Raw genomic sequence first — 50821 nt, forward strand, 5'->3', positions numbered from 1 at the left:
CAGCAACAGTGACAGATCCAACAACAGGAATTAGTCATACAATTCCAGGAACAGACTTAGTGAACCAAGACTTTGAACCAGTAATACCAGCTGATAAGATTCCAGTAAAAGATCCTGCTAACTTAACACAAGAAGAACAAGATAAGGTTAAAGAATCAGTTGAAAAATCTAATCCAGGTAAAAAAGTAACAGTAGATAAAACTGGAAAAGTTACAATAACTGATCCAAATACTAATATAAGTCATGAGATACCAGGAGAAAAATTAATAACTCTTGATCCTCCGGTATTTGAACTTCCAGAATATACAGAACCAATTGGAACAACTGGAGTAGATGAGAATGGAAATCTTATTGAACCACCAGTAGTTGATATTCCAGAATACACAAAACCAATTGGAACAACAGGAGTAGACGAAAGCGGAAATCTACTTGAACCACCAGTAGTTGATATTCCAGAATATACAGAACCAATCGGTACAACTGGAGTAGATGAGAATGGTAATCTAATTGCTCCTCCAGTTATAGATAACCCAGAATTTAACGGTGGAGTAAACGGTGAACCAGAAGTTCAACCAGAATTACCAGAAATTAATGGTGAAGTAGAGGGAGAAGAACAAGGTCGAGGTAACAAGCCACAACCAACTAATAAAGTTGAAAAATCAACAAAACGTTTAGCAAATACAGGTAAAGCTGAAACTAATACAGGACTAGCAGGTCTAGGATTAGCTGTATTAGGAAGTTTACTAGCAGTTGCTAAAAGACGTAGAGAAGATGAAGAATAATCATCAAAAATAAATCTTTAATATTATCTATTTAGATAGTCGAGAAGAGCAAAAAATCCAAGAGTGAATCAAAAGGTTCATTTCTTGGATTTTTTGGTTTTGGTTAGGATTGTGGAAATAATACCCTAAAAATGCTATAGTTTTTGTAGGGAAAGTAAGTAAAAAGGAAGTAAGTATGAGAGATTTTTTCGTATACTGTATATAAGTCATGGTTTAAGGAGCGCTTATTATTTTGAAAAATATAGTGACATTTTTTAATTGAAAAATGGAGATTATGTTACTTTTATAGTCAATAAAGATAGAAGTTCAAAACAACAAAGTTGTTATTAATGAGAATACTGGTAAATAAAGGTGGTGAAAAAGTAAACGATGATAGATGAAATAAAGAAGTTAATTCAAAATGGAGAGAAGATAGATGGTTAGTTTAAAGAATCTAAAAATGCTTTAACTAAGGATGTCTTTGATACAGTATGTTCTTTCAACAATAGGAATGGTGGACATATTTTACTTGGTGTAAATGATAAAAGTGAGATTGTTGGTGTTAGTGAAGATAAAGTTGATAAAGTGATTAAGGAATTTACTACAGCAATAAATAATCCGCAAAAGATGAATCCGCTGCTTTATTTGGTTCCTGAAGTTTTTAACATAGATGAAAAAAAAGTAATTTATATCAGAATACTGAAAGGATATCGAGTATTCAGGCATAATGGAAGAATTTGGGATAGGGCATACGAGGATGACATCAATATAAAAGACCATTCTGAACTTGTTTTCAAATTATACGCAAGGAAGCTAATTTATTAATAAAGTATATCCGAATCTTAATATTGATTTTCTTGATGATTCTGTAATTGATAAGGTTAGGAAAATGGCTGTAGTAAGGAATAGGAATCATGTTTGGAAAAATATGAATAATGAGGAACTTCTCAGAAGTGCAAATTTGATTTTAACCGATCTAGAAATTAAATGTGAGGGAATCACATTAGCAGCTATTTTGTTATTTGGAAAAGACAATTCTATTATGTCTGTCCTTCCGCAACACAAAACAGATGCAATATTCAGAGTTGAAAATAAGGATAGATATGACGATAGAGATGTTGTTATAACAAACCTTATTGATAGCTATGATAGACTTATAGAGTTTGGACAAAACACTTGAATGATTTATTTGTATTGGACGGAATTGTAAATGTTAGTGTGAGAGATAGAATACTTCGAGAGATAGTTTCTAATACATTAGCTCATAGAGATTATTCAAGTGGGTATCCTGCAAAGATGATTATTGACGATGAGAAAATTATTATTGAAAATAGCAACTTTATTCATGGTATGGGAGTATTAGATTTGCAGAAATTTGAGCCGTTTTCTAAGAATCCATCTATATCAAAGGTGTTTAGAGAAATAGGTCTTGCTGATGAATTAGGTTCAGGAATGAGAAATACTTATAAATATACACAGCTTTATTCAGGGCAAAGTCCAGTGTTTGAGGAAGGAGATGTATTCCAAACAATTATTCCTCTTAAAAAGATAGTATCGCAGAAAGTCGGAGGTAATAATATTATTCGAAGCATTTCTCAGAATGACGCTCAGAATTATACTCATGGTGTTTCTCAAGATGTTATTCAGGATGATGCTCATGGTGTCATCTCTCAGAAAATTGTTCAGGGAGTCGTTCGTGATAAGGTAGTTCTCGTAGAGTTTATCAAAGAAAAAGTAAGAAGTAATGATAAGATTACAAGAAAAATCATTGCCGAAGAAGCTGGAGTTAGTGTAAAGACTATTGAAAGGACTATAAAAGAAATAGATAACCTTAAGTATGTAGGTAGAGGACGTAATGGTCGTTGGGAACTTAATGAGTAAAAGTAAGTTGAAATATAAAGAATTTAATGAGTTTTTCAAAAGTTCTGAATTTTAAAAAAAAAAGTTTATATGAGAACTCATAGATGCAGTGATTTATTGGTATCAAAATTCGATTTGTAAAATCTTTTTAGATATTTCATTAAGGTTATTATAGGTTATAAGAGAGTGAAGATTTGAAATTATTAAATAGGTTATTAAGGTTAATATGGGAAAAAGGAATAGTAAAACACGAAGAATTAAATAGGTATCCCTTATAATTCATGTACAACAAATTTCCCCGAAAAAATGACAGCCGTAAACACTGTTGAGTCAACTTTTATAACGTTTTTATGTTTTCTCTAAGTGATAAACTTGGGTTTATAGACCAAAATACGCAAGTAATTTGTGGATAAACATGATAAAATTAAAAGATCTATTTTAAATATACCTCGTTATTGGACGTTTACATTTAATGTTTATTTTATTTGACATATTTATTTTATCATAATTAAACTAGAATAAGAATATTTCATTTGTATCCGCTTACTGTTTTTACTTTATTATTATCAGTATATTTAGTATAATTAGTATAATAAAATAAATAAAGGGTGATAGAATGGATATAATTGGGATTATTAAATTTAGAATAGAGAGAGTAGCAAGTAATGAAAAGCAAAAGGATATTTTATCACTATTGTATATTGTATGGTTTATAATTTTAGTAATAATATTTTTGAACATACTTTTTTCTATATTTATATATATGGAAAGATTCTTCTTTTCGTCTATTGAGTCAAACGAAAATTATTCTATATTAAAACCAAATTTTCAAGGAAGTATAACAAATATATATTTATTTTTTTTGAACATTTAATTAATTTTATTAAATTAATTATTCTGGTAACTATATCTTTTTTTTATGTAAAATATTTTGAAAAAATGAAATTTAAAATAGAATTCATTTACATGATAAGTAATTCGGAAATAATTATGTTGTTATTTTTACATATAAAATTTATTATATATATTGTGTTATTAATAATTTTATTAGTATTGATAATTCCAATAACTGAAAGTACTTTTTTAATCAAAGAAGAAACAAGAAACACCGAATTAAAAATGTATGTAGATAGTGATACTAAAGAAATGCCACTATTGAAAATAGTATTTTTAGAATTAAAAAAATATAAAGAAGGTTTGAACAACGATTATAAGAAAATTAGATGGCTAGAATTTTTCGGAAATAAACAGTACACAAGCAAACCGGATGATATTCTTATTCAAGCTGATAATTTATTAAATCTTAGAAATTGGAGTAAGGAGGAGAAACTTATGTATGATGAAATAACAAGACAACAAGACCATTACTGGGCTTCATTAGCTTATGCTCAAGAAGAAGGACGAGCAGAAGGACGAGTTGAAGAAAAGATAAATACAATTATTTCTCTACTAAAAAGAGGTTATATCAACAGAGAGTTAGCTGCAGAAGAACTGAAAGTAAGTATTGAAGAATTGGATAATTATTTATAATAAAATTCTATTTTTAGTAATCTCTTTCTTTATTCAAGCTGAGTATATTTTTAGCAAATTAACCAAGGAAAAGAAGCAGTATATTAAGTGAGGAGATGCAGTAGTACGAGCTGAAGTAAATTTTTAATGAAACAAAACCCACGAAAAAAGAAGTTTTCTCGTGGGTTCTTATCTTATGCAATTATTTCGTCTTCATCTGCCCTAGAGAATATTGCTCTAAGTGTTTCAGGAGAAGAGGTAGCAACAAATTTAATTGAGGTTTTTATATTCAAAAGAAATGCTTCGTCTTTATGAATTCTATTTGCAGTTAATGCACCTTGAATACTAGTGAATAACCATTCACTAACAGGATTACAAACATCTTCCGGTAGATTTCTATCAAATAGTCCATCAGCAAGAAGTAAACGCCAATTTTCTAATATATCACTACATTTTTCAGCGATTATTGGAGAAAGTTCTGCAGTCTCCATCGCTAATAATGTAAGAGAAAAACCACTACGTTTACATGCTTTACCTTTTGATATAAAAAGTTCGAATACAGTTGTTAAATACTCCTCTAAAGTCCCTAACTTAGGAGAAATTGTTTTAAACTCTTTTTTTACATTGCTGTTGATTTTATCCAAAGCTTCTAGATAAATCTCATCTTTTCCTTTTGGAAAATAGTAATATACGCTTCCTTTAGGGGCTTTAGCTTTTTTTATGATATCCTGAACACTTGTCAGAGAATAGCCCTTAGTTCAAACGTTTTGGACAGTTGTTAAAATAATGTTTTCTTTTACTTTATTATTTAACGTCATGTCATTCACTCCCTTGCTTTATCTTTATAATTTTATTATACAATTTTATGATACTAAAATCAATATTGTATAACAAAAATTTTTTATTTTACTTGAATATACAAATGTTATATTATAAGCAATGATAACGTATAGAAATAAAATATTGATATAATTATAATTTTGGGAAAATGTAATAATATAAAAATTATAGTATAATAATTTATGGTAAATCAAAAGTTCTATGTAGTGCGCGATAATTATGATTATTTTAAAGGTTCTTCTTTGCAATATTTGTATTTAATGGACTTTTATAGTAAAATATAACATGATATTCAATAAGGAGACTGGTATGTTAAAAAAGAAAATGTTTCAACTTTGTGTTGAATTAACTAATGGAAATATGAGCTCAAAAGCTCTAAAAAAATTAACGAAGTCTAATTTAAGTAGATTAATGATTCAACCTTTCGCTAAGGTATTTGATATTAATACTGACGAGATGTTAGATGAAATTGATGATTTTAAAAATTTAAATGAATTTTTTATTAGAAAGTTACGCCCAGATGCTCGTCCAATTAATCAGGATGAAGACTCACTAGTAAGTCCTACTGATGGTGTTATTTCAGAAATAGGTGTTATAGGCGAAGACAGTACATTTGTTGTGAAAAATCAAGTTTATAATGTTCAAACTTTGGTAGGAGATAGTGAATTAGCAGACAAATATAAAGATGGTACATATATGATAATATATCTAAGTCCAAAGAATTATCACCGTATTCACTTCCCTATGAATAGTCAGGTAAAGGATGCATATAGTCTTGGTAAATATTCTTATCCAGTTAATAATCTTGGTTTAGAATTAGGAGATAATATATTAAGCTATAACTACAGACAAGTATATAGACTTAATGGGAAAATAAATTATACATTAATTCCTGTAGGAGCCCAAAATGTTAATTCTATAATTCCGACGTATGAGAGTATTTATGTGAAAAAAGGGGAAGAGTTAGGGTACTTTGAGTTTGGTTCAACAGTAGTATTACTGTTTGAAAAAGATAACGTAATCTTAGAGGAAAACTTAGAGAATAAAGAAATCAAGATGGGAGAGAAAATAGCTACTATTTTATAGGCTATTGGTAAAAGAAAATGGTACTAAAAAGATATTTTTCACCAGATGATTTTATAGAAAAGTATGAGTTTATTGATGTTGAGTATATGAATATGCACAACAAAAAAGTTATTATTTCAGATTTAGATAATACTTTAATATCATGGGATAGTAAGAAAGATACTAAAGAATTAAATAAATGGCTAAAGAAGATGAAAAAAGCTGGTTTTGATATTATCGTCGTGTCTAATAATACAGAAGAGCGTGTTGAGGAGTTTTGTCGTAAGTTAAATCTTCAATATGTAGCTGGAGCTAAAAAACCTTTAACAATTGGTTTCAAAAGAGCATTGCAAAAGTTAAATAGGAAACCAGAAGAAGCGATTATCTTAGGAGATCAAGTATTAACTGATGTACTAGGAGCTAAAAGTTTTGGAGCTATGAGTGTTTTAGTTAAACCAATTTCTAAGACGGATGCATTTAAAACTAGAATTAATAGATTTTTTGAAGCATTGATAATTCAAAATTTAACAAGAAGAAAGAAATTTCCTAAAATGAAAAAAGTAGGATATAGATTAAAACATAAGAAAGAAAATGGAGGCAATATTGAGTAATAAAGTTTATTGTATTGGTTGTGGAGTTGAGATTCAGAGCGAAGACCAGAACAAACAGGGTTATTTGCCGAAGAGTGTGGTAGAAAAAAGTATTGATGGCAATCTTGTTTGTAAAAGATGTTTCAGGTTAAAAAACTATAATGAAGTATCTGATGTGCAACTAGGAGCTGAAGATTTTTATCAACTTATCAAAACATTATCAAAAAAAGATGCATTAATAGTAAAAGTAGTAGATATTTTTGACTTTTCTGGAAGTTGGATTGAAGATGTGGTTGATATTGTAGGAAATAATAAAGATATCGTACTTGTAGCTAATAAGTTAGATTTATTACCTAAATCTGTTAAACCTAATAAAGTTAAACAGTGGCTATTTAAGATGCTAAAAGCCAAAGGTATTAAGGTAAAAGATATTCTTTTAATTAGTGCGATAAAAAATCAAGGTGTCGAAGAAGCTGCAAGTCGTATAGATGAACTTCGCAGAGGTAAGGATGTTTATATTGTTGGTGCGACTAATGTAGGGAAATCTACATTTATTAATAAACTTATCGAACTTACAACTGGGGATAAGAATGTAATTACAACTTCTCACTTCCCGGGGACAACATTAGGAATGATAGAGATACCTTTAGACCGTGCTACTAGTATTTACGATACACCAGGTATTATTCTGGATTATGATATAGCTCATTATCTTGATGCGCAAAGTTTAAAATTAGTAATGCCTAAAAAAGAGATTAAGGCGCGCGTATTCCAGTTAAATGCTGAACAAAGTTTGTTCTTCGGTGGTATGGCTCGAATGGATTTTGTAGAAGGCGAGCGACAAAGTTTCACATTATATGCATCTAATTTAGTAGAAATCCATCGTACAAAGCTAAGTAACGCAGATCAACTGTTTGAAAAGCACTTAGGAACATTATTAAAACCGCCGTTTGAGGATAATATTTCTATTTTCAACAATCAAGTTAAGAAAAGTTTCACTATCGACAGTAGAAAGATGGATATTGTGATTTCTGGATTAGGATGGATTACGGTTAATAGCGATAGTGGATGCAAGATTGATATTCATGTACCAGAAGAAATCGAAGTATTTGTACGTGAATCGATAATATAGTAAAAGAAAAGAGGATAAGATGTTAAAAGGAAAACAAAAAAGACAATTAAGAGCATTAGCTCATCATTTATCACCAATTTTCCAAGTAGGGAAATCAGGTGTAAATAGTGATATGATTCAAGGAATTAGAGATGCGTTAGAAAAACGTGAATTATTAAAAGTAAGTATTTTACAAAACTGTGAAGAAGATAAAGATGAGGTTGCTCAAATTCTATCTGAACGTACTTCATCTGAATTAGTTCAAGTAATTGGACACACTATTGTATTATACAAACAAAGCTCTAAGGAAAAGTATAGAAAAATAGAGTTGGTGAAATAAGATGTCAATTGCGCTTTATGGTGGTAGTTTTGATCCGATTCATATTGGTCATCTGATCACTGCCGAAACAGCACTAGATACTTATGATTTAGAGAAAGTTATTTTTATTCCTTCGTATATTACACCGTTAAAAGGTAGAGAACTTGAAGCTAGTGATAAAAATAGATTTGAGATGACGAAACTAAGTACTAAAGGAAACTTAAAGTTTGAAGTAAGTGACTATGAAATATCAAATGAGGGTGTAAGTTATAGTTATAATACTGTTAAGTATTTTAGTGAATTGTATAAAAATGAAAAAATCTATTTTATTATTGGAACAGATAGAGCCAAAGATTTAAAAAAATGGTATAATATAGGAGAACTAGCAAAACTTGTAACTTTTATTTTTGTTGCTCGTGATGAAGAGGGTTTATATAAAGTAGCAGAAGGGGATGTTTTTTATAAATCTATTAATTACGAGATAATGAAATCACCGATAATTGAGATAAGTTCTAGTTTAATTAGGAAAAATTTAAAAAACAAGAAAAGTATTAATTATATGATTACTGATGAATGTAAGTCATATATAGAGGAGTTGAGTTTATATGGAATATCAAGAAATTCAAAATAGAGTGAAAGAAATATTACCAGAAAAAAGATATGAACACACATTAAGAGTTGTGGAAGTAGCGAAACATCTTGCGAAAATTCATGGAGCAAACGTAGAAAAAGCAGCATTAGCGGCATTAGTGCATGATGTTTGTAAGCCAATGGATGAAGTATTAATGAAAAAATATGTAATTTTACATAATTTAGATGGGAAACTATTAGACTACCCAGTAGAAGTGCTTCATGGACCTGTAGCAAGTGCATTTATCGAAGAAGAATTTGGTGTAGCAGATGAGGAAGTTAAACTTGCTGTAGCTAACCACACATTCGGTAGAAAGCACATGACATTATTAGAAAAAATAATCTTCATAGCTGATTATACTGATCCACAAAGAAAACACCCACATTTAGAAGAGGTTACAGAAGTATCTCAATATGATTTGGATGAAGCGGTAAGACTTGCTGCTAAGTATACGTTAGTTTATTTAATTGATAATGATGAAAGAATTTATCCATCATTACTAAATTGTTATAACTATTATAATATTAAAAACTATCGTGTTGGATTTAAAGAAAAAAATAAAGATAAAATTTTAGCTGATGAAAAAACAATCACGATTAGAAATAAGAGTGAAGCTCACTTCAAAAAAGGTGATTTATTAGAAGCTACGACTTATGAAGATCCTGATACAGTGTTCGCTACACTAGAAGTTGATTTAGTTAAACCTGTAACAAGAGATACTTTAACAGAACGTTATGCTAAGTATTATGATGTTACTCTAGATGAATTAATCAATAAACTAGCAAAAAGATACCCAGAAGATGATGTACTATATGTGGTAATGTTCCATATTATAAAAAAATAAAATAAAGAAAGAGGATGAAAATGGAAGTAGAAAACTTATTAAAAGTTGTTGTAGATGCATGTGATGATAAACATGGTTATGATATCGTTGCATATGACTTAACTCAAGCGGGAGTATTATATGATTATTCTGTAATTTGTCACGCACCTACAAATAGACAAGTAGAAGCAATTGCACAAGAAGTAAGAGAACAAGTATTAGAAAATGGTGGAGAAATTCACAGTACAGAAGGTCTAAGAGAAGCCAAATGGATTCTTATGGATTTAGGTGATGTTGTAGTAAACATCATGACTCGTGACGATAGAGAATACTATGAATTAGATGCACTATTTGAGAAATATCCTATAAAAGGTGTATAATATGTACGAAAATTTAAGTATTGTTTATGATAAACTTATGGATGTCGACTACGATGCTTATAAAAATATTATTGGTCAAGAATTAGAAGATAGAGAAAATCTTCTAGTTCTTGATTTAGGTTGTGGTAGTGGTGCAATGCTACCAACTCTAAAAAAATATGGAGAAGTATTTGCAGTAGACAATAGTGAACAAATGTTGGCGATAGCTAGTGAAAAAGTTCCTTGTTGTAATTATTTTGCGATGGATTTATTAGAAATTTCATCGTTAAATATGGAATTTGATTTTGTATTAAGTGCATTTGATGTATTTAATTATTTATCGGATTTTGAAGAGTTTAAACTAGGATTAAAAGAAGTGTACTCATCTTTAAGAGAAGGTGGAAAATTTATATTTGATATCCACACTCCCAAAAAAGTTACGGATATGTTAGAAAAACAAGTTTTCGGTTATGAAGATGAGGAAATTAGTTATCTGTGGTTTACATATGAAACAGAAAATCCTCTAGAAGTGGAGAGTGAACTGTCGTTCTTTATAAAAGAAAACAATAGTTTATATAGAAAACTAGAACAGTTTCATTCGCAAAGAACTTATGAAATTGAAAGCATCCTTGCTGAAACTCAAAATATTGGATTTAAAGTTAAAGATTATTTCTGTGATTTTGATAAAAACAATAAAAAATATGCTGAATCAGATAGAATAATTTTTATTTTGGAGAAATAATATAGCAGTTGATTTTAAAAAAACTCTTAAGCATTTATATTCCCCTAAGACTAAACCATGTATTGTTAATATAGAGAATGCTAATTATATTGCAGTTAGGGGGAGCGGGGACCCGAATGATGAGAATAGATTTCACCATGTGATTTATATATCTGATGTGATAAAAATATTACCTGAGAAGTTTAAAACAGTTATTAGACATCCAATTAGGAAAAAATCTTAAACTTGATTCTAGTCTTGCTAGAATCAAGTTTTTTATGAATTGACATTATATGATTAAAATAGTATTATAGTTACAGATGTAACTGAAAAAAAGGATGATAATAAATGGAAATTAATATTTCGGAAGCGGAATGGGAAGTAATGCGAGTAGTTTGGAGTAATAAAGAAACTACAAGTAAGTTTGTAATTGATACTCTAGGTGAAGAAAAGTCTTGGACACCATCAACTATTAAAACTTTACTATCAAGGTTAGTTGAAAAAGGATTTTTAGAAACTAGAAAACAAGGGAATAAATTTTTATATTCAGCAAAATGCGTTGAAGATGAGTGTCTAGATATATTAACACAAAATTTTTTAGAGAGAATTTGTGAAAGAAGAACTCATATTATAGTAAAAAATATAATAGAAACTGATAATTTAAGTAAAAGTAATATAGATGAAATTATAGAGTTGTTGAAAGAAAAAAGAAAGACAGCAGATGAGATTATTACGTGCAAGTGTCTAAAAGGACAATGTAGCTGTGCTGCAAAACACGGATAAGAGAGGGATATTAAATGGAAAATGGTAAACAAAAGATATTAATAACGGGTGCTTCAAGTGGACTAGGTCGTGAATTGGCTCATCAATATGCACAAAAGGGTAATGTGGAATTAATATTGGTGGCTCGTAGAAAAGAAGCACTGGAAAAAACTGCTAAAAAATGTGAAGGTTTTGAGAATGTAAAAACTAGAGTCTATAGTGTAGACATTGGCTCTCAAGATCAAGTTGAGCAACTTCTTTCAGCAGTTGATGATGTAGATATCCTTGTAAACGGTGCTGGTTATGGTATTATGAAAGATTTTAGTGAGTTTTGTGATGCTGATGTAGTAAACATGTTTGATACAAATGTTATAGGAACTATTCAACTAACTACTGAAATCGCAAAACGAATGAGAGAAAAAAAATCTGGAACTATTGTAACTATAGCTTCACTAGCCGGTAAAATAGCAACACCAAAGAGTTCTGTTTATTCAGCAACTAAATTTGCTCTAATTGGATATTTTAATTCTTTACGTTTAGAACTAAAAAAAGATAATGTTCATGTTATGACTGTAAATCCTGGCCCAGTAGCTACAAATTTCTTTAATATTGCAGATGAAGATAAGAGTTATCAGAAAGCGATGGGTGGTAAAACATTAACACCGAAACTTGTTGTAAGTAAGATAATAAAAGGAATAGAGAATAAAAAACGTGAAGTAAATTTACCGTTTAAACTAGTTTTAGCTGTTAAAATTAGTCAATTATTCCCAAGATTAAGTGACAGAATGCTTTTAAGAATGTTTAAATAAATAGATTGAAGGGGCTGACCCAAAAGTCCTAGATTTAAAAAAAGTTTGCAAGAAAACTCATAGACGTAGTGGTTTATCGATATCTAAAATTGCTTTATAAAAGGTTTTTAGATATCTAATAGACTGTGAGGGGGTGAATCAACAAAATCTTGTTTCCCAGGAATCATGATTTTTGAGTCACTCCCTTTTCTTTTATTAAGGTTTTATTATATATACCTTCATTGTTAAGATTAAATTATAAAAAAACATTGACAAGAGTTTCTTATCTTGATATACTTAAATCACAATAAAAAATTACACTTTGAAAAGAAGAGTAGTAGTTGATGTTTGCTTAGAGAGTCTCGGTGGGTGAAATGAGATCAAAGATGATACTATGAAGATGGTCTTTTCGTGTTAGTAGTTGAATAGTTAAACTGCTACGGGATAGCCCGATACAGCAAGGAGTATCAAAAAGATATTTTGGTACTTTTTGAGATAGTATTTGTGAAAATACTATAAATCAAGGTGGTAACACGTCTATAGATACGTCCTTGTGGAAGTTAATAGCTTCTACAAGGGCTTTTTTCTTTGTGTAGGAAAAGTGAGGTAAATTTTATGAAAAATAATAATAAAAAAATAACAAAAGTTGTTAGTTCTAGTTTAGCTTTAACATTATTACTAGCAGGTTGTGCTACTAATCAAAATAAGAAAACAGGGGATATTACAAAACCATCGGTTGAATTTAAAACTTTGGTTCAAAATGATGGAAATACGGTATCAGACAGTCATTTAAAAGTAGGAATCTTATCAGCAGATCCACTTACAGGAATGTTTAATCCAATTTTCTTCTTACAAGCAACGGATTATTATGTTATGAGAGATACAATGCTATATACTTTTGCATTGGATAAAGACTACAGATTAAAACAAGATGATAATGAAGCTCCTGCGAAATTCCATTTAGATAAAGAGAAAAAAGAAGCAACAATTACTCTAAGAAAAGATCTGAAATGGAACAATGGGGAAGATGTTACTGCTGATGACATAATTGCTACATATAATTTAATGGGGAATCCTAAATATGTAGAAAATATCAGATATTCTTCTGACTATGAAGTAATTGAAGGAATGAAAGAATATCACGAAGGTAAAACTCCATCAATTAAAGGTATAGAGAAAAAAGATGATAAAACAGTCGTAATTAAATATACAGATGTTAGACCATCATTGCTATGGGGTAATGGTTTTATCACTACATTCTTGAATAAAGTACAGGTTGAAGAAGCATCTAAAGATTTTGCTAAATTTTCTGGTGCTAATCTAAATGCAAAACCACTATCATATGGACCTTATTACTTAGACAAACAGGTTAATGGAGAAAGTGTTCTAGCTAAACAAAATCCTCATTTCTTTAATAAAGATAAAGTAAAAGTAAAAGAAATAGAATTTAAAGCTGTGTCACCATCACAAGCGGCATCAGTTATTAAAAATGGAGATGTAGACTATATTCGTTCTCTAAGTCCAAATATCTGGGAAGGGATAAAAGATTCTAAAAATGGTGATGTTTTAGGTCAGACTGATCTTTATGTGTCATACGTAGGATTTAAATTAGGTAAATTTGATAAAGAAGAAGGAAAAGTTCTAACTGATACAAGTGGAAAATTAGGTGATGCTAAATTAAGACAAGCTTTTGGATACGCAGTAGATTGGGATCAAATTAATGATAAACTATTTAAAGGATTAAGATATACACCAACTGGTTCAGGTTTCTTCCCACCTAGAATAGAATTAGCAGTTAACCCTAATGGTAAGAAATTCAAAAAAGATGTAGAAAAAGCTAAAAAATTATTAGATGAAGCAGGATATAAAGATACTGATGGAGATGGATTACGTGAAAACAAAAATGGTGAGAAATTAGTATTTAATTATGCGGCAAGAAATACTGGTAGTGATTTAGATCAAGCGTTAGCAGATAATTTTATTAAATCATGGAAAGAAGTAGGTCTTGATGTTAAATTGGTAGATGGTAAATTATTATCACCAAAAGATTGGTCAACAAGAGTACAAGCAGACGATTCTTCTATTGATATTTTCCAAGGAGCATGGGGATTCTTTAATAATCCAAACCCTAACTATATAGCAGGAGGAACTTCTAAATTAAATTTACCTAGATATATAGATGAAACTCTAGCAAAAGATTTAGAAGCGATTGATTCAAAAGATTCATTTGATGATAATAAAATAAAAGAAGCGTTTAATAAATTTGATAATGACTTTGCTGAGGTTGCGCCATGGTTACCTTTAAGCTGGAGCACAGATATAGTATGGGTCAATAAACGAGTGAAAAATATAGATCTTAAAAAATACAATACTTTTGAACAACAATTCTACGAACTTGAATTAACTTCAGATAAAGGTATTAAAAGCTAAATATAAATAGGGAGTGACTCAAAAATCGTGATTTCGGAGAAATCGATTTTGTCGAGTCACCCCCGCACAGTTTATTAGATATCTAAAAAGCTTTTATAAAGCGAATTTAGATATCAATAAACCACTGCGTCTGTGAGTTCTCATATACACTTTGTTAAAATTTAGGACCTTTATGCCAGTCCCTGAGAAGATAAAACTTATGAATAAAGTTTAAATGTTGAAAGCTAGGTATAGTAATTCACGGCTGGCTGGAATCATGATATAATAACTTTATAATCTAATAAAAAATATGTTGAGCGACTTAATAAAATTAATTCCTAAGGAATTGCAATTTTTGAGTCGCTCTCTTTAAAGGATTATTTTCCCTAAATATTATACAAATTTTTGAAAAAATAAAATAAAGGTCTTTATTAAAATAAATTATGAAATAATAATATTTTATAAGAATTATTGTACTGATAATAAATATTATTGAATGGAAAAATTTTCTTAAATATGGTAAAATAAAGTATTGAGAAATCAACGATTAAATTTCTAATGAAAGAGATTAAAGGAGATTATATGATTAATAAATTAGGATGGAAAATTGGTGGAGAACAAGGTGAAGGGCTAGAAAGTACAGCCGAAATCTTCTCTACAGTAATAAATACACTAGGTTATCACATGTATTCTACAAGAGACTTCGCAAGTAGAATTAAAGGTGGACACAGTAATAGTAAAATTTGTATTTCAGAAGAAAGAATTAATGTTATTGACTATAAGACAGATATTCTTATAGCCTTTGACCAAGCTACATTAGATAGTTATATTCCAGAATTGGATGAAAATAGTATTATTATTGCGGACGCTAAAATTAAACCAGAAATTTCAGAAGAAATTAAAGGATTAGTTGCGGTATTCCCAATTACTGATTTAGCAAAAGAGATTGCAAATCCAATTATTAAAAACATTATTACACTTGGGATTTGCTCAGCATTATTAGATATTGATTCAAAAATATTCTACGATATGATTGAAGCAAAATTCTCTAGTAAAGGTGAAGAAATCGTAAATACTAATATTCAAGCCTTCGATAAAGGTCGTGAAATCATGAATGAATTCATGGCTGAAAATAATATTAATGATAAGTATTATCTAAAAAAATTAAATCCAACTCACAAAAATATGTGGTTAGTTGGTAACCATGCAGCGGGTCTTGGTGCACTAGCAGCAGGATGTAGAATGTATGCAGGATATCCAATTACACCGGCTACGGAAATTATGGAATATTTATTCGATAAACTTCCACTAGTAAATGGTGCATATATCCAAACAGAGGATGAGATTGCAGCGTTAGGTGTGGCTATTGGAGCGAACTTCGCAGGAGTTCGTGCAATGACAGCTACTTCAGGACCTGGTATTTCATTAATGACTGAGTTCTTAGGTATGGCAGCGATGGCAGAGCAACCAGTTGTTATAGTCGATGTTCAAAGGGGTGGACCTTCTTCAGGGCTTCCGACAAAAACTGAACAATCAGATATTTTCCACGCAGTTTATGGTGGAACAGGGGATGCTTCTCGTATTGTATTAGCTCCAACATCTGTAGAAGATTGTTTCTACACTATGATTGATGCGTTCAATATGGCAGAAAAGTATCAAACACCTGTTATTGTCTTAATGGATTTACAATTAGGTATGAACAAATCTACAGTACCTAACTTTGATTTTAGTAAGGTTCAAATTGATCGTGGTAATCTATTAAAACAAGAAGAAATCACAGAAGAAGATATTATTTACTTCAAACGTTATGCGACTGATGTATTAGTTTCAAATAGAACTATCCCAGGTCAAAAAGGTGGAATCCACAACGCGAACAGTTATGAACACTCTGTTGTAGGATTACCTTCTGAGGTTAAACGTAACACAGTACGTCAAAAAGAAAAACGTTCTAATAAGATTGAATCTGCATTAGTAGAAAAACCATTTATCTTAAATGAATATAACGATGAAAAAGACATTCTATTAGTAGGTGTAAATTCAACATATGGAGTTCTAAATAAAGCTGCTAAGCAATTACAAGAACAAGGTATGAAGATTGATACTATGCACATTCGTCAAATTTATCCAGTTGCTCAACCTATTCGTGATACATTTGATAAATATAGAAAGATTTATATTGTCGAGCACAACCACAACAAACAGTTACGTACAGTAATAGCAAGTAAATATCACAATTCAGAAAAAATTGGTAGTTTACTGAAATATAATGGAGACATTTATTATACTCACGAACTTGTTGAACAATTACTAGAGGAGGAGAAATAGTTTGAAAGTAACATTAAAAGATTATAAAAACGATGTTAAGCCCGATTGGTGTGCCGGTTGTGGAGACTTCTCGGTACTTGCGGGTATAAATAGAGCTGTTGTAAATCTAGGGATTAAACCTGAAAATGTTGTAATCTCAGCAGGGATTGGATGTTCTGGGAAAATTAGTGGATATACAAAAGCATATGGAGTTCAAGGATTACACGGACGTTCACTACCAATTGCTCAAGGGATAAAACTAGCTAACCAAGATTTAACAGTTTTCGCTATGGGTGGAGATGGTGATGGTTATGCTATCGGAATTGGACATGCTGTTCACGCTATGAAACGTAACGTAAATATGACATACGTAGTAATGGATAACCAACTTTATGCCTTAACAAAAGGTCAAATGTCTCCTAAATCTGATGAAGGTTTAGTAACGACAACAACTCTAGAAGGTGTAATGGAAAAACCATTATCAGCTATGAAAATTGCCTTATCTTGTGAAGTTACATTCTTAGCGCAAGCATTCACAGGTGATATGAAAGAAATGATGCAAATCTTCGAAGAAGCTGTTAATCATGATGGATTCTCACTAGTTAACGTGTTCAGCCCATGTAAAACATATAACTACAAAAATACGCCAGCTTGGTATAAAGAACACTTAACAAAACTTTCTGATATCGAAGGTTATGATAATACTAATAAATTAGAAGCGTATAGAGTCTTAGAAGAATACAACGACCTTGTAACAGGGGTAATCTACAAAAATGAGAAAAAACCTCATTACGAAGATACTTTACGTAATTATAAACGAGATGAACCTATTGCTCATCAGAACCTAGAACTTAGTGAGGAATTATTTAACTCGTTATGTGATGAATTCAGATAAGAGGTAAAATATGAAATTAAAAAGAATATTATTGCCATTAGCTGCAGCTTATGTAGGATATAGAGTTTATCAAAAAACAGAAGAGCAAGAATTAAATAATGACCACATAGATAGGTGTAGAAACAAATTAATTGCATTAGGTTACGATGTTATAGATAGCTATACGCTAAACTTAAAAGAAAACTCATATTTAATGTTCTATTTTGATAATAACAATATCGAATATGAAGTGCGTTATGATAAAGAAAGTGAAACAATAGAGTACATAAAAGAGGTATAAGAAAATGAGTAAATCAATAGAAAGATTCAGAGAATTAACAATGTTAGACGGAACATCAGGATTTGAAAGTGAAATTTCAAAATATTTAGAAGAAAATTTATCTAAATATGCTGATGAGATTAAGTTCGATAATCTTGGTGGAATCTATGCTATTAAAAAGTCTAAAAAAGAAAATGCTAAAACAGTTATGATTTCAGCTCACATGGATGAAGTTGGATTTATTGTAACTAAAGTATTACCAAATGGTATGCTTAAATTTGAAACACTTGGTGGTTTTAGGGAAGATGTTCTTTTAGCTCAAACTTACACAGTAACTTCATACGAAGGAAAAAAATTCACTGGAGTAATAGGGTCAATTCCTAAACACTTCACTGCTGGAGTAGCGCAAAATGTAAAAATTAGCGATATGACTATAGATGTAGGTGCTTCTTCAAGAGAAGAAGCTTTAGAAATGGGAATTCGCGAAGGTGCATTTGTTACACCAAAAACAACATTCGAACAACTTACTGAAAATAGATTTATGAGTAAAGCTGTTGACAACCGTTACGGATGTGTAATTATTACAGAAATCTTAGAAGAATTTGCTGATAAAGAATTAGACTTCAACCTAGTAGTTTGTGCTACTGTTCAAGAAGAAGTAGGTCTTCGTGGAGCAACAGTGGCAGCTAATATGATTAAACCTGATGTATGTTTCGTAGTAGACTGTAGTCCAGCAAACGATATGGATGGAAAAGAAACAAGTAACGGACGCCTAGGAGAAGGATTCTTAGTAAGATTAGTTGATAGAACTATGGTACTTCGTGCTAATATGAGAGAAAAAATCGTAGCACTTGCTGAAGAAAATGGAATTAAATACCAATACTTCACTTCACCAGGAGGAACAGATGCTGGTAATATTCACCAAGCATTAAATGGTATTCCAACAACTGTAATCGGTATTTGTGCACGTTATATTCACACTCACAATGCAGTATTCGATATCCGTGATTACTACGCAGCTAAATCAATTTTAGGGAAATTATTAGAAACTATCGATGATAAATTCATTGAAGATGTAAGAAAATAAAACGAAAAATGAGGATAGAAAAAATTTCTATCCTCATTTTTTTTATCTTTTTCTTTTGCTTCTTCGATATTGTTGAGGTTCTTCCTCATAATAGCTATTATCGTATACAGGATCTAAAGGATGAGAACCATCAATATATTGATCTTCATCATATTCTTCTTCGTAGTTTTCGTAATATTCATCTTCCAAATATTCTTCATGAATCGTAGCGTTTATTTTAACGATTATTCCGAAGAGAATACTGTTGGCTATTAATGAACTTCCACCATAACTTATAAATGGCATACTTATACCAATTACAGGAATAATACTAAGTGTTGAAAAAATATTGATGAAGAATGAGAAGCAAAAACTACAAATAGCTAATAAAATAAAGTAATAGCTGTAGTTACCTTGTTCGCATTTTTTCATTATATTGAATAATCTTAGTATGAATATAAAGAAAATAGTTAAGAATATTGCAGCACCTATAAATCCAAAGTTTTTAGCAACTATAGAAAAGATAAAATCATTAAATTGTTCATCTATATAGTTTTTATTTTTAGCGAATGTACCAGTAAGTCCACCTAATTTAATCTCACTAAGAACTTGAGTGATTTGGTAAGAGTAATCAAGCTTATAGGCTTCAGGATTTAACCATGAAAGAATACGATTAAGCTGATAAGATTTTAATCCAACTAGACTTAGAAGTTTTGGGAAATATAAGGCTGCAAGAATAATAATTGCTAGCCCAGCTATTACCACAGAGTAGATTCTGAATAATGTCTTCCCTTTATTACAGACTAAAAATACTAAACCTAAGAATAAAAAGATGAAAAATAAGCCATTACCTAAGTCATTTTCTTTAGCGACCAATACGAAAGGTATTGAAATTATTAATGCTATTTTTAAAAGTTTTACAGTATCTGTATTATCTTTAAAACTCTTTTCTTTTATCAGCATACTAATCATCGCTACTGTGGCTATTTTACCAAATTCTGAAGGTTGTAAAGTGAAAAATCCGAAGTTATACCAACTGCGAGCACCATTTACAATAGGTGCAAGACTAGGCGGAACTAAGAATATACCGACCAAAAGAACTAGTGCAAGTAAATAGAAGAATATAGAAAATCGTTCTATATAATCTATTGGTATTTTTTGAAGTAAATATATTATTCCAAGACCAATCGTATAGAAAACAAATTGCTTAAGGAATAATGTAGGTGTTTTATTGTTATTATATTCAGCTAGTAATATAAATAATAAACTAGAAAAACTAAATATAAAATAAAAAATCAATATCGATAAATTTGTTTTATTTTTTATGAAATTTAACATAAGTCAACTCCTTTGATGTAATTATACAATGGAACAACTTATTCTTAAAAATAAATAGTTTATATGTATATTTACTGTTTATCAAAAATATTGCATTCTAAATTTATTTATGTTAGAATAAAAGTAAGAAAGAGAGCCGTTTCAAAGACGGTGACTCTGATTAAAATGTTATTAAAAAATAACCATCTTAACCCGTTCAAAGTTTAAAAGATGGTTATTTTTTATTGTCTTTTTTAATGCTGAGATACATACTCCAACTATTGTAACAATCAATAGATTTATTCTAATAATTGTCTGTATGATTTCGTAAGCTGACAATTTGCTACTCCTTTCTTCAAGATTTCGATACTTATGAGCATAAGCATCAGCCCCTTTCACATTGAAGTAGCCACCATCTTTATTAGAAGATATTACACTCCTTAACTTCTCTCTCCAAATTGATTATATCAAATAAAAATTTAATAATCAATTGACAGAATAGTTATTCTAAAAAAACAGTGCGGAGAATATAAATTATTCTGACATCTATTTTTAGTTTTTGTATGTCTCATAATATAACAGATTGATTGAGATTATTAATTGAAAAAGTGATATAATTAATTATAGATAAAAAAACACGATATATGGAGTATTTCTAATGATAAACAAAGAGGAACTATACAAATTAGATGAACTTTCTCCAGATGGTACATTTACAACCGGAGAAGATATACCAACACATTTAAATATAGGAAAATTAAGAGAATACGTGAAAGAGAACAATATATCTCTAGATGATTTAACAGAAGAAGAAAAATATAAAATAATGAGCACTTTTTGATTTTAGTAGAGGAGGAATAACTATGTTGCTTTTGAAATTGATTAAAATTACTAATAATGTTGTTGTATATAATTATTTCCCAGAGAACGCTGAAGATTATGGAACTATAGAGTTGGACTTGAAATCAAGAGAGGCTAGATTAATTAAACGAGCAGATAAATATAAACAAACAATGTATTTAATGCATGCATATCAAGGATTATTGAGAATGTTAGATGAAAATGATTTTTCAGATACAAGAGTAGTTGCTTGGTACTAGAAAACGTAAAAGAGAAACACTTGGTAAATTTACCAAGTGTTTTTTATTTTATTATCTAGGAAGTTCAAATCCAGGTGAAGAGATTAAACTTTTAATTTTTTCTTGTGCTTCATAAATTATATCAGGAGTTTCATCTTTGAAAACTTTTTTCAATTCACCGTTTATTACCTCATAACTAATATAAGGATCACACATCTTTATTAAATATGAATATTGTTCATATTCGTTCATATTTTCTAAGTTAAACATATTCTTCATCCTCTTTCAAAATAATCTTTCATTCATATTATAATCAATTTATACTATGTTTATAACATAAATTAGTTTTCTTTAGTATTAATCTTTTTGTAATTTGAAAAATGTTATTTTAAATAATGTATATTTTATGAGAAAATGTTATAATTAATTGGATTATATAGAGTATTATAAGGAGAAATATTTATGGTTGATGATAAATTACTATATGAGTTTGATGAATATGCAACAGATAGTAGATATACAGCATCTGAAAATCTTTATCCAGATCTTGACATGGGAAAATTAAGTGAATATATAAAAAATAACAATTTAAGATGGAAAGACTTGACAGAAGAAAAAATAATAGAAATATTAAATATAAGAGGTAAAAATAATAATGTGTAATAAGAAATTATCTTAAAATGATTTTAAAAGGTTCAGTTATTTAAGTCATATACCTAACTGTCATAAAATTGATGAGGAATTTGAAAAGTATTACCAATTTGCTAAAAGGTTAGGACTTCCAAACCCTGATAGAAATTCAAAAATCAGACCATTATATAAAAAATAAAAGTATTTGGTATAGTCTTTAAGTACTTTTATTATAACGAACTGCGATTAACTTATAGAACTATTGATACTAGATTTGTTATTGAGTTTCCATTGATTTTTTTGAAAAATGTATAATATGTTTATGGGTATAAATATATTAAAAATAACAATGTTGTAATATTAACACTTTAGGAAATTAAGGAATACTATTTTAAAAAACTCGTGTTTTATGCTAAAATTATATATGTTATAAATACATGGAAGAAATTAAGAGAAAGGAACTTTTGAGATGAAATATACTCCAATGATAGAACAATATCTGAAGATAAAAAAAGATTATCAAGATGCATTTGTATTTTACCGTCTTGGTGATTTTTATGAGATGTTCTTTGAAGATGCGACTAGAGCGTCAAAAATATTAGAAATAACCTTAACTGCTCGTGATGGAGGAGCTGAAAAAATTCCTATGTGTGGAGTTCCATTTCATTCATCAGCAGCTTACATTGATACTTTAGTAAATAATGGATATAAAGTAGCTATATGCGAACAAGTTTCTGAACCTGGTCAAGGGAAAATCGTAGAGCGTAAGGTAGTTCAGGTAATCACACCAGGGACTTACATGAACTACAAAAACTACGATGAGAATAACTACTTAGGTAGTGCATATGTGAATGATAATAATATATACTTCGCATTTTGTGATATTATGACTGGTGATAGCCGTTGTACTGTACTAAAAACTATGGCTGACCTACAAGACGAAGTACTAAAAAATAATATTAAAGAAGTAATTAGCATAAAAGATCAAGAGTTAGATATTAGTGCTTATATTACTGAAGTTGAATTAAATACTGATATTAATAAGGAAAAAACAAGTAATCTTACTGACAATAATCTACGTGTAGCATGTGATGTTCTTTTAGATTATATTGAAAGAACTCAAAATAAAGATATTTCAAGCCTTAAAGATTTTGAAGTATATTTTAAAGATAAGTTTGTTTATATGACGAACTACTCATTAAAAAACTTAGAAGTTACTCAGAACATGGCTAATGGTGGTAAGAAAGGTTCTCTTCTTAGTATTGTAGATAAAACTTCAACAGCTGCGGGATCAAGAAAACTTAAAAAATGGTTAGAAAATCCATTGTTAGATCTTAAAGAAATTAAAAAACGTCAGGAAATCGTAGAAGATTTTACTAAACATTATTTTGAAAAAGCTGATGTTAAAACTAGTTTGAAAGAAGTATATGACCTTGAAAGAATTTCTACAAAAGTATCTTATAATATCGTAAGTCCTAAGGAATTATTAAATCTAAAGAAAACATTGGCTCAAATACCAGAAATCAAGAAATTACTATTAGGATTTGAATCTAATAAATTAAAAGATATCGCAGAGAATATCGATGAATTAACAGATTTATACGACTATCTTGAAGCAACAATCCATGAAGAAGCTGGTCAGACTGTTAAAGAAGGTAATGTAATTAAATTAGGCTTTAATGAAGAGTTAGATAGTTATAAAAATGCTAGTAAAAACGGAAATAGAATTTTACTAGAAATCGAAGAACGTGAAAAAGAGAGAACTGGGGTTAAAAATCTAAAAGTTGGATACAATAAGATTTTTGGTTACTTTATCGAAGTATCTAAAGTAGGGCTTAAGACTATAAATCCAACAGAACTAGGTTATCATAGGAAACAAACACTATCTAATTGTGAGAGATTTGTATCTGAAGAACTAAAAAAAGTTGAAGAACACATCGTGAATTCTAAGACGAAAATCGAAGAATTAGAATTACAATTGTTCCAAGAAGTTAAGACGAAGATTTATAATTATATCGTAAGATTACAAAGAGTTGCGAATACTCTAAGTGATATTGATGTGTTCGTTTCATTATCTGATGTAGCGGAAGAATATGGTTATGTTAAACCTGAATTTAATGATAATAATATTATTGATATTGTTGATGGTCGTCACCCGATTGTCGAAAGAAATGTGAGTGCTAATAGTTATATTAGTAATGATTGTAAAGTAGACAAAGATAATAATATCTTGCTTATTACGGGGCCGAATATGTCTGGTAAATCCACTTATATGAGACAGCTTGCTCTTATTGTGATTCTTGCACAAATTGGATCATTTGTTCCAGCGACTTCTGCAAATCTACCGATTTTCGATAAAATATTTACGAGAATAGGTGCGAGTGATGATCTTGCTGGAGGGAAATCGACGTTTATGGTTGAAATGATTGAGGCGAAGAATGCTTTAGTCGAATCTACTGCAAATTCATTATTAATTTTTGATGAAATTGGTCGTGGAACATCGACGTATGACGGTATTGCCTTAGCTCAATCAATATTAGAATATATTAATAATACTATCAAATGTAAAACATTATTCTCAACTCACTATCATGAGCTTACAAAGTTAGAAAATATTACCCAGGGAATAAAGAATATCCATGTTTCTGCAAAAGAAGATCATGGAAAACTAATTTTCTTATATAAAATTAATGAAGGACCTATCGAGAAGAGTTATGGTATTCATGTTGCTCAACTTGCCCATCTACCAGAAGATGTTATCGTAGGCGCTAATAAAATTTTAAGAGAATTAGAAAGTGGGAATAAAGGTAGTGAGGACCTTGTTGATAATGCTAGATATAATAAGGTATTATTAAATGAAAATTCATCACAAGAATCTGAAGAAAAATTAAGAGAAAAAATACGTCAAGAACTTGAACAAGAATACAGCAGTCGAGTAGTTAAAGAAGAAGTTGTAAAAATAGACGAGGAAGCTTTAAGAGCACAACTTCGTTCTGAACTAGAAAAAGAACTTAAAGAAGAGTTAGAGAAAACTATTAGAAAACAATTAAAAGCTGAAGAGAAATCAGGAAAAAATTATGCAAAATTACAATTGGATTTCGATGGTGATAATGAGAAATTTGATGAAATCAAAAAGCAATTAGAGAGTGTAAACTTCTTAGAAACAACACCAATGCAAGCATTTAATCTTCTTTATGAATTACAGAGAAAAATAAGTGAGGATGTGAAATAAATTAAATGGGAAAAATAAATATATTATCTGCAGAATTATCAAATAAAATAGCGGCAGGAGAAGTTGTTGAAAGACCTTCTTCTGTTGTTAAAGAGCTTGTGGAGAACTCTATCGATGCAGGGAGTACAAATATTAAAGTTATAATCAAGGAATTTGGTATTCAACAAATTAGAATTATTGATAATGGTAGTGGTATTACTAATGATGATTTGGCACGTGCATTTTTACGCCATGCGACTAGTAAAATAAGTGCTGACTATGATTTATTTCACATAGAAACGCTAGGTTTTAGAGGTGAGGCGCTAGCGAGTATTTCATCTGTGAGTAAAGTAACGATAAAAAGTTGTGCGGGAGAAGCGCAAGGGAAGATGCTAGTTCTTGAAGGTGGGAAAGTAGTTTCTGAGGAATATTACGCACCTATTAAAGGAACTGATTTAAGTGTGGGAAATTTATTCTACAATACACCAGCAAGGTTAAAATATCTACGTAATCCACATACAGAACAAGCTAATATTACTAATATTATTCATAAGTTTGCCCTGTCTTATCCTAATGTAGCTTTCGAACTGCATGTAGATGGTAAGATTACCTTTAAAACATATGGTGATGGTGATGTTCATAAGATTTTATCTAAAATCTATAATATGGGTGTCGCTAGAAATATGATAGAATTTAGTGGTAGCAACGATGATTACAAAGTATTTGGTTATATCTCTGTACCAGAAGAGACAAGAGCTAGTAAGAACTATATAAATATTTTTATTAATGGTCGTTATATTAAAAATTATGGAATTCAAAATGCTATAATCGATGCTTACGGAACGCTATTAATGATTAATAGGTATCCATTATGTGTAATTAATATCGAAATGGACCCAATTTTATTAGATGTTAATGTGCACCCAACTAAGCAAGAAGTTAGATTATCGAAAGAAGCGGAGTTAATACGTCTAATAAAAGAAGTTATCGCAGAAAGACTAAGTAATTATACATATATTCCACAAGGAATGAATAATGTTCTTACGAAAAAAGAAAAAGCGAAAATCGAAAAAATTAATTTCTTAGATGAACTAGATAGTAAATTTGGAGATGTAGAAGATAAGATTAATTTTTCAGAAGAGCAGAGAGAAGTTGTGGACAATGTTCAAGGTGAGAATAGTTTCTCTGAAGAGTCAAAGGAACTAGGTATAAAAACAGAAGATGAAAATAGTTTCTCAGGTAAACCTAAAAAACTTCTTGGCAGTGATGAAAGAGAAAGTAGGTTTACAAATATCTCCAAAGAATATCTAGGAACTACTAAAGATGACAGTAGTTTTTCTGGTAATCAAGAAGAAGTTGCAAGTCATATTATTCATGAAGATGAATTTCTTTTTGGAGGGGATTTGTTAACAAATACTGTTGAAGAAAAAACACCAGTACAAACTAAAGAAAATACGTTTAATCAAAGAAGTAAAACTCAGAAAATTAAGAGTGATTTACCAGATTTAAGCTATAGTTCACATCCTCGTGATAATAGAAATAAATATGGTGATAAACCAACTAAAAAAGAGATAGAGAACTTCATGAATTTCTCTAAAAAAGAAGACAACGCGCGTTATGATGAGCATATTGAAGAAGTAGTCTCTAATGTAGTAAAAGATGATAGTCATTTTAATGAAATTAAAGATGCGAAAATTATTCAAAATGATGATACAAAAGTTCGTACGCTACCTGATTTAAAAGTATTGGCACAAATCTTTAAAACATATATCTTATCAGAGGCTGACAATAAATTATTCCTTATAGATCAGCATGCCGCAGCGGAAAGATATAATTATGAGAAACTGCAACGTGAATTTATAGAAAGAAAGAATTATAAAAAACAGATGTTAATACCGCTTATGTTTGATTTTTCTGTAGAAGAAGCGGCTGAAGTTCGTAATAATTTAGAAAAATTCGAGGAACTTGGTATTGTTTTTGAGGAGTTTGGAGACAATTCTTATGTTGTTCGTGAATTTCCTGGTTGGATAGAAGAAGACGAAGAGCAAATGATAAAAATTATTGTCGAGAAGGTTCTAAGAAATAACAATATAACTTTTAACGAATTAAGAAATGATGCAATTGCCATGGCAAGTTGTAAAATGTCTATAAAAGCAAATCAAGTACTTACAGATGTAGAGATGAATAAGGTTATTAGTGACCTTTATGAATGTAAGAATCCATTTACGTGCCCACATGGACGTCCGATAATTACAAAAATGGAGAAAAAAGATTTAGAAAAAATGTTTAAGCGTATAGTGTAGGAGGTAAGATGAAAAAAATACCTTTAATAGCGATAGTAGGCCCAACTGCAGTTGGTAAAACAGCACTTAGTATAGAACTTGCAAAAGAGTTCAACTGTGAAATAATCTCTATAGATAGTGTTCAAATTTATAAAAAGTTTGATATAGGTTCTGCGAAGGTGAAAAAAGAAGAGATGGATGGGATAGTTCATCATTTAATAGATGAATTAGAACCTACTGATACTTGTTCTGTCTATGATTTTCAAAAACTAGCGCGTAAGAAAATTGAAGAAATACATGCTCGAGGAAAGATGCCATTATTAATTGGTGGAACAGGTTTTTATATGAATGCTGTCCTAAATAAATATGAGTTTACTGATTTAGAGGAGAAAACTTATGATATAGATGTAGATATGGCAAGAGAATATCTAAAAGAAAACTATCCAGATACATACAATACAATTGACCTAGAAAATCACCGTCGTGTAATTAATGCATATAATTATGTAATGAATGAAAAGAAAAGTGTAACAACAAACAACAATGGTGATACTGTTCTAGATTGTTATAATCCATTTTTAATAGTTCTTAATACAGACAGGGAAGTTCTATACAATCGTATTAATAAGCGCGTTGAGCTAATGTTTGAAGAAGGTTTAGAACAAGAGGTTAGAGAAATTATAGAAGAATATGGTTTAGAACTGCAAGCTCTAGGAGCGATAGGATATAAGGAGATGATTCCGTATCTTAAGGGTAATGTTTCTAAAGAAGATACTATTGCAGCTATTTCTCAGAATTCACGCCGTTATGCAAAACGTCAGTTAACATGGTTCAGAAATAAAATGAATGGAACTTGGTATGATACTGCTAATGAGGAACTTTTGGCGAATATCATTAGTGATATCAAAGGAAAATTTAGGGAGTGATTAAAAAATCGTGATTTCTTAAGAAACAAGATTTTGTCGAGTCACCCATGCACAGTTTATTAGCTTTTATAAAGCGAATTTAGATATCAATAAACCACTGCGTCTATGAGTTTTTTGTAAACTTTTTTAAAATCTAGGATTTTTAAGTCACTCCCTTTTTATGATTTATAACAAATAAATTTATTATATAATAGATTAAACTCTAGTTGTAAGAAGATATATTATGAAATTTTAAAATATTTCAAGAGTACTTCTGATTTAACTAGAGTTTTTCTTCATTATATGCTAAACTATTAATACTAAAGATTCTCAGGAGGTAGGAGGAGAAGATGAATTCATTTAAATATCTTAAGCCGAAGTTATTTAGTGTAATGAAAAGTTATACAAAGGAACAATGCTTAAAAGATGTAATTGCTGGTTTGATAGTAGCTGTTATAGCATTGCCTTTGTCGATTGCTTTGGGGATTGCATCTGGGGTGAATCCAGAACAAGGTCTTTATACTGCGATTATAGCAGGTTTTTTTATTTCATTTTTAGGTGGGAGTAGGGTTCAGATAGGTGGACCTACAGCCGCTTTTGTCGTTATTATTTATGGAATCATAGCAGAACACGGAATTGCAGGATTAACTGTTGCAACACTGATGGCAGGAGTTATGTTAATCCTGATGGGATTATTTCACTTTGGTGACTTGATTAAATTCATTCCTAAAACAATTACTATTGGTTTTACTCTAGGGATTGCTATGGGAATAGTAGTTGGTCAGGTGAAAGATTTCCTAGGATTAAGTATGGGAGCAGTTCCTGCTGAGTTTGTTGGAAAGATAGTTGCGTATAGTCATAATATAAAAAGTATAAGTTTTATAACTTTAGCAATAGGTATTCTTGCGATATTAATCCAAGTATTTTGGCCAAAAGTCTCTAAGAAAATACCGGGTTCTTTAATCGCAATACTAGTTACAACATTTTTAGTAGCTATTTTCAAATTACCGGTAAAAACTATTGGTGATCTATATACGATTAAAGCAGGGCTTCCTAGTTTTACAATGCCTACAATTTCGTTCTCTCTAGTTAGGGAGATGATGTTACCCGCATTTACGATAGCAATATTAGCTGCAATAGAATCCTTGCTATCAGCTGTAGTGTCTGATGGTATGACAGGTAGTAAGCACAAATCTAATGCAGAATTAGTAGCCCAAGGTGTTGGGAACTTTATGTCAGCACTTTTCGGAGGAATACCTGCAACAGGTGCCATTGCGAGAACGGCAGCTAATGTGAAAAATGGAGGTAGAACACCAGTAGCTGGAATGGTACATGCATTTACTCTATTATTAATACTGTTATTTTTAATGCCATATGCATCGTATATACCTATGAGTTGCTTGGCTGCGATATTAATAATTGTAGGTTATAATATGAGTGGCTGGCGTATTTGTGTGCGTATGTTAAAGACTGCACCGAAAAGTGATATTGCGGTATTAATTATTACATTCTTATTAACGTTATTCTTCGATTTAGTTATTGCGATAGAGTTCGGTATGGTATTAGCCGCGTTCCTATTCTTAAAACGTATGTCAGATATTGCAGAAGTAAGACAATGGACATACAAAGGTTCATCTGATGAAGATAAACTGTCAGAGGAAGTTGATTTAAAATATGTTCCTAAAAATACAATTGTCTATGAAATATTTGGAGCATTATTCTTCGGAGCTGCAAATGTATTTACTAACTTTGAACATGGTGAAGGAAAAAATGTTTTGATTATACGAATGCGTAATGTTCCTGTTATGGATATTTCAGGATTAGAGGTATTAGAAGAAATATTGGAAACTTGTAAAAAACGTGGGCTAACACTAATATTATCTCACGTAAATGAACAACCGTATCATGTTATGGAAAAAGCAGGATTTATAGAGAAAATTGGTGTTGAAAACATATGTGAAAATATTGATTCATCGTTAGAAAGAGCGGAGAAGTTAGGGAAAATACAAAAAGCATAGAGTTCAAAGAATTGTATTTTGTGGAATTAGTGTATGTATATTTATTTCTGAGTGTATATTAATGAAAATAAGTTGGAAACAATTGGAGGATTCAAAAGTCCTAAATTTAAAAAAAGTGTATATTATAACTCATAGAAGTAGTGGTTTGTTGACATCTAAATTCGCTTTATAAAAGCTTTTTTAGATATCTAATAAACCTTGTGGGGGTGACTTAATGTTAGAATCAGGATTTTTGAGTCACTCTCTTTCTTCATTTCTGGAAGCTTCTTGATTAGTATATGAAATGGGTTAATCTATAAATCACTTTCTTAATTCCAAATTATATATGTGAGTAGTTTTTTGTACATTTAATGTGACATAATAATTTTAAATGGAGGTGAATATTATGGGCATATCAGAAATTTTATTTGAAGTATTGTGGGTAATTTTTTGTAGTTTATGTTTAATATTATTTGTGATATCGAGAAAAATGATAAAAAGAGAGAAATTACTTTTAAAAAAGTTATCAGATGAGGAAATAGATAGTATTAGAATGAGGAATAGTAATTCAAAAATAGTATTGATAATAAGTTTAGGAGTAGCAATAGTATGCTGTATATATCTTGTTATCTCTTTAGTGAACAAAGGGTTGTTGATAAGTTTTTTTGGAGAGACACTAAATGAAGTGATATATTCAGTTATTATTGTGCTTGTATTGTTACCAAATATTTTGGATTCAATTTACACTATTCGTCGTTATAATAAGGTGAAGAAGACTGTAGAGAAAAAATAATGATAAAAAGTTTTTTGAAATACGCACTACATAAAAATCGTAAAATGTAAAGTTAGTTATATTTTCTCTATAATTTAATAATATTTTAAAAGAAAACTATCGTTATATAGTAAATTATATTTATTAAATTGTGAAAATCTAAAAAATTATAAATAATGAGGCTGACCCAAAAGTCCTAAACTTTTTAAAAAAATTATACGAGAACTCATAGGTGCAGTGGTTTGTTGACATCTAAATTAGCTTTATAAAAGCTTTTTAGCTATCTAATAAATTTTGTGGAAGTGACTTGATGAAATCGATTTCTATGGAATTGCGATTTTTGAGTCACTCCCTATTTTTATAAATTTAGAATTATGATTTAATACTTTGATTTATTATTTAAAGAGTAGAGTTTGCAGTTAAAATTAAAAAACTTATTATTTTATCAGTTTTTAAAGAGTGATAAATACGTTTACATTTTAATATATATCTCGAGTAAAAGATATTGTTTTTTTATAAAAAGTATTAATTTTTTATTATTTTTTCGTTTTAAATATACATAATTTAAAGTATATTTTAAGTTCAGAAAGTATAATAAAGAATTGGAATATAATAGTTTGCATAAGTTATTATAAATACCTATAATCTCGGATTGGTTTTATTTAAGAAATGTAAGGAAGGAGAAACAAAAGTGATAGGAAAAAATAATAAATATTTAAGGGACACAAGAAGTGGAGTAAAAGTTGAAAGTTACTCTATTAAAAAGTTTAAAGTAGGGGCGGCTTCGGTTGTAATTGGTGCTAGTATCTTCTTTGGAGCTGCTGGGGTAGCTAATGCAGGAGAAGTTGTAGAGAAAAATACTGAAGTAGCAGTTTCGCCTGGTAAAGAGGAAGCGAAACCTGCTAAAAAAGAGGAGTTAGCCACTGGAAATACTCCCGCTGTAAACAATAATGCTAATATTGGAAAAACAGTAGAAAAACAAGTAGTATTAGACAAAACAAAATTACAAACTAATATTGAAAGAGTAGAAGAACTTTTAGAAAAAATTAATAAAGATAAAGCGCCTGCGTCTACTTTAGCGGCTATTAAAATAGATTTAGAAAATGCTAAAAATGCATTAAATAATAATGAGTTGACACAAGCTGAAGTTGATGCGGTAGCTAAGAAACTTAGCGATAAGCTGTTTGTATTATCTTCAATGCCGAAGGCTAATACTCCTGAAAAAGTAGTAAAAGAAGGAAAAAATACGATTGCTAATACTGGATCTCGTGATTCGCGTAATGGCGATAATATAGAAGTGGGTTCTAATCTAAGATCTGCACCAATTGATACAGCAACCAGCCGTGGAAATCTTGGAATTGTTGTAGCGAACTCTGGATTTATTACAGGATATGCAACACCATCTTCAACAATTGAGATTAAGAGAAATGGTACAACTGTGCTTACTTCTAAACTTGACGATACAGGAACATTTAAATTAAATGCTAAAGGTATCGAAGTTGGAGATAATGTTGAGTTAGTAGTTAATGGAAAGAGTGTTTATACCACTAAAGTAAGTCCGGCAGATACAGTAGCTTTTAATGATAGTTTAGCAGGAATTGCTCAAGTTGACGGATATACAGCGGCAGAAGCTGATGTTGAGGTAACTGTTGGTGGAAAAACTTTTAAAACTAAATCACAAACAAATGGATACTTCACGATTAATGTTGATACGAACTTGATGGTAAAAGATGCAGTTGTTACGACTGTTATCAAAAAGAATGGTCAAGTAGTTGGTCGTGGAACAAGTACGGTTCGTGCAACAAAAGTAACAGATTTCGGTGTTGGTTGGATTAAAAATCCTATGATTAACTATTCAGAACGTGATGTATTCTCACCAGATACGAAGCAATATGCTTTCGTAAGTAAGGGAACGGCTGATAAAGCCTATGATAATATCCGTGTTTACCGTGAAGAACGTATCGAAAACGATGGGAATAAATATTACTACTGGATCTTAGATTCAGGTCCAAGACCAAATGGACTGGCTGGTGTTTCTAAAAAAATTTCACTTGCGATTCCTCGTACAGTTGGAGATCCTTATGAATTTACTTATACAAAATACCAAGATGGAAAACAGACTTTCCACAAGAAGTATGATAGCGCATCAGCATGGGAGTATGAAAACTCAGCTTACCGCGCTTATGTTAAAGATGGTGAACGTCGTTCAGGAGCAACATACGGAGAAAATGTTGATGCTTGGATGGATTATATAAATCCGTCTAATACTTGGAGATGGAATATTTATCGTAACTCTAGTGATGGTACTGATCGTAATCCAGATGCCGCTCCACGTGTTAATGATATGTTAGGGATTTATAAAAATCGACTTGAGTATAATCTTGTTCGAGGTGTCATAGAAGACAAAATGAACGTAGTTGCTGGGCAACGTTCAATTATCACTTTTAAAACTAAAATTCTTGAAGGTGATGATTTAAACAATAGTATTATGTCGGATTGGGGAGATAAAAATACCAATAATCCGATGCTTGCTGAAATGAAAAAACGCCTAGCCAATGACCCATTCCTTGCTTATGGAGGGTATACAGATGGTGGATATAGACGTTATAGAACTGGCGAAAATGCCATTATTGGTGTATTACCATTAAAACCAGAAGAAGCAGACAAATACGACTTAAAACCAAGATCTAAGCCACAAACGACTAAAGTAGGCGTTATTCCAGATGCTTTTAATAGTATTGCAAATCCGGATGAGTTGCCAAAGGGTACAACTTATCGTTGGTTTAAAGACCCGGATGTATCAAAAGCGACAGCGCCAGGTGCACCTGTGTATGGTAAAGTGGAAGTGATTATTCCAGAACGTGGAACATTTATTGTAGATGCACCTATTCATGTTACAGAGGATAAAGCAAAAACACCAGAACCTCCATTAGCAACAGCAAAAGAAGATGGATCTGTAACAGCCAAACCACAAGATTCAACGAAAGTAGATAAAATCAAAGTTAGCTATACAGGAGAAGATGGTTCGAAAAAGACGGCTGAAGGAATTAAAGGCGGAAATGGAACGTGGACTGTTACGGGTAATCCAGAAGTTCAAATCGATGCAAATACAGGAGAAATCACAATCCCAGCTGATAAAGTAAAAGATAATACAGAAGTAACAGCAGTAACAACAAATGGAAACAGTGATGAATCAACTCCTGCAAAAGCAACTGCAAAAGCACCGAAACCTGAAACACCAATTGTAACGGCACCAAATACTGGTGATGTAACAGCAAAACCAAAAGATCCAGCCAAAGTAGATAAAATTACGGTTACTTATAAAGACGAAGATGGATCAAAAGTAACAGTAGTAGGTAATAAAGGAAATGATGGAACATGGACTCTTGAGAACAATCCAGGTGTAACTATTGATGGTCACACAGGTGAAATCACAATTCCAGCTGACAAGGTAAAAGACAATACAGAAGTAACAGCTATAACAAAAAATGGAAATAGTGTTGATTCAGATCCAGCAACAGAAACAGCAAGAGCACCAAAACCTGAAAAACCAACAGTAACAGCAAAAGAAGATGGATCTGTAATAGCAAAACCACAAGACCCAACAAAAGCAGACAAAATTACAGTTACTTACACGGGAGAAGATGGTTCATCGAAAAAAGTAGTGGGAATGAAAGATCCATTTAACCAATGGACTTCAAGTGATCCAGAAATCAAAATCAATGCAGACACAGGTGAAATCACAATCCCTGCTGAAAAAGTAAAAAATGAAACAGAAGTAACAGCTATAACAAAAAATGGAACTAGTGATGATTCAGAACCTGCAACAGACAAAGCAAAAACACCAGATAATGAAGCACCAGTTTTAACACTATCTGTTAACAACATAAAGGTAGTAGAAGGGGAAACTGTAACATTTACAGTGACGGCAAGAGATGACAAAAATGTTACTTTTGATATGAATGATTTTCTAAGTAAATATTTTAATAGATATACTTTAGGGGCAGTGACGGCTAGTTATGTAAAAGATACACCTATATTAAAAGAAGTTAAGTTTACAATTAAAACTGTAGCAGAAGATGTTGGTAAACAAAATACAATTATATTTAACGCAAAAGATGATTCAGGTAACAAAGCTAATCCGGTGATTTTCTCATTTGAGGTAACACCACGTGATAAGACAGCACCAACTATTTCAGCGGATGGAGCAACAGTTACAAGTCGTGAGAAAATTACGCCAATTCCAGTAACAGTTAAAGATAACGATGGCGGAGGTTGGAATGCGTGAAAATACTCCAATTGAAGTAACAGGATTGCCAGAGGGATTGAAATTTGAAAATAATCAAATCGTAGGAACTCCTACAGGAACGCCTGGAACTGCAAAAGTAACGATTAAAGCTTATGATAAGAATGATAATAAGGCTGAAAAAATTATTGAAATTGTAGTCAAAGGGCAAAATGACAAGTATAACCCAGTAGGAAAAGACCAAACGGTACCTAAAAACTCAACGCCTAATGCAGAAGATAGTATTGCGAATAAAACAGAACTTCCGAAAGGGACAAAATATCGTTGGTTAACTCCACCAAACACAAGCCAAGGTGGGCAAACTGTTTCTGCGGTTGTTGTGGTAGAATATCCAGACCAAACAACAGATAATGTTAGTGTGAATATTACTGTACCTACGAATTTAACAGCAGAAGTTACGAAACCAAATGAAGTTTTGGAGAAACGTGCAGTTGACTCTAAAAAAGTTGTCACACCAAATAAAGATGGCTCAACGATAACAACAGAAAAATCAGAAAATGGTTTAACAGTTAATGGAGAAGGTAAATTAACAGGAACGCCAAAAGTAGAAATTTGGGGCAAAGACGAAGAAAAACGTGATGTCACAATTCCGGTTAAAGTTACGAATGGAAATGAAGAAATCAAAGTAAGCGTACCGGTTACAATTCTACGTGATACAGACGGAGATGGTACTCCTGATGTGACAGATACAGATGATGATAATGATGGAATTACGGATGAGGAAGAAAAGAAAAATGGAACAGATCCGAAAACTCCTGACAAACCAGGAAATAAAACATCATACGGTCTAACAGGAGTAGTAAAACCATCTACCGTCACTGAAAATACAGATGTTAATATACCAGAAGTAGTAAAACCAAATAAAGAAAACTCAACGATAGAAACACCAACTGCTATAAATGGATTAACAGTTGCTAATAATGGAAGTTTAACAGGAAAACCAAAAGTAGACTCTTGGGGTGAAGGTGAAGAAGAACGTAATATCACTATTCCAGTTAAGGTTAAGAATGGTTCGGAAGAAGTTAACGTAAGTGTACCGGTTAAAATCCAACGTGATACAGATGGAGATGGTGATCCAGATGTTACAGATAAAGATGATGATAACGATGGAATTTCAGATGAAGATGAAAAGAGAAATGGAACAGATCCAAAAGTTAAAAATGATCTGACAGGAATCGTTACAGCTCCAGCTAAAGTGAAAGAAAAAACTCCAGTACCGACAACTTTACCAAAAGTTGTAACACCGAATAAAAAAGATGCAACAATTGAACCATCAGAATCAGTAAATGAATTGAAAGTTAATGGAGAAGGTAAATTAGAAGGAACACCGACCGTAAAAGATTGGGTTGGCGGAGAAGAGGAACGCAATATCACAATTCCTGTTAAGATTACGAGAGAAAAAGATGGTAAAAAAGAAGAAGCTACGGTATATGTTCCAGTGACAATCCAACGTGATACAGACGGAGATGGAACTCCGGATGTTGACGATTTAGATGATGATAACGATGGAATTTCAGATGAAGATGAAAAGAATAATGGAACAGATCCAAAAGTAGCAAATGATCTAACAGCAGCAGTTACAAAACCGAATGTAGTTATGGAGAAAAAAGAAGTCACTCCAAAAGAAGTTGTCACACCAAATAAAAAAGGCGCAACAATTACAACTACTACAACAGACAATTCAGGAAAAGTGAATGGTCTTTCGGTTAATGGAGAAGGTAAATTAACAGGAACTCCAACAGTAGAAAATTGGGGCAATGATGAAGAAAAAACTATCAATATTCCGGTTACAGTAACAAAAGTCGTTGAAAAAGTAACGGCAAATGGTAAAGAAAATGTTACGGAAACTGTTAAAGTTGATGTTCCAGTAATAATCCAACGTGATACAGATGGAGATGGAACACCAGATGTTTTAGATACAGATGATGACAATGATGGAATTCCAGATGATGTAGAGAAAAGTAATGGAACAGATCCAAAAGTTCCTAATAATTTAACAGCAACAGTTGCGAAACCTGAAAAAGTTAAAGAGAAAAAACCAGTTACTCGAACAAAAGTTGTCACACCGAATATGCCAAATTCAACAATTACGACAGAAAATCCAATGAATGGCTTAAAAGTCAATGAACAAGGTGAGTTAGAAGGAACACCGTCAGTAGATAATTGGAAAAAAGATGAAGAAGAACGTAATATCTTAATTCCGGTTAAAGTAAAAAATGGTGATAAAGAAATCATAGTAAAAGTTCCAGTAACAATCCAACGTGATACAGATAATGATGGAATCCCAGATTCAGAAGACACAGATGATGATAACGATGGAATCCCAGACACTGTAGAGGATAAAAATGGAACAGATCCAAAAGCTGCAAATGGATTAGAAGTAGCAGTTACAGATCCAGACAAAGTGAAGGAGAAAACTCCAGTAACTCCAACAAAAGTTGTAACTCCGAATAAAGAAGGTTCAACGATTGTAACAAACACACCAGATGGAACAGTGAACGGTCTAAAAGTCAATGATAAAGGCGAACTAGAAGGAACACCAACAGTAAATGACTGGGATAAAGATGAAGAAGAACGTACTATTGACATTCCTGTTAAAGTTACTAAAGTTCTAGAAAAATTCACAGAAAATGGTAAACAAGAAGTAACTGAAGAAAAAGACGTAACAGTACATGTAACAATCCAACGTGATACAGACGGAGACGGAGAGCCAGATGTAACAGATAAAGATGATGATAACGATGGAATTCCAGATGAGGTTGAAAAAGCGAATGGAACAGATCCGAAAAAAGCAAACAACCTAACTGCAAAAGTTTCTGATCCAACTAAGGTTACAGAAAAAACACCAGTTCCTTCAACATTACCAAAAGTTGTAACACCGAATAAAGACGGTTCAATAATTACAACAGAAAGTCCAGTAAATGGATTAAGTGTTGATAAAGATGGTAAATTAACAGGAACACCAAGCGTAACTGATTGGGGTAGTGATGAAGAACTTAAAGTAAACATTCCAGTTAAAGTAAAAAATGGTAATGAAGAAATTCGAGTAGAAGTTCCAGTTGTTATTCAACGTGATACAGACGGAGATGGAGATCCAGATGTTACAGATTTAGATGATGATAATGATGGAATTTCAGATGAAGAAGAAAAGAAAAATGGAACAGATCCAAAAGTTGCCACAACACAAACTCCTAAGATAGGAATGACTCGTAAGGACAATGGTGATGTAGTAGTGACACCAACTAAACCGGACGGAACACTTTACCCTAAAGATACGAAGGTAGAAATTCCAGGAGAAAATGGAAAAACAATAGTAGTAACGATAGGTGAAAATGGTTCAGGCACAGTACCAAATGACAATCTTCCAAAAGAAGCAGAAATAGGTCAAGGAACAGTAACAGAACCAAATAAAGAACCATCAAAACCAGTTGATGTAACAACACCAGCGCGTAAGAAACCAACGGTAGAGTTGATTCAAAATCCAAGCACTGGAGATGTAACAGTAACACCTAAGAAACCAGATGGAACAATATATCCTACAGGAACTAAGGTAACAATTCCAGGGAAAGACGGAAAAACGATTGACGTAACAATCGGAAATGATGGAACAGGAACAGTTGCAAATGGTGATTTACCAGAAAGAGATGTACCAGGAACAGCTATCATAACAGAACCAAATAAAAAACCATCGCAACCGGTGGATATTACAACACCGGCTAAAAAGGTACCAACACTACAATTAGACCAAGATCCAAAAACTGGAGATGTAACGGTAACACCTAAGAAACCAGATGGAACAACATATCCACCAGGAACTACGGTAGAAATTCCAGGTAAAAATGGAACTCCAATCACTGTAACAATCGGTGAAGGTGGAACAGGAAAAGTTCCTAATAATGATTTACCAGAAACAGATACTCCAGGAACAGGTAAGATTAAAGAAGATGGTAAACCAGAGGTAGAGATTAAGGTAGAAACACCGAAAAAAATTGATCCTAATGCACCGGAAACAGCACAAGTAGGTACAATTGAAATTACAAGAAAACCAAATGGAGATGCGATTGTAACACCTAAGAAATCAGACGGAACAAACTATCCTAAAGATACTAAGGTGAAGATTCCAGGGGAAAACGGAACAAGTATCGTAGTAACGATAGGAGAAAATGGTTCAGGCGAAGTACCGAATGACCAACTTCCAAAATATGAAGTACCAGGAAAAGGAACAGTAACAGAACCGAATAAAAAACCATCACAACCAGTGGCTGTAACAACACCAGCTCGTAAGACACCAACAGTGGAAATGGAACAAAATCCAAATACTGGAGATGTAACGGTAACACCTAAGAAACCAGATGGAACAACATATCCATCAGGAACTAAGGTAGAAATTCCAGGAAAAGATGGAAAAACTATTGAAGTAACAATTGGCAAAGATGGAAAAGGTACAGTTCCGAATAATGATTTACCTGATGAAGATACACCAGGGATAGGTAAGATTACAGAGCCAGGAAAACCAGCAGAAGATGTTAAGGTAGAAACACCGAAAAAAATTAACCCAAATAACCCAGCGACAGAACAACCAACTGGAATCGACATTAAAAGAAATGAAAATGGAGATGCGATTGTTACACCTAAGAAACAAGATGAAACACCATACCCACCAGGAACTAAGGTGAAAATCCCAGGAGAAAATGGCACAACAATAGTTGTGATAATCGGGAAAGATGGTTTTGGCACAGTTCCGAACGACAAACTTCCAAAACAAGATATTCCAGGAAAAGGAACAGTAACAGAGCCAGGAGCGAGACCATCTAAACCGGTGGATGTAACAACGCCAGCTCGTAAGAAAACAACAGTAGAGTTAGATCAAGATCAAAATACAGGGGATGTAACAGTAACACCTAAGAAACCAGATGGAACATTATATCCAGAAAATACGAAGGTAGAAATTCCAGGTGAAAACGGAAATCCAATCACTGTAACAATAGGAAAAGATGGAAAAGGTAAAGTACCAAATAGTGACTTACCAGATGGAGAAGTACCAGGAACAGCTAAGATTACAGAACCAGGTAAAACTCCTGAAGAAGTTCAAGTGAAAACACCGAAAAAACTAGATCCAAACGCATCACAAACAGAACAACCAGGTGAAATAGTAATTACAAGAAAACCAAATGGAGATGCTGTAGTAACACCTAAGAAACCAGATGGAACAACATATCCACCAGGAACTAAGGTAGAAATCCCAGGAGAAGATGGGAAAACAATTGAAGTAACAATTGAAAATGATGGTTCAGGAACGGTTCCAAATGATAAACTTCCAAAAGAGGCTAAACCAGGAATGGGAACTGTTGCAGAACCGAATAAGAGACCATCTAATCCAGTTGAGGTAACAACTCCTGCTCGTAAGACACCGACAGTAGAATTAGATCAAGATCCAAATACAGGGGATGTAATAGTAACACCTAAGAGACCAGATGGAACAACATATCCACCAGGAACTAAGGTAGAAATCCCAGGTAAGAATGGAAACACAATCACTGTAATAATTGGAGAAGACGGAAAAGGTAAGGTACCGAATAAAGACTTACCAGATGGAGAAGTACCAGGAGTAGCTAAGATTACAGAGCCAGGAAAACCAACTGAAGAAGTACCAGTGGTAACAACACCTGCTCGTAAGACACCGACAGTAGAATTAGATCAAGATCCAAATACAGGGGATGTAATAGTAACACCTAAGAGACCAGATGGAACAACATATCCACCAGGAACTAAGGTAGAAATCCCAGGTAAGAATGGAAACACAATCACTGTAATAATTGGACAAGATGGAAAAGGTAAAGTACCAAATAGTGAATTACCAGATGGGAAAGTTCCAGGAAAAGCTAAGATTACAGAACCAGGAAAATCAACGGTAGAAGTCCCTGTGGTAATAACACCATCGAAGATTAGAACATCTGAAAAAGGTGAACCACAATCACAAAAAACATCAGATAACAAAGAAAATCCAACAGCTAATAAATCTACAAAACGATTGGCAAACACTGGTGAATCTGAAACAAATACAGGGCTAGCAGGTCTAGGACTAGGAATTTTAGGAAGCTTATTAGCGGTAGCTAAAAGACGTAAAAAAGATGAAGAGTAAAAATTACTAAATCATCGAAAATAAATCTTCGAAATTTTCTATTTAGATAATCAAGAAGAGTAAGAAATCCAAGGAAGAATCGAGAGATTCATTTCTTGGATTTTTTTGTGTTTTACTTTTGTCGAAAATCGCAAGTGTAATAGTGATATCATTAGAAAAAATGATTTTTTTCTAGTATAATAAAGTTAGTAATAGGGTAGAATAAAATTAAGAAAAATTATAATTAATACAAATAAGGGGGAGAACATAATGGAGGAACGACATAAAAATATAAAACCCATTTATGATCTAGTTGTTAAAAAAGTATTTCGTAATGAAACTGTAGCATTGCAATTTGTAAAAGATATTTTTGAATTACCGGCAAAAAGCGCTAAACTAATTGAGGGAAATCAAATTTTTGCAGCCAACAGCAATGTAAAAACAGACTTCAATATAGCTGTAGATATTCTAGTGGAATTAGATAATCATGCACAGGTAATTATTGAAGTTCAACTAGCTAAGCAGGTATTTTTCATTAATCGTATTTGGGCATACTTGTGCAAGCAGGTCAATGACAATATAGAGAGACTAAAACAAAATGAAAAAGAGCAGTTCGCTATTTATAAAAAATTGCCACCTGTTTACGTGGCAGCCATCGTTGATCAAAACTATTTTGATGGCGACGAAGCTATAAGTACTTTTTTAATCAAAGAAGAAACTAGAAATATAGAACTAAAAATGCATGTGGATAATGACACTAAAGAAATGCCGCTATTAAAAATCGTATTTTTAGAACTTAAAAAATATAAAGAAAACTCAAACAATGATTATAAGAAAATTAGATGGTTAGAATTTTTTGGGAACAAACAGTACACAGGCGAACCTGATGATGTAATTGTTCAAGCTGATAATTTATTAAATCTTCGAAACTGGACTAAGGAGAAACAACGCATGTATGATGAAGTAACAAGACAACAAGATCATTACTGGGCATCATTAGCTTATGCTCAAGAAGAAGGACGAGCTGAGGGTGTGAGACTGGGAATTGAACAAGGAATTGAACAAGGAATTGAACGAGGAATTGAACTTGGGAAAGAGCAAGAACGAAATACGCTGATTTCTCTGATAAAAGATGGTTATATTTCTCCAAAAGTAGCTGCTGAAAAGCTAAATATTAGTATTGATGAATTGGATAAATATTTATAATAACTTCTAGTTTTAGTTCCTTATTTCATTGTTCAAGCTGATAATTTATTAAATCTTCGAAACTGGACTAAGGAGAAACAACGCATGTATGATGAAGTAACAAGACAACAAGATCATTACTGGGCATCATTAGCTTATGCTCAAGAAGAAGGACGAGCTGCTGGTCGTGCAGAAGGGATCGAACAAGGTCGAATGAAAGAGTTGGTAGATTTATTGAAAGAAGGATTGCTTACTAAAGAGATAGTAGCGAAGAAATTAAAACTTAGTGAAGAAGAGTTAGAGGAGTATTTGTAGTGGAAGTTTATATGTAATACAAGCAACGACATAAAATCCACTTATGATTTGGTGGGAGTGACTCAAAAATCGTGATTTTGAAGAAATCTATTTTGAAGAGTCACTCCCATACAGTTTATTAGATATCTAAAAAGCTTTTATAAAGCGAATTTATATATCGATAAACTATTGCGTCTATGAGTTATCATTTAAATTTAGGACTTTTTGGTCAGCTTAGAAGAAGTAACATTGCAATTTGTAGAAGATATTTTTGAGTTGTCGGCAAAAAGTGCTAAACTAATTGAGAGTAATCAAATCTTTACAGGTAACAGTAGCGTAGAAACAGACTTCAATATAGCTGATGAAACGTTATAGCTACACTTTTCGTTAAGATTTTCTTGTATCTAAAACTGTCAAGAGTATGAGTAAGGTTTATTTTGAGTTTTTTGTTATGAGAGGTTGCTCTTGTTAAATTTAGGAAAGAAATTAGGCTATATTAGGAGATAACGTGTTTTAGTTTATAAAATTTACAAATTACTGAGTCGAATTAGTAATTTTTAAAGTATTTATTTTTTAAAAATATAAAATATTTCTTATTTATTATACTGTGAAGAAAAGTTGTCTATGCATATATATATATATATATATATATATATATATATATATTGTATATTGTGAAACAACGTTGAATTTTATAATGAATAAGTATTTTTTAATATTTTTTATTTCAATTTTACATAAATTAAAGTATATTTTAAGTAAAATATGGTATAATAATGTACTGGAAATATAATAATTTAGAAATTTATTATAAAATCCTTTAATATGAAATTGTTTTTATTTAATTTTTATTCAGATAAAAGGAAGGAGAAATACAGTGATAGGAAAAAATAATAAATATTTAAGGGACACAAGAAGTGGAGTAAAGGTTGAAAGTTACTCTATTAAGAAATTTAAAGTTGGTGCAGCTTCAGTTGTAATCGGAGCTAGTATCTTCTTTGGTGCTGCCGGGGTAGCTAGTGCTGCCGAAGTAGAAAAAGATGCTGGTGTTGAGAAAGTAACTAGTTCAACTGATGGAAAAACAGATGTTCTAAATAACAAGATCTCAACAGAAAAAGAAGTTGTAGTACCTAACAAAAAAGCAGAAGTATCAACTACTAATGCTCCGACTGTGAATAAAGATGCTAAAGTCGATAAAGCAACAGAAAAACAAGCAGTATTAGACAAAACAAAATTACAAACTAATATTGAAAAAGTAGAAGAACTACTAGAAAAAATCAACAAAGATAAGGCGCCAGCTTCTACATTAGCGGCAATTAAAATAGATTTAGAAAATGCTAAGAATACACTTAATAGCACTAGCACAGAATTGACACAAGCTGAAATTGATGCAATAGCTAAAAAACTTAATGAGAAAATTTTTGTATTATCTTCAATGCCGAAGGCTAATGCTCCTGAAAAAGTAGTAAAAGAAGGAAAAAATACGATTGCTAATACTGGATCTCATGACTCACGTAATGGTCAAAGTATGGGTGAAGGAATTAGTTTTAGAGCGGGTGATGTACTAGTAGAAGGTCCGTTGTACAATGTTAAAGAGTATATCTCAGAGGAAAAAAATAGTGGTGGTGGAACATCTGCTGGTCAACGTACCCGAACAATCGATAAAATATTTATGACGGCAAAATATAGCCAAGAAGACGGTAAGAAATATATTACTTATGATGTTTACTTCCAAAATGATGGTGTAGCTTTGAGTGGAGCTACTGGAAATGCATTTTGGTTCTACCCACCTCGTGATCTTTTGTATTCAGGAGGTAGTTATCCTGTAGGAGTTGTTTCTGATGTTTACTACGAACGTTATCAAAAAAATGCAGGAGCAACAGGGATACTTTCTCATAATCCTAATAATTTTACTAGAGTAGGTGATAGGTATACAGTCCCATTGGGGAGATTGGCAAGTAATAGTTATCAGGATTCAGGCTCACAAGGACTATGGGGAGCTGCAGGTGGTCTTTTTCAGATGAGCGGTGGTCCAACCAGAGATGATCAGAGACAACAAATGTTGAAATCATTGAAAGATAATGAGGAGCTAAATCGTATTATTAAAAACCCTAATGGGTCTTATCCTGGTGCGTCTTATTCTCATCTGTTAACTGTATCACCTCGTCAAGATTATGCTTATAAATTTCATATTAAGGTTCGTTTGAGAGATAATGTTACGGAGGCACAAGCCCAAACAGCAGGAACTATGGCTGTAACCGCTAAAGAAGGAAAAGCTTTCACTGCGCTTCAGGCATATGTGTATGCTGCTACTGGAACGAGATTGGAAACCAGATCAGATGCACAATTATATCCTATAAAAGGGAAAGAAGTTACAAAAACAGTTGGGGATTCTCTTGGAGATGTAAGTAATCCTGTAGCATCAGATTTTGTAGTTCGAAATGATGATACTAAAAACTTTCCTGGTGGTATGCGTTGGAATTGGACAAATGGACAACCGAGTACAAGTACTGCAGGAATATTTAAGTATAATGTTACTGCAACATATTCTGATAATTCATCAAATTCGGCAACTGCAACCTTAAAAGTTAAACCTAAACAACCTGTGATTGATCAAAGTTCAGTCAATGAAAAAGCAGGGGAAAAAGGACAAAATGTAGTTGTAACTGTACAAGATGGAGTTCCGGATGGTTCTACTGTAACTTTATATAATGGGAATACAGTTATAGGAACAGGAAGAACAAGTGGTCAAAAAGCTATTATTAATGTATCAGGAGCATTACCGTCAACAGCGATTACAGCTAGAACCAGTGTACAAAACAGTAATGGTAAAGTGGAGTCAGAGCTTAGTGCACCTGCAACACCAACAGAAGTTCCTGATAGAGTTGCACCAACAGTATCGATTAACGGAAAAACATTAACACCAAATGCGGATGATAATCGTTTTATTGTTTACCGTGGCGCAAACTTCAATCCTACATTCGGGGTGCGAGATGACAAGAATAATGTCACTTTATCCATTACAGGTCTTCCAAAAGGTGTTGCAAATGTTTCGACAAATGGAAGTAAGGAATTCAATTATACTATTCCAGGAAATACTGTAGCAGATGACGCTCCGTTTGGAGAAAGTACTGCAACTGTGGTTGCAACAGATGGTCGTAATAGTGCAACATATAAATTTAAATATCGTATAGTCGACGTACAAGCGGTGAACGACAATGCAGAAAATCGTGCTATTGGAAGTGAATTAGGAGATCCTCATAGTCATCTTAAAGTGGCAGACAGCGCTGCTTCTAATAATGACAAGTACTATCCAACTGGTATGCAGTTTAAATGGAAGGAATTCAATTCTAGTACTTTTTCATTTACTGATGTTCCTAACAATACGAAATTAAATGAGGTAGGAAGTGTTACTAAGTATATTGCTACGGCTGTATTCCCTAATACTGTAAATACAAAACGAATTGATAATGTAGATTATACAATTTATACACCTACTCAAAAACCAGTATCAAAGACTTTTAATGTGACGGATACTGTCGCTCCTACTGTTAAAATGACAAATCCAACAAATAATACAGAGTCTGTGTTAGGAAGTAATGAAAATGATCTTCCAGTAGTTGAAGTTTTCAGGGGATCAACTTTAAATATTCCATTAAAAATGTACGACAATAATACAAATGGAAAAATTAATGTTAAATACATTAGTGGATTGCCTACTGGAGTTAACTTAAATAATGGAAACACTCTTTCACAAAATAGTGGTTCAGAAACAAATCCTGCAACTGCTACTATTACAGGTAGAGTGGCTGCAAACGCTGAATTAGGAACTAAGGTTGTTACCTTAAAAGTTTCAGATGATGCAACAGGTGATGTAAATAAAGAAAATCAAGCTACACTAAAATTCAAAGTTAAAACATATGATTTAGCCTTTGAAGATAGAGGTACACCAGTTGACGATAACACTCGTTCAGATATTTTAAGACTTAACGAAACCAGTGTGGATCCAAATCACTATTTAACAACAACAGATGGAACGAATAGAGGAGACGGAAACTTTGGCTCAGATATGAAATTCCGCTATCTAAATGGAAATGAAATTAGAGAGACGGTTTCTTTTGATAAGATTGGGAAACATTCAGTTAAGGCAAGAGCTTATTTCCCTAATAGTAAAACTTCAACAAAAGGATTACCAACAAATCCGTCAGGATTAACAGGGGATACTGCTTCTGTTAATGGAAGAGGATTTTTAGAAAAAACAGTTGAGTTTAATGTGAAGCCAAACACACCAACACTTTCTCAACCTCAATTCAACGGTACAGCAGGTACAAGACCAAATGTGACTGTAGGAAATCTTCCAACAAATGCTCAATTGCAAAATGGAGCAACTGTAACGGTTGAACTATATCAAGGGACTACTAAGGTTGCTAGTAAGACTGTAACAGATAGAAACGGAACTACAACGTTATCTGAAAGAGACTTTACAACTACCTTAATAGAAGGACAACAAGTTCACGCAGTCGTAAAAGTTAGTGGAGGACAAGGTGCTACAGCTTATTCTGTAAGTTCAGATAATAGTGAAAATAGAAATGTTACAGGTTATAATCTAGTAGCTCGTGATATTATCAACGTTAAACGTGGAGAAACGATATCAGCAGATGAGTTGAAGAGATTTATTCAAGTACAAGAAGGAAATGAACGAGTTGATTTACCTCAGGGAGCAACCGTAACAGCAGTACTTGAAACAAATACTATTGCTAGTGGAAGTGAAGAAACAAAAACTGTAGAAGCAACTGTTAATTTCGGAGAAAATAGAACGAAAAAAGTTCGTTTAACGTATAAAGTTCTTAATACATTCCCAATTGCTAATACTATTTATGATTTTAAAGACGTAACTAGAAGTAGTAATCATTCAGATTATTATAGCAATACCGGAAATAATATTCCTGGAGGAATGAATTGGCTTTATAAACGTAGTGGGGGAGCAGAGCAAAGAGGAACGAGCTTTACAGGAACTCTTGCATCAGATCCAGTAGGAACAACTTCTTATGAATTTATTGGTAAGTATGATTATAGTCGTCATACAAATCGTCCAACTTCTACAGGTAATTTAGAACATTCAGCGACATTAGTGCATAAAGTATTTGATATTACTGATAGTGCAGCAGTTACTGTTAGTAAAGGAGCTACTCTAACTACTGAACAAGCTAAAGCAGCAGTTAAAAAAGCTGATGGATCAGATCCATTACCAGAGGGGACAACTTACGAATGGGTAGAAAGCACAGATACAAATACACCAGGTAAAAGAACTTATAAGGTAAAAGTGACATTACCGGTGTCGCAAACAGAAACTGGAAATGATACTCTACCTAGAGCGACACAAGTAAGACCATCTAAGACAATTAATGTAACGGTTAAAGTGAAGCCAACAGCTCCAACGATTACTCCACAAAATAATGGAGATGTTACAATCACACCAGCGAATGAGACGAATGTAAATACATTAAACTTCACTTATATACATCCAAATGGTTCTACACAAAATATTACAGCAACAAAAACAGGTAGCACATGGAGCTTAACTAATGCACCAGCAGATGGGGTAACAATCAATGGAAACACGGGTGTAGTTACGATTAAGGACCGTGCAGTGAAAGATAATCAAACGGTAACGGCTAAATCTGTAACAGCAGAAACTACGCCAGCTGATCGTGTAGAAAGTGATATAACGAATGGAACTTCTCCAGCAGGGGATACAGAAAGACCGAAGTTTGTATTTAATGAAAATAGAAAAGAAACATTCAAAGAAAATGGTGACCAAGTTGTTTATGTAACTCCAACTGAAACTACAGATATTGAAATAGGTAGTGTAACGGATAATTCAAATAAATTATTAAAAGTTGAAATGTCGTCTACTATCTCGGAATTTGGAGGAGTAACTTTTGAAGGAGTAGCGAATCGAACTGACAATGTGGAACTAGATGCTCCAAGAAAAGTTACACTTAGAGGAGTTATTCCTGGTAAAAATGGTAGTAGAAACTGGGTAGGAAATGAAGTCTATACACGTAATGTACGTGCACAAGATGCAGCTACATTAACAACAGAGGACTCAGCTGCAAATACTGTTAAATTCAAAGTTTTAATCCAAAAAGATAAATATACACCAAATACAGTTACTCCAGTAATTGAAAGAGATATTACACAACCTAATACATCGTTGACAGATGAAGAATTTAATAAGATTAAAGACTCATTAACATTCACGGCAGATAAAGGAACAGTTAAGATTGATAAAAACACTCCAAACTTAACATTTGTATCTGACAAAGTGGTAAAAGTAAAAGATGATGGTTCATATTATGTATCAGCTACAGTAACATATCCAGATGGTTCTTCAGAAACAGTGGAACTTCCGGTTGATGCAAAACAAGCGAATAAATCAAAAGCGACATTAACTGCTCAAGAAGTTTCGATCAAAGCTGCAAAAGACAAGACTGCACAAGGTGTAGTTCCAACTACAGAAGCAAGTCGAGTAATTAGTAATATCACAATTCCAAATAATCAGCCACAACCGACTGCTAAAGTTCTTAAAGATAACGGGCGAATTACAGAGGTAGATGGTAAGAAAGTTGCGACAGTTGTATTAACATATTCTGATAACTCTACAAAAGAAGTAACAGTGCCAGTATTAGAAGTTAAACCGGTTGACATTACAACAACATTTAACGAGTTGGATAATACGGTAACAGTTAAACCGAATACAACAGTAGAAAATGGCGACAAATTACACGTAACAATTCGTGGCGTTGGAATGCAGTTAACAAAAACAGCTACAGGTTACACAAATAGTCGTAATGATCGTGATATTACTGTGAATTCAGATGGAAGTATTACAATAACACTAGCAGGCGAAGAAAAATTCCAAGCAGGAGACCGCATTGTAACACGTCACGAAAGCAATAAGAACGGAAAAGTCGATTCATACGAAACAGAAGCATTCGCAGGATTGAAACCAGTTGAGAAAGTTCCAGTAATTAATCTAACGAATCTAACTCCAAAAGAAAAAGAAGACGTTAAAGCAGCCGTGAAAAAAGCGAACCCATCCGTTAATACTGCTGAATTAGAAGTAGCAGCAAATGGGGACGTAAGTTACAGACATAAAGGTGCAGGTGTAGGAACTAGTGACCCAACACCAGTAATTACATTGTCACAAACTGTACGTGAACGTAACGATGCAGAGAAGATTGATCCAACAATTGCAACATTAACACGTTATGTTAAAGAAACAAAACATACAGATGAACAAATCAAAAATGCAATTACAGGCGAACATATTGCTAACAAAGTAATTACAGGTGAAATTCCAACTAATGGCGGAACTGTAGTAGTTAAGGTAACATATACAGATGGAAGTTCTGAAGATGTAAAAGTTCCTATTATAGTGACGCCAGAATTAACACCAGTTAAGCATCTAAATAACTTAACAAACAAAGAAAAAGAATCTGTAAAAGATAAAATACAAGCGTTGAACCCAACAGCTACGAATATAGTTGTAAAAAATAATGGTGAAACAACATTAACATTCTCAGATGTTCCAACAGCAACGTTGACACCAGATAAGACAGTAGTGGAAGCACAATCAAATGCGAT

Annotated in this window: 36 protein-coding genes and 2 pseudogenes; 34 read left to right on the forward strand and 4 right to left on the reverse strand. The window is 32.1% G+C overall.

Annotated features, from left to right (window positions below; genetic code table 11):
• From ACO6OL_RS05950 to ACO6OL_RS05970, 5 genes and pseudogenes are all read left to right on the forward strand, one after another.
• Positions 1–782: SIALI-17 repeat-containing surface protein (locus ACO6OL_RS05950; protein ID WP_485502475.1), on the forward strand; the 782-nt coding region annotated here is incomplete at its 5' end.
• A 435-nt stretch (positions 783–1217) separates the two neighbouring features.
• Positions 1218–1586: pseudogene (locus ACO6OL_RS05955) on the forward strand (AlbA family DNA-binding domain-containing protein); the annotation flags it as partial.
• Positions 1587–1650: 64 nt separating this feature from the next.
• Positions 1651–1941, forward strand: a complete 291-nt coding sequence (locus tag ACO6OL_RS05960; protein ID WP_485502476.1) for a hypothetical protein — start codon at positions 1651–1653, stop codon at positions 1939–1941.
• Positions 1938–2642, forward strand: a complete 705-nt coding sequence (locus ACO6OL_RS05965; protein ID WP_485502477.1) for a hypothetical protein — start codon at positions 1938–1940, stop codon at positions 2640–2642. The genes ACO6OL_RS05960 and ACO6OL_RS05965 overlap by 4 nt, the downstream gene beginning before the upstream one ends.
• 969 nt (positions 2643–3611) lie before the next feature.
• Complete coding sequence (locus ACO6OL_RS05970; protein ID WP_485502478.1) at positions 3612–4151, forward strand: hypothetical protein; 540 nt, start codon at positions 3612–3614, stop codon at positions 4149–4151.
• Between the two features lie 173 nt (positions 4152–4324).
• Here the strand turns inward: ACO6OL_RS05970 and ACO6OL_RS05975 are convergent, their stop codons facing one another.
• Both ACO6OL_RS05975 and ACO6OL_RS05980 read right to left on the reverse strand, forming a co-directional pair.
• Positions 4325–4774 carry an LmrA/YxaF family transcription factor gene (locus ACO6OL_RS05975; RefSeq protein ID WP_485502479.1) on the reverse strand — a complete coding sequence of 150 codons (450 nt, stop codon included), beginning with the start codon at positions 4772–4774 and terminating at the stop codon, positions 4325–4327.
• A gap of 12 nt (positions 4775–4786) precedes the next feature.
• Positions 4787–4873, reverse strand: a pseudogene (locus ACO6OL_RS05980) (TetR family transcriptional regulator); the annotation flags it as partial.
• A 406-nt stretch (positions 4874–5279) separates the two neighbouring features.
• On the opposite strand from ACO6OL_RS05980, the gene ACO6OL_RS05985 reads away from it, so the two are divergent.
• The 15 genes from ACO6OL_RS05985 to ACO6OL_RS06055 all read left to right on the forward strand — a co-directional run bounded on the left by ACO6OL_RS05985 (position 5280) and on the right by ACO6OL_RS06055 (position 19093).
• Entirely contained in the window at positions 5280–6056 is a 777-nt protein-coding gene (locus ACO6OL_RS05985; RefSeq protein ID WP_485502480.1) for a phosphatidylserine decarboxylase, read from the forward strand.
• Between the two features lie 17 nt (positions 6057–6073).
• Positions 6074–6646, forward strand: a complete 573-nt coding sequence (locus ACO6OL_RS05990; RefSeq protein WP_485502481.1) for a YqeG family HAD IIIA-type phosphatase — start codon at positions 6074–6076, stop codon at positions 6644–6646.
• A complete protein-coding gene (gene yqeH / locus ACO6OL_RS05995) occupies positions 6639–7757 on the forward strand; it encodes a ribosome biogenesis GTPase YqeH (RefSeq protein ID WP_485502482.1) in 1119 nt (372 codons plus the stop codon). The genes ACO6OL_RS05990 and yqeH overlap by 8 nt, the downstream gene beginning before the upstream one ends.
• Positions 7758–7776: 19 nt before the next feature.
• Positions 7777–8076 (forward strand): ribosome assembly RNA-binding protein YhbY, encoded by a 300-nt coding sequence (gene yhbY, locus ACO6OL_RS06000; RefSeq protein ID WP_004264083.1) that lies wholly within the window; start codon positions 7777–7779, stop codon positions 8074–8076.
• 1 nt (position 8077) lies between these two features.
• On the forward strand, positions 8078–8686 hold the full coding sequence (gene nadD / locus ACO6OL_RS06005; protein WP_485502483.1) for a nicotinate (nicotinamide) nucleotide adenylyltransferase: 609 nt from the start codon (positions 8078–8080) through the stop codon (positions 8684–8686).
• A complete protein-coding gene (gene yqeK / locus ACO6OL_RS06010; RefSeq protein WP_485480718.1) occupies positions 8661–9530 on the forward strand; it encodes a bis(5'-nucleosyl)-tetraphosphatase (symmetrical) YqeK in 870 nt (289 codons plus the stop codon). The genes nadD and yqeK overlap by 26 nt, the downstream gene beginning before the upstream one ends.
• A 20-nt stretch (positions 9531–9550) precedes the next feature.
• On the forward strand, positions 9551–9889 hold the full coding sequence (gene rsfS, locus ACO6OL_RS06015; RefSeq protein ID WP_004264102.1) for a ribosome silencing factor: 339 nt from the start codon (positions 9551–9553) through the stop codon (positions 9887–9889).
• Position 9890: 1 nt separating this feature from the next.
• The gene (locus ACO6OL_RS06020) at positions 9891–10610 is read left to right on the forward strand and encodes a class I SAM-dependent DNA methyltransferase (RefSeq protein WP_485502484.1); all 720 of its coding nucleotides are present in this window, start codon (positions 9891–9893) and stop codon (positions 10608–10610) included.
• Between the two features lie 327 nt (positions 10611–10937).
• Positions 10938–11372: a CopY/TcrY family copper transport repressor gene (locus ACO6OL_RS06025; RefSeq protein ID WP_485502485.1), complete on the forward strand. Its 435-nt coding sequence runs from the start codon at positions 10938–10940 to the stop codon at positions 11370–11372.
• Between the two features lie 14 nt (positions 11373–11386).
• Positions 11387–12160: an SDR family NAD(P)-dependent oxidoreductase gene (locus ACO6OL_RS06030; protein ID WP_485502486.1), complete on the forward strand. Its 774-nt coding sequence runs from the start codon at positions 11387–11389 to the stop codon at positions 12158–12160.
• A gap of 594 nt (positions 12161–12754) precedes the next feature.
• Positions 12755–14569, forward strand: coding sequence for an ABC transporter substrate-binding protein (locus ACO6OL_RS06035; protein WP_485502487.1), 1815 nt, complete (start codon positions 12755–12757; stop codon positions 14567–14569).
• Between the two features lie 561 nt (positions 14570–15130).
• Positions 15131–16873, forward strand: a complete 1743-nt coding sequence (locus tag ACO6OL_RS06040; RefSeq protein WP_485493050.1) for a 2-oxoacid:acceptor oxidoreductase subunit alpha — start codon at positions 15131–15133, stop codon at positions 16871–16873.
• A gap of 1 nt (position 16874) precedes the next feature.
• Entirely contained in the window at positions 16875–17747 is an 873-nt protein-coding gene (locus ACO6OL_RS06045) for a 2-oxoacid:ferredoxin oxidoreductase subunit beta (protein ID WP_485502488.1), read from the forward strand.
• Between the two features lie 10 nt (positions 17748–17757).
• The gene (locus tag ACO6OL_RS06050) at positions 17758–18027 is read left to right on the forward strand and encodes a hypothetical protein (protein WP_485482825.1); all 270 of its coding nucleotides are present in this window, start codon (positions 17758–17760) and stop codon (positions 18025–18027) included.
• 4 nt (positions 18028–18031) lie between these two features.
• Positions 18032–19093 (forward strand): M42 family metallopeptidase, encoded by a 1062-nt coding sequence (locus ACO6OL_RS06055; protein WP_485502489.1) that lies wholly within the window; start codon positions 18032–18034, stop codon positions 19091–19093.
• A gap of 42 nt (positions 19094–19135) precedes the next feature.
• Here the strand turns inward: ACO6OL_RS06055 and ACO6OL_RS06060 are convergent, their stop codons facing one another.
• On the reverse strand, positions 19136–20410 hold the full coding sequence (locus ACO6OL_RS06060; RefSeq protein WP_485502490.1) for an FtsW/RodA/SpoVE family cell cycle protein: 1275 nt from the start codon (positions 20408–20410) through the stop codon (positions 19136–19138).
• 637 nt (positions 20411–21047) lie between these two features.
• On the opposite strand from ACO6OL_RS06060, the gene ACO6OL_RS06065 reads away from it, so the two are divergent.
• Positions 21048–21230 carry a hypothetical protein gene (locus tag ACO6OL_RS06065; RefSeq protein WP_485502491.1) on the forward strand — a complete coding sequence of 61 codons (183 nt, stop codon included), beginning with the start codon at positions 21048–21050 and terminating at the stop codon, positions 21228–21230.
• A gap of 22 nt (positions 21231–21252) precedes the next feature.
• Positions 21253–21489 (forward strand): hypothetical protein, encoded by a 237-nt coding sequence (locus ACO6OL_RS06070; protein WP_485502492.1) that lies wholly within the window; start codon positions 21253–21255, stop codon positions 21487–21489.
• 51 nt (positions 21490–21540) lie between these two features.
• Here ACO6OL_RS06070 and ACO6OL_RS06075 read toward each other — a convergent pair whose 3' ends face one another.
• Positions 21541–21738, reverse strand: a complete 198-nt coding sequence (locus ACO6OL_RS06075; protein ID WP_102169935.1) for a hypothetical protein — start codon at positions 21736–21738, stop codon at positions 21541–21543.
• Positions 21739–21930: 192 nt separating this feature from the next.
• On the opposite strand from ACO6OL_RS06075, the gene ACO6OL_RS06080 reads away from it, so the two are divergent.
• The 12 genes from ACO6OL_RS06080 to ACO6OL_RS06135 form a co-directional block, all read left to right on the forward strand.
• Entirely contained in the window at positions 21931–22131 is a 201-nt protein-coding gene (locus tag ACO6OL_RS06080; protein WP_102169934.1) for a hypothetical protein, read from the forward strand.
• Between the two features lie 436 nt (positions 22132–22567).
• The gene (mutS, locus tag ACO6OL_RS06085) at positions 22568–25330 is read left to right on the forward strand and encodes a DNA mismatch repair protein MutS (RefSeq protein WP_485502493.1); all 2763 of its coding nucleotides are present in this window, start codon (positions 22568–22570) and stop codon (positions 25328–25330) included.
• Between the two features lie 5 nt (positions 25331–25335).
• Positions 25336–27612 (forward strand): DNA mismatch repair endonuclease MutL, encoded by a 2277-nt coding sequence (mutL, locus tag ACO6OL_RS06090; RefSeq protein WP_485502494.1) that lies wholly within the window; start codon positions 25336–25338, stop codon positions 27610–27612.
• 8 nt (positions 27613–27620) lie between these two features.
• Positions 27621–28517 carry a tRNA (adenosine(37)-N6)-dimethylallyltransferase MiaA gene (gene miaA, locus ACO6OL_RS06095; protein ID WP_314160077.1) on the forward strand — a complete coding sequence of 299 codons (897 nt, stop codon included), beginning with the start codon at positions 27621–27623 and terminating at the stop codon, positions 28515–28517.
• Positions 28518–28846: 329 nt separating this feature from the next.
• Positions 28847–30514: a SulP family inorganic anion transporter gene (locus tag ACO6OL_RS06100; protein WP_485502495.1), complete on the forward strand. Its 1668-nt coding sequence runs from the start codon at positions 28847–28849 to the stop codon at positions 30512–30514.
• Positions 30515–30899: 385 nt separating this feature from the next.
• Positions 30900–31286 carry a hypothetical protein gene (locus tag ACO6OL_RS06105; protein WP_314160075.1) on the forward strand — a complete coding sequence of 129 codons (387 nt, stop codon included), beginning with the start codon at positions 30900–30902 and terminating at the stop codon, positions 31284–31286.
• 670 nt (positions 31287–31956) lie between these two features.
• A complete protein-coding gene (locus ACO6OL_RS06110) occupies positions 31957–35553 on the forward strand; it encodes a Rib/alpha-like domain-containing protein (protein ID WP_485502496.1) in 3597 nt (1198 codons plus the stop codon).
• Positions 35546–41713 carry a Rib/alpha-like domain-containing protein gene (locus ACO6OL_RS06115; RefSeq protein ID WP_485502497.1) on the forward strand — a complete coding sequence of 2056 codons (6168 nt, stop codon included), beginning with the start codon at positions 35546–35548 and terminating at the stop codon, positions 41711–41713. Before ACO6OL_RS06110 ends, ACO6OL_RS06115 begins: the two co-directional genes overlap by 8 nt.
• A gap of 249 nt (positions 41714–41962) precedes the next feature.
• Positions 41963–42898: a PD-(D/E)XK nuclease family transposase gene (locus ACO6OL_RS06120; RefSeq protein ID WP_485502498.1), complete on the forward strand. Its 936-nt coding sequence runs from the start codon at positions 41963–41965 to the stop codon at positions 42896–42898.
• 84 nt (positions 42899–42982) lie between these two features.
• Entirely contained in the window at positions 42983–43192 is a 210-nt protein-coding gene (locus ACO6OL_RS06125) for a hypothetical protein (protein WP_485502499.1), read from the forward strand.
• Between the two features lie 228 nt (positions 43193–43420).
• Positions 43421–43546: a hypothetical protein gene (locus ACO6OL_RS06130; protein WP_485502500.1), complete on the forward strand. Its 126-nt coding sequence runs from the start codon at positions 43421–43423 to the stop codon at positions 43544–43546.
• 502 nt (positions 43547–44048) lie between these two features.
• Positions 44049–50821 (forward strand): Rib/alpha-like domain-containing protein (locus tag ACO6OL_RS06135; protein ID WP_485502501.1); only part of this gene is annotated, 6773 nt, incomplete at its 3' end.

The organism is Gemella sp., assembly GCF_057272915.1.

Excerpts from the sequence above, each read along its gene's own strand:
- yqeK (WP_485480718.1), top strand. The coding sequence starts at position 8,661 with ATGGAATATCAAGAAATTCAAAATAGAGTGAAAGAAATATTACCAGAA.
- ACO6OL_RS05960 (WP_485502476.1), top strand. The coding sequence starts at position 1,651 with ATGGCTGTAGTAAGGAATAGGAATCATGTTTGGAAAAATATGAATAAT.
- ACO6OL_RS06040 (WP_485493050.1), top strand. The coding sequence starts at position 15,131 with ATGATTAATAAATTAGGATGGAAAATTGGTGGAGAACAAGGTGAAGGG.
- ACO6OL_RS06100 (WP_485502495.1), top strand. The coding sequence starts at position 28,847 with ATGAATTCATTTAAATATCTTAAGCCGAAGTTATTTAGTGTAATGAAA.
- ACO6OL_RS06120 (WP_485502498.1), top strand. The coding sequence starts at position 41,963 with ATGGAGGAACGACATAAAAATATAAAACCCATTTATGATCTAGTTGTT.
- ACO6OL_RS06070 (WP_485502492.1), top strand. The coding sequence starts at position 21,253 with ATGTTGCTTTTGAAATTGATTAAAATTACTAATAATGTTGTTGTATAT.
- ACO6OL_RS06125 (WP_485502499.1), top strand. The coding sequence starts at position 42,983 with ATGTATGATGAAGTAACAAGACAACAAGATCATTACTGGGCATCATTA.
- ACO6OL_RS06020 (WP_485502484.1), top strand. The coding sequence starts at position 9,891 with ATGTACGAAAATTTAAGTATTGTTTATGATAAACTTATGGATGTCGAC.
- ACO6OL_RS05985 (WP_485502480.1), top strand. The coding sequence starts at position 5,280 with ATGTTAAAAAAGAAAATGTTTCAACTTTGTGTTGAATTAACTAATGGA.
- ACO6OL_RS06050 (WP_485482825.1), top strand. The coding sequence starts at position 17,758 with ATGAAATTAAAAAGAATATTATTGCCATTAGCTGCAGCTTATGTAGGA.
- yhbY (WP_004264083.1), top strand. The coding sequence starts at position 7,777 with ATGTTAAAAGGAAAACAAAAAAGACAATTAAGAGCATTAGCTCATCAT.
- mutL (WP_485502494.1), top strand. The coding sequence starts at position 25,336 with ATGGGAAAAATAAATATATTATCTGCAGAATTATCAAATAAAATAGCG.
- ACO6OL_RS06035 (WP_485502487.1), top strand. The coding sequence starts at position 12,755 with ATGAAAAATAATAATAAAAAAATAACAAAAGTTGTTAGTTCTAGTTTA.
- ACO6OL_RS06060 (WP_485502490.1), bottom strand. The coding sequence starts at position 20,410 with ATGTTAAATTTCATAAAAAATAAAACAAATTTATCGATATTGATTTTT.
- ACO6OL_RS06025 (WP_485502485.1), top strand. The coding sequence starts at position 10,938 with ATGGAAATTAATATTTCGGAAGCGGAATGGGAAGTAATGCGAGTAGTT.
- ACO6OL_RS06075 (WP_102169935.1), bottom strand. The coding sequence starts at position 21,738 with ATGTTTAACTTAGAAAATATGAACGAATATGAACAATATTCATATTTA.
- ACO6OL_RS06055 (WP_485502489.1), top strand. The coding sequence starts at position 18,032 with ATGAGTAAATCAATAGAAAGATTCAGAGAATTAACAATGTTAGACGGA.
- ACO6OL_RS06080 (WP_102169934.1), top strand. The coding sequence starts at position 21,931 with ATGGTTGATGATAAATTACTATATGAGTTTGATGAATATGCAACAGAT.
- ACO6OL_RS06115 (WP_485502497.1), top strand. The coding sequence starts at position 35,546 with ATGCGTGAAAATACTCCAATTGAAGTAACAGGATTGCCAGAGGGATTG.
- mutS (WP_485502493.1), top strand. The coding sequence starts at position 22,568 with ATGAAATATACTCCAATGATAGAACAATATCTGAAGATAAAAAAAGAT.
- ACO6OL_RS06105 (WP_314160075.1), top strand. The coding sequence starts at position 30,900 with ATGGGCATATCAGAAATTTTATTTGAAGTATTGTGGGTAATTTTTTGT.
- rsfS (WP_004264102.1), top strand. The coding sequence starts at position 9,551 with ATGGAAGTAGAAAACTTATTAAAAGTTGTTGTAGATGCATGTGATGAT.
- miaA (WP_314160077.1), top strand. The coding sequence starts at position 27,621 with ATGAAAAAAATACCTTTAATAGCGATAGTAGGCCCAACTGCAGTTGGT.
- ACO6OL_RS06065 (WP_485502491.1), top strand. The coding sequence starts at position 21,048 with ATGATAAACAAAGAGGAACTATACAAATTAGATGAACTTTCTCCAGAT.
- ACO6OL_RS05970 (WP_485502478.1), top strand. The coding sequence starts at position 3,612 with ATGTTGTTATTTTTACATATAAAATTTATTATATATATTGTGTTATTA.
- ACO6OL_RS05990 (WP_485502481.1), top strand. The coding sequence starts at position 6,074 with ATGGTACTAAAAAGATATTTTTCACCAGATGATTTTATAGAAAAGTAT.
- ACO6OL_RS06030 (WP_485502486.1), top strand. The coding sequence starts at position 11,387 with ATGGAAAATGGTAAACAAAAGATATTAATAACGGGTGCTTCAAGTGGA.
- nadD (WP_485502483.1), top strand. The coding sequence starts at position 8,078 with ATGTCAATTGCGCTTTATGGTGGTAGTTTTGATCCGATTCATATTGGT.